We start from the raw sequence: 56,739 nt of genomic DNA on the forward strand, positions 1-56,739 counted from the left end.
CCGCCAGCTCATGCTCAATCATCCGGCGACCCCAGCCGCCTTTCTGTGCCGCCGGCAGCAGGTTGATATGCAGATGAGCGGGCCACTGCGTCACCAGCGTGTCAGCGGCCTGGTCAGGATGGCGGATCGCATCGAGCACTTTGCTGTCGAGCGGCGCGCTGGCGCTGCGATCACGATATTTCTCCTGCAGCTGCGGCCACCATTCGGCCTGTAGCTGCGCTTCAAACGCGCGGGTATCGGGCGCGGCGACCACATAACCCTGCACCTCACCGTCCCGCTCCAGCACAAAAGCAAAGTCAGGCGCGAAACGCGCATAAGGCACAGCAAAACGCTGGCCGGGATAGTCAGGATCGGAATAGAGCGCGCGGGCATCGCCACCTGCATCGGCTGTTTCCAGGCAGATGCGGTAGAGCGCCGGGTAGTCCGCCGGGGTGGCCGGACGAATGACACCTTGATTCGCCATGGTGAATTCTCGTGAGTGAGTGAATCGGTCAGGGATTGAACAGATCCGCAGATAAAAGTTACGTTAATGAAAGTGGACTTAGTTTTCAAGATAGAATAATTACCTTATCTCACTAACACGGGCGCTTCGGCAATGTTTACCGGCATCGGGATGCACAACTGTGATCGCCAACACGCCCGGGTCATGGCGGCTGGCAGCAGATTCACGGCCAGTGAAAGGGGAAAAGTGTGAGCGTGATAGGATTTTCGTATGTTTTATCAGGATGTTATTTTGCAATGATTGCACTGGCATCTCCTGCTGCAGAAAAAGTAGCTGGCGACGCACCGCCACGATTAATCGCGTAAATGCCAGCGCAGTGTGCTGAATTTCACGCCATGTCGCTGTTTATTTGCGCGTGCTCACAGCGTTGCAATTCCCCGCGCAGGCTGTTTGACTTTATTTTTTTATTAAAGTAAGTATGAGTGAGTGCGTTTGTGTGCGGCTGCAGCCTGCAGGATGTCAGGCGGTGAGATGAAAGGATGCCGATCCTGGTCTGAAGAAGGTGAGCATAATGTCTGTTTCCTCCGTTCGTTCGTTCCGAATTCGCAATGTGGGTCGGCTGCTGGCAGCGGGCCTGCTGGCGGGCAGCGTCTCGCATGCCGCCCACGCCGCCGTTACCCTGAATGAGTGGGATATCTACAACTACCCGGAGCAGACTGCCGCGGTAGATGAAGGGATTAAAGAGTTTTCCCAGCAGAATCCCGGCATTGTGATTAACCGCTCGGTTCACTCCTTTGAAGATACCCGTATTCCCCTGAAGCTGGCGCTGACCGCCGGTGATGGCCCGCAGATCGCTCAGGTCAACCAGGGCGGCGGCGATATGGGCTCGCTGGTTAAAGATAAGCTGCTGCTGCCGCTCGACAGCTACGCCGCCAGCAACGGCTGGACCACACGCTTCCCTGACTCGATTCTGAAACGTAACCGCTGGTCAGACAGCGGCGAGTTTGGCAGCGGCAAACTCTATGGCGTCGCCAGCCTGGGCGAGATGGTCGGGCTCTATTACAACAAAGCGCTGCTGGATAAAGCAGGTATTGCCGTGCCGAAAACGCTGGCTGAGCTGGAAAGCGCGATGGCGAAACTGAAGCAGCAGGGCACCGCACCGATGATGCTCGGTCTGCTGGATGGCAACATGGGCCAGCAGCTGCTCAGCACCCTGTGGCAGGCGCAGATTGAGAGCCACGACCGCAAGACGCTGGATAATCTGATTTACGATGTGGGCGGCACCTTCAAAGACAGCAAGCTGGTCAATGCCGCCTCTATGATGAAGAGCTGGACCGACAAAGGGTACTTCTTCCCTGGCTTCCAGGGCATCGGTCACGACGATGCGGCGACCCTGTTCCAGAACGGCCAGGCTGCGTTCCTGGTCAGCGGCACCTGGTATCTCGGCCAGTTTAAAGACAACAAAGATATTCACTTTGCCGCGATGCCTGCCGGTGAAGGCGTGAAGCAACCGCTGATGGTGGGCGGTACCGATCTGGCGTTCTCCATCACCAGCACTGCCAAAGGCAAAGATCAGCAGGAAGGTGCGGCGAAGTTCATCAACTATATGGTCTCTGATGCCATGGCGAACCGCTGGCTGAAGGTGGGCTTCCTGCCTGCCAGCACCAACAAAGCGGCGAAAATGCCAGCGGACAATCCGCTGCTGGCCGAGGCGTATCAGGTCTGGCTGACACTCAATGATTACGACGGTTTAGGCCACTACGTGGACTGGGCGACACCCACCATGAACGCCGAGCTGAATCAGAACGTTCAGCTGCTGCTGGCGGGCCGTCAGACACCCGATCAGATGGTAGTTAATTTTGATAACAACTATCAGCGTTACCTGAAAACACTGAAGCATTAAGCCGGAGGCCCGGCGAACAGCCGGGCCTGAGCCTCGTTCTGAACCACGAGTAGAGTTATGTTGAATTTAAGTGGCTGGCGTAATTTTCTCTATGTTCTGCCTGCGGTGCTGGTCTATGCGGTGTTTCTGCTGTTCCCGCTACTGGCCTCGCTGGGCATCAGTTTTACCGAATGGGACGGCACCTCGCTGCCGGTGTTTAGCGGCGTCAGCAACTATCTGCGGATGTTCAGCGATCCGGTGTTCTGGATTGCGCTGGGCAATAACGCCATCCTGATGCTGTTCTATACCCTGTTGCCGATTGGCGTCGGCCTGCTGCTCTGCAGCTTTCTGTATGACACGCGCAACAACAGCGAACGCAGCGTGCTGCGCATTCTCTTTTTCCTGCCCTACATCATGCCGATGGCGGTGCTGGGCGTGGTGTGGCGCTGGCTCTATAACCCGGCGTTTGGTCCGATCGACCAGATATTACGCGCAATCGGATTGCCCCAGCTGGCACTCTCCTGGCTGGGTGATTTTACCTGGGCGCTGCCCGCCGTGGGTCTGGTCGCCACCTGGTACTTCTTCGGCTTCTGTCTGGTTCTGTTTATGGCGGGCCTGCAGCGCATGGATCCCTCACTGCTGGAAGCGGCCGATCTCGATGGCTCGTCGCGTCGCCAGAAGTTTATGCGCATTACGCTGCCAGGCCTGCGACCCGAGCTGCGGATTGCCCTGCTGCTGACGGTGATCGCCAGCCTGAAAGCCTTTGACCTGGTCTATGTGATGACGCAGGGCGGCCCGGGCACCTCCACCATGGTGACCAACATCTTTATGTATAAGCAGGGCTTTGATCTGCACTACTTTGGCTACGCCTCGTCGGTAGCGGTGTTCAGCATGGTCATTGTTTTAGGGATTAACTATCTGATCCATCTGGCCTTAAAGGAGCGTTACTGATGCGAAGCACGCCGGTGATTTCACGCGCGCTGATCTGGATCGTGGCGCTTATGACGATTCTGCCGTTCCTGATGGCGCTGATGACGTCGTTCAAAACCCAGATGGAGCTGTTTCAGGGGGTCTTCACGCTGCCCGCCTCGCTGAATTTCAAAAACTACCTGACCGCGTGGCAACAGGGCCACTTCAACGTCTACTTCCTCAACTCAGTGCTGGTGGTGATTCCGGTGGTGCTGTTCAGCGTGCTGCTGGGCATTCTGGCCGGGTTCGGTTTCGCGTGGCTGAAAATCCCTGGTAAAAAAGTCATCGGAGCGATGCTGGCGCTAGGGATGGTATTGCCGAGTGAAGCCTTTATCATTCCGCTCTATCACGAGCTGCGCTGGATGGGGCTGACCAACACCTATCTGGCGCTGATCCTGCCGCAAATTGCCCTGTCGCTGCCCTTTACCACGCTGATGATCGCCAGTGCTTTCCAGCAGGTGCCGAAAGAACTGGTGGAAGCGGCGGTAATGGATGGGGCATCGCGGGTCAAAATTCTGTGGGGCATTCTGGTGCCCGCTATCTGGCCGACCCTCTCAACGCTGGGGCTGCTGCTGTTTATCTGGACCTGGAATGAGTTCCTGATCCCGCTGATTCTGGTCAACAAGGATGAGTTACGCACACTGCCAATTGGCATGATGTTTTTCCAGAACAAAAACACCATCGACATTCCGGTGCTGATGGCGGGCGCGATGATTGTGATTATGCCGCTGATCGTGGTGTTCCTGATTTTCCAGCGCAAGTTCATCAGCGGCGTCACCGAAGGGGCCGTGAAGTAATCTGTGATAGCCCGCACGAAACGGCGCACTGGCGGCCAGACAAAGGTTTGCCGCGCCGTATCGTGCTGCAATTCCTCCTCCTCAATCCTGCGGGAGACGCATGATGCACCTTTCCCTTGCTGATTTTCACCCTGTCGCCGATGGCGAAACCCCGGACACGGCCGTGCTGCAACGCGCTATGGATCAGATTGCGGCGGCGGGCGGTGGCCGTCTGACCCTGCCTGCCGGGCGTTATCGCAGCGGCTGCCTGAATCTGCCCTCTGATTTTGAACTCCATCTTGAAGCGGGCGCGGTGCTGATCGCCAGTCAGCGGCTGGCTGATTACCAGGCGGTACAGGCGCTGAGCTGTGCTGAGAAGTCCCACAATGTGCTGCTCTATGCGCTGGGCCAGCGCAATATCACCATCAGCGGCACCGGCCGTATAGACGGTGACGGTGAAGCCTGGTTTGCCGCTGAGCGTGACGAGCAGGGCTATCGCCTGCCGCGTGCGGACCGGCCGCGGATCATTGTGTTTGAAGATTGCGAGCAGGTAACGCTGACCGCCTTTACCATCGTGCAGGCGCCGATGTGGACGGTGCATCTGGTGAGCTGTCGCCATGTGCATATCGACCACCTCACCATCGACAATGCCATGACCATGCCGAATACCGATGCGCTCGATATCGACAGCTGCGAAGCGGTGTTTGTCAGCAACAGCTATCTCAGTGCCGCCGATGATGCCATCTGCATCAAAACCACCCATAAACCGGCCGCGCTGCGGCGTCCGGCGCGGCAGATTATGATCACCAACTGCCTGCTGCGTAGCTACAGCTGCGCCTTTAAAATCGGCACTGAAACCTGGGATGATGTGGAAGATGTCACGGTGACCGGCTGCACCATTTTTGATTCCAACCGTGGCATCGGCATTCTGTCGCGTGACGGTGGCGCGATGCGGCGTCTGCTGTTCAGTAATCTGACTTTTGCCTGTCACCATGCGCCGCCCTGTCACTGGGGAAAAGCCGATCCGCTGCATATTTCGGTGCGCAGTCGCGATCCCGCCATTACGCCAGGCATCGTAGAGCAGGTGCAGTTCAGTAACGTTACGGGCGTGGCGGAAGGGGCGATTAACCTGCATGCGGCAGAACCGGGCTGGATACGCGATGTGGTCATCAGCCAGCTGCAGATGCGGCAGACCGTGGCACCGGTTGCTCAGGGACACTATGACGTACGGCCGCCCTGTAACCCGGACTCCCCGACCGGCATGGGGCTGGATAACGCCTACAAACTTGACCCGAAAACCGGAGAAGCTTTTGGCGTAGAGCGCTATCCCGGCGGGCTGCCGGGCCTGTTCGCACGCGGGGTGGAGAACCTGCAACTGCACAGCCTGGCGATAATACGGCCGGAACCGTTACCGCCAGGCTGGCACCCCGAGTGCGTGGTGCAGTTGCCGGACTAAATCACAGCGCGGCGGCGATGGCCATACCGAGCTGTTCGGTGCTGGCGCTGCCGCCGAGATCGCGCGTCAGGTGCTCACCCGCTGCCAGCGTGCGTTCAATCGCGTCTAACACCGCATCACCTGCCGCTTTGTAGCCGAGGTGCTCCAGCATCATCGCGCCACACCAGATCTGTCCGATGGGATTGGCGACACCTTTACCGGCGATATCGGGCGCAGAACCGTGAACCGGTTCAAACAGGCTGGGGAACAGGCCTTCCGGGTTGATATTGGCCGAAGGGGCGATGCCGATAGTGCCGGTACAGGCCGGACCGAGATCGGAGAGGATATCGCCAAACAGATTGCTGGCGACCACCACATCAAACCAGTCCGGATGCAGCACGAAGTTAGCGGTGAGAATATCGATGTGATACTTATCGACGCGAACATCGGGGAACTGACCGGCCATGGCTTCAACGCGGCTATCCCAGTAGGGCATGGTGATGGCAATGCCGTTCGATTTGGTGGCGGAGGTCAGGTGTTTCTTCGGCCGACTCTGCGCCAGCTGATAGGCAAACTTCAGGATGCGATCGACGCCGGTGCGCGTCATCACCGTCTCCTGAATCACCACTTCACGTTCGGTGCCGGGGAACATGGTGCCGCCGACGCTGGAGTATTCACCCTCCGTGTTTTCGCGTACCACATAGAAGTCGATATCGCCGGGCTGACGGTTCGCCAGCGGCGCTTTGACGCCTGGCATCAGTCGCACCGGACGCAGATTCACATATTGATCGAACTCCCGGCGGAACTGCAGCAGCGAGCCCCACAGTGAAACGTGGTCGGGCACCACATCGGGCCAGCCGACTGCGCCAAAATAGATCGCATCAAAGGCTTTCAGCTGTGGAAACCAGTCGTCAGGCAACATTTTGCCATGCTGCTGCCAGTAGTCGGCACTGGCGTAATCGAACCACTCCCAGCGCAGCGGAATGTTAAATTTCTCTGCGGCCGCATTCATTACACGGACGCCTTCCGGCATCACTTCTTTGCCGATGCCGTCGCCAGGGATCACGGCAACAGAGTGAATTTTGTCAGTCACAGGGTACCTTTCCGGTTGATGTTCGAATTGTGTACGCAGTATAACTGTCGCTTCCGGGGAAATAATGAGCCTGAAAGGCAATCCAGTGTTGAATAAAAGTAGAGAATCCCGCACCTCCACCGATGATTTAGCCTTCTTTGTTCGCCTGGCTGCGCTGGATAGCCTGACTGCGGCGGCGCGCGAACTGGGACTGTCGCTGGCGGCGGTCAGCAAACGTCTGAGCCAGCTGGAACAGCGGCTTGGTGTGCAACTCCTGCGCCGCACCACGCGACGACTGGAGCTGACGCCGGAAGGGCGCCGATATCTGGCGGGTGCGCGTCCGTTGCTGGATCAGCTGGCGGCGCTGGAAGAGGCGGTCAGCGGCGAAACCGCCCAGCTGCGCGGCACACTTAACATCAACGCCTCATTTGGCTTTGGCCGTCGGCATATTGCGCCCTGCGTTTCGGCTTTTGCCGCGCTGCACCCGGAACTCTCGCTGTCGCTGCAGCTCAGCAGCCAGCCACTTAATTTTCTTGATGCCCACATGGATATTGATATCCGCGTCGGAGAACCGCCCGACTCACGGCTGGTGGCGCGCAAACTGCGTACCAATCCGCGCATTCTCTGCTGCTCACCCGCCTATGCCGCCCGGCACGGTCTGCCGGAGACAGTGCGCGATCTGGCACAACACAACTGCATTTTACTGCGCCAGCACGACAGCGATTTTACCCTGTGGCGACTGACCAGCGGCGAACAGAGCATCAATCAGAAAGTGCGCGGCAGTCTGATCACCAACGATGGCGAAGTGGCGATGCGACTGGCGATGGATGGGCATGGCATCTTGCTGCGTTCCTGGTGGGACGCGCAGCACAGTCTGGCGACGGGCGAACTGCTGCCGGTGTTACCCGACTGGCAGGCACCGGATGGCGATATTTTTGCGGTCTGGCAGGCGCAGCGTCAGCTTCCGGCGCGTATTACCGCATTTGTGACGTTTCTGCAGAGCAATCTGCAATCGGTTGATTAGCCAGGCTTTTAAAGGCAGTTTCTGGCGCGGCCAGACGCCTGCGGACAATAAACATACCGCATTAAGCTGATTCGGTTGCGTCAGCATGCCGCTGCGTTTACAGCGTTTTAGCGGCTGCGTATGATTCTTATTCTTTTTATTTCCTGCCTGTCCTCTGCGTTGTGGCCAGCCGGGAGCAGCAGGCAGATAGGGGAGTTAAGTATGAAAGCGTTGTTCAGTCCGCGTACAGCGGCACTTACACTGGCGATGGTGACCACCTTCAGCCTGACGGCGTGCCAGATGCCGGCGAAAAAAGTGGATGCCAGTGCGCCGGTGGTGATGCAGCCCTCCAGTCCCGATAACCTGATTCAGCGCGAGCTGGGTGAAGGTTTGTATGAGATGGCCTATCTGCCAGCAAAAAATGCCCTCTATGTCGCCAGCGCGCAGGGATTTAAAGATATCAGCGGCGGCATGATCTACCGTCTTGATGCTTCCACGCTGCAGAGCACCGGCGCGGGACACTTCGACCTGAAAAACTTTGGTCTGATCAGTGCGCCTGACGGCAGCGCACTCTACGCCACCAACACGCTGGATGGCGGTATCTCTAAAATCGATCCTGATAACGGTAAGGTGCTGAAGCGCCTGATGTTTGACGAGAAAAACGAGAAAGGCATGCCCTATGGCACGCGTGAAATCTTTCTGCATGACGGGCTGCTCTATGTCGGCGGCGTGGGCGATCCGGGCGTGATCTGGGTGGTTGATGCCAAAACCCTGACGCTGAAAACCCGGATAAAAAATGCCGGGAAGTGGGTCACAGGCATCATCTTCTCGCCGGTCAGCGACCGGATTTATGCGGCGAACGGCAGCGGGGAAATCCTGGTGATCAATCCGCGCAATAACAAAATCGAGCAGCGCCTGACGGCGGGTGACGGGCAGGAGTATCTGTTCCTGAATATGGCCGAGGATCCGGCAACCGGTCGCCTGTTTGTTACGGATAATTCAAAAGCGAAAAATACGCTGGTGTTTGATGAGCGCAGCGGCAAGGTCATTAAGCGTCTGAATCCGGGCGACTCACTGGGGATTAAGTTTAATGGCAAGCGCAATGAGATTTATATCAGCCAGCGCGAATCGAAGAAGGTGCTGCAGCTGGATGGCACCACCTATGAGGTGAAAAACAGCTGGTCATTTAATAGCCATCCCAACAGTCTGCTGGTCTCACCGGACGGGCAGACCCTGTTCGTCACCCTGAAGCAGGGCTTCAATGACGATCACAGCAGTCAGGGGCTGGATGGCGTGGCGCGTATCACACTGCAATAAGAAAAGGCGGCATCGCTGCCGCCTGCATCTTTACTTAGCCACACCTTCTACCAGCACCACGCGATAGTTCGCGCCTTTCAGACGGTGCGCTTTGGCAGCCTGATATTCCGGGCTGTCATACCAGGCATGTGCGGCTTCGCGGCTCGCGAATTCCAGAATCACCACGCCTTCCGCTTCCTGTCCTTCCAGCGTTTCCAGTTCGCCATAAAAGGCGAGAGGATTGATCTGATGATCGCCGCGAGCCTCGCCCGCTTTCTCGGCATAGATCGCCATTTCGTCCTGGTTCAGGGTGTTATCACGAATAAATACAACATATGCACTCACAGATCTCTCCTTAAGCTTTTTTATCCTGGGTTTTGGTATCGAAGTCAGCGGCATCATGACGCTCGTGCAGCTGATCGGCCGGGTCGCCCATGACACGATTGACCTTGCGGCCACGAATTACAGCAGGTCGCAGCGCGATCTCTTTCGCCCAGCGCACTACATTTTTATAGGACTGCACATCCAGGAATTCGGCACCGCCATACTGATCATTCAGCACCATGTTGCCGTACCACGGCCAGGTGGCGATATCAGCGATGGTGTAGTCATCACCGGCCAGATAGCGGTTATCTGCCAGCTGACGATCCAGCACGTCGAGCTGACGCTTCGCTTCCAGCGTGAAGCGGTTAATGGCGTACTCAATTTTTTCTGGCGCGTAGTGATAGAAATGACCGAAACCACCGCCGAGGTAAGGCGCTGAGCCCTGTAACCAGAAGAGCCAGTTCAGGGTTTCGGTGCGGCCAGCGATATCTTTCGGCAGGAAGTAGCCATACTTCTCCGCAAGATAGAGCAGGATGTTGCCCGATTCAAATACCCGAATCGGCGGCGTTGCTGAGTGGTCGCTCAGCGCCGGGATTTTCGAGTTCGGGTTTACGTCGACAAAACCGCTGGAGAACTGATCGCCTTCGCCGATACGGATCAGCCAGGCATCATATTCCGCATCGTTGACGTTAAGCGCCAGCAGTTCTTCCAGCAGGATGGTCACTTTCTGGCCGTTAGGCGTGCCAAGCGAATAGAGCTGTAAAGGATGCTTGCCGACCGGCAACGCTTTTTCATGGGTGGGACCAGCGAACGGACGATTAGTTTTAGCGCCGTTACCTTTGGCTTCAGGGTCCCAGGTCCAGACTTTTGCGGGCTGATATGCATTTTCCGACATAATGAAAGTTCGCCTTATGGTGTGGTATTGGTCTGGAGTGTAGCAGGTGCTGCGAAGGGGGTTTAACTCTGCTGGCTGCGCAAGGCCGTGCTGCAGGGGGCTGATGTCAGGCGGGCAGCGGCACAGGAGAAAAGTGAATAAAAGTGTGTCAGGCAGGTGGTTCGTTATCCTGAGCGGAGGTGGCCGTGCAGTCAGCAGCGACTGCACGGCAGGCAGGGTTACAGCAGTTCACGCTCAATCAGTTCGCGGGTTTCTACCGCCTGAACCTTCATCTTTTCCGGGTAGCCAAACAGAGACGCCGCGATGATCGGTTCACCGCCGACTTTATAACTGCGGGTGGCAAAGCCGGTGTCGCGCAGCGTTTTAAACAGGGTGTCGAAGTCCACTTCGCCTTCGCCCACGCCGACATGCTGGTGAATGGTGGCATCCACCCCTGGCGGGTTAACGATGTAGCGACAGTGTTTTGTATGGTTCATGGTGTCGGCGATCAGCATGTGTGACAGATCGTCACCGGCATACTCCAGCATCGGTTTCACATCACCTTTGCCTTTGTCATAAAAGAAAGTGTGTGGTGCGCTGTAGATATACTTCACGTTATCGCTGCGAAACGACTTCACGATATCCACAGTTTCGTTGTTCTCTTCGCAGAAATCCCACGGATGGGCCTGGATTTCGACGCGGATGCCTTCACGTTCGATGATCGGCAGCAGCTCTTCCATGGAGCGATAGAACATCTCTTCACAGATTTCCGGCTCGTTAGGCGTGCCGGAGAGTTCGGTGTTGATCACCTGCACACCCATCTCAACCGCGATCTCGATCATCCGCTTCCAGTTCTTCACCGCCGCCTGACGACGCAGCTCATCCGGGCCGGACCAGCGATAGACCACAATAAACGAGGAGATCTCCAGCCCGGTGGCGTTTAACGCATTCTTATACTCGGTGATGATTTCACGGCTGGCTTTAGGATGCTTATAAAACGGGTTGATCTGCGGATGCGGCGACTGTTCGATATATTTGTATCCCCAGTCGGCCACCTGATGAACCATACGGGTGATGCCTAAATCTTTAATCACATCCACATCAAAAGCGATTTTCATCTTTCTGCTCCGGGCACATTAAGGTTGCTGTTCTTCATTGAAGGTCACGCCAATCTGCTGCCTGACGTTGTCCATCGCGGCCAGGGTGGTAATCGCCTGGTCAAGCGAATGGATGGGTGAATCGATCCGGTTCTGACCGATACACCAGGCGAAGTGGTTAATTTCATGACAGAGCTGTTCATAGCGGCTGGCAGGCTCCTGCCACTGCAGGCGATGACGCCGATCGCTGGAGGTCAGGGTGAAGTTACCGGGCGCATAGAACTGGCCCGCCAGTTCCAGCGTGGCCTCGCGTCCGGCGATCACCGCGCCGCCTGGCGTGTTGCTGAACAGGGTGGTATTCAGCACCGAATGCATGCCGTGCTGATGGGTAAACAGCATCGACGTCTGACCGTTTACACGCCCATCCGGGACGGACTGGCCCCGGGCGACGATCGTGTCAGGCGCACCGCCGCCAACAAACACGCTAAGCGCCACCAGATAGCTGCCCAGATCCAGCATCGGGCCGCCCGCCAGATCGGCATTGAAGATGCGATGGTCCGGGGTGAAAAACTCGCCATGATCGGCAATCAGGGTGTGAACATCGCCGAGCACGCCATCCTCCAGCAGCTGACGGATAACGTCATATTTCGGTGTGAAGTTGCACCACATCGCCTCCATACAGAGCAGGTTCGCGGCAGCTGCGGCCTGTTTAAGCTGTGTCGCCTGTTGAGCATTCAGCGCCAGCGGCTTTTCAATCAGCAGATGCTTTCCGGCGGCAATCGCGCGCAGACCATCGGGAAAATGGTGGTTGTGGGGCGTGGCGATATAGACCGCATCAACATCCTCCCGCGCCAGCAGCACGTCGATACTGCCCGTGGCATGGCTGATTGACCATTTGTCAGCAAAGGCCTGCGCTTTTGCCGGGTCACGCGCAGCCACCGCCGTGATCTGCTGGTGGGTATGCTTGCGCAGTGCATGGGCAAAATGGTCGGCGATCCAGCCCGGCCCGATAATGCCCCAGCGCAACTGTGGTACCTGGCTGGCAGCGGTCAGGCGTGGAACCGGAAGCGTTGAAGGGAACATAACTTTTCCTTTTATACGTGCAGGCAGGTGCTGCTCAGGGCTCCACTATAGAAAGCCCGCCGTCGTCGCTCTAACCTTTTAATGATGTAATCCCATCAACCCGATCGGCGCAGGATTTTTATCCGTTTTAGCAAATGGGCGTTTTAAAGAGAATGCAGAAAGAAATGAATGTTTCATTTTGCGAGGACGATCAAGATTAACGCTGAATTTCTATCAAATAAATGAGAGGAAATGGCTTTGCCGCGATAGAGTGTTGATGTCTCAGACAACAGAATATTTAGGCGTAGCCGTCAGCCAGCGCTACAGAGAGCAGAAGCAGGGAGAAGGATGATGTCAAAAGTGACGATGACCGCTATTGCGCAGGCGGCGGGCGTGGGCGTGGCCACCGTGGATCGGGTGCTGAATGGACGCGCGCCGGTGCGCAGCGTGACCGAGCAGAAAGTGCTGGCTGCGGCCCGCGAGCTGGGCTATCACCTGACGCAGGCACACATCCGGACAACATCGCCGCTCGCTGCGGCAACAGTTCGCGTGAGCTTTATCCTGCTGCCTGCCCGTTATTCGTTTTATCAGCAGCTAGGCGAGGTGCTGAAACAGCAGCTGAAGGCGCAGCAGCCACAGGGCAGCGAACCTGAATTCTGCTGGCATGATATTCATGAAGTGGAGGCGGTGGCGCACTCGCTGCGTCTGCTGGCACAGCGCAGTGATGTGATTGCGCTGGTGGCGCTGGATCATCCGCTGATTCGTCACGCGATTCAGGATGTGTCCCGACTGGGCGTACGGGTTTACGCGCTCTTTTCTGATTTCTCGCCCTGTGAGCATGCGGGGTTTATCGGCATTGATAATCAGAAAGCGGGACGTACGGCGGCCTGGATGGCACAGCATCTGCTGCGTCAGCCGGGATGCGTTGGGGTGCTGCTGGGCGATCACCGCTTTACCTGCCAGGAGAGCAGCGAGATCAGTTTCCGCTCTTACCTGCGCGAGTCAGGCATCAGCCAGCGGGTACTGGAACCGTTAAAAACGCATGAGTCGGGTGAAGGGGGCTATCAGGCGACCCGGCAGTTGCTGGACACCCATGATGATCTGGTGATGATTTATGCGCCCTGCGGCGGCATAGAGGGCGTGGTGCAGGCGCTGCGTGACAGCGGACGCAGGCAGATCGATCTGCTGTGCCACGGTCCGCTGCCCGGCGATGAGCTGGCGCTGATTGATGGCACCATTACGCTGATGTTGCGCCATCGTATTGATGCCATGGCTGCGGCGGTGATCGCCACCTGCCTCAACAGCCGGATGGAACAGCGCGACCATTTTGCTCAGGTGACCGTACCCTTTGAAATCGTGACGCGTGAAAACCTGTAGAAAGAGCAGGTTAGCGGGTATTTGATAGAAAACTATCATATAAAGAAATATTTAAACGCGATCTCTATCAAAAAATGAAACTTTCATTGTTGTCTGAGATGAAATTTTCATTTGATACTGCCAGCAGTTCTCACTGCACAGGCAGATATCATGACCTTTCACATTGCTAATGCGCCCTGTAGCTGGGGCGTCGACGATCCCGCTAATCCCTGGCTGCCGCCATGGCAGAAAGTCCTGACCGAGGCCGCTCAGGCTGGCTATCCCAGTATCGAACTTGGCCCCTGGGGCTATCTGCCAGCGGATGCAGCCGAACTGACCCGGCAGCTTAATGCGCATCAGCTTTCGCTGGTGGCGGGTACGATTTTTGATGATTTGGTCAGTGAAGCGCATTTCCCTGAACTGGTCACGCTCACCCACAACCTGTGCCGTACCCTGGCCAGCGTACCAGCCGCCGTCAAAACGCCCGGCGCCAGCGCGCCTTATCTGGTGGTCATCGACTTCGGGAATCCGGAGCGGGCGAAATATGCCGGTCAGTCAGAAAAAGCGCCACGGCTCTCCGCTGACGACTGGCAGCGCATGATGCGACACATCACCATTCTGAGTGAGATTGCCTGGCAGGAGTATGGCGTGCGACCGGTGATCCATCCGCATGCGGGCGGCTGCATTGAGTTTGCCGATGAGCTTGCGCGGCTGGTCAGTGATATTCCGCATCAGGTGGCTGGTTTATGTCTGGATACCGGCCATCTCTATTACGCCGGGATGGATCCGGTCGCTTCACTGCAACAGTACTGGACCCGCATCGATTACCTCCACTTCAAAGACGTTAACCAGCGGGTCTGGCGAGACGCCCTCTCTCGCGGACTCGACTTTTTCACTGCCTGCGCGCAGGGGGTGATGTGTCCGCTGGGGCAGGGCGCAATTGACTATCCGGCGGTGCGCGCACTGCTGACTGAGCGTAACTATCAGGGCTGGATCACCATCGAACAGGAGCGTGATCCGCGCCATGCCGACACCAGTCTGCGGGATGTTAAAGCCAGCCTGGACTATCTCCGATCAACAGGATTTTGAGGACAACAGCATGATTAACGGTAAAAAAGCGGCTAATCGCTCGCTGCGCTGGGGCATGATCGGCGGCGGCGGCACCAGCCAGATTGGCTATATCCATCGCTCTGCGGCACAGCGTGACGGAAACTTTGTGCTGCTGGCGGGGGCGTTTGATATTGATGCCGCACGCGGGCGTGAGTTTGGTCAGGCGCTGGGTGTGGCACCGGACCGCTGTTATCCCGATTATGCCAGCCTGTTCGCCGGGGAAGCCGCGCGTGAAGATGGCATTGAGGCGGTGTCTGTCGCCACGCCTAATAATACTCATTTCGCCATTTGCCGCGCGGCGCTTAATGCCGGGCTGCATGTGGTGTGCGAGAAGCCCCTCTGTTTTACGGTCGAAGAGGCGGATGAGCTGGAGCAGCTGAGCCGGGAGAAGCAGAAGGTTGTTGGCGTCACCTACGGTTACGCCGGGCATCAGCTGGTTCATCAGGCCAGGGAGATGATCGCCGAAGGGGCTCTGGGTGAGATCCGCATCGTTAACATGCAGTTTGCCCACGGCTTCCATAATGAGGCGGTGGAGTTGCAGAGTGAAAGCACCCGCTGGCGGGTCGATCCGCGCTTTGTCGGCCCGAGTTACGTGTTAGGCGACCTGGCGACGCATCCGTTGTTTATCGCAGAAACGATGTTGCCACAGCTGAAAGTGACCCGTCTGCTCTGTTCGCGTCAGAGCTTTGTCGCGTCGCGTGCGCCGCTGGAGGATAACGCCTTTGTGATGATGGAGTATGACAACGGCGCGGTCGGCACGTTATGGGCGTCGGCGGTGAATGCCGGATCGATGCACGGGCAGAAGATTCGGGTCGTCGGATCGAAAGCCAGTCTGGAGTGGTGGGATGAGCAGCCGAACCAGTTGCGCTATGAAGTGCAGGGCGAGCCAGTGCGCATTCTGGAGCGCGGCATGGGCTATCTTAATCCGCGCGCGCTGGAAGAGGACCGCATTGGCGGAGGGCATACCGAGGGGTTATTTGAAGCCTGGTCCAATCTTTATCGTCGCTTCGCACTGGCGATGGATGCCACCGATCGCCGTGACACCGACTTCCTGCAGGATTTCTGGTATCCCGACGTGCATGCCGGATTAATGGGCGTGCGCTGGGTCGCGCAGTGCGTGAAATCGGCGGATGCCGGTGCAGTGTGGGTGGCGTGCTGAAGCAGAGGGCGAGCCACAGGATGTGGCGAGTGTATCGAACCTTCGATAACGGGTTCGTTCCACAAAAGCAAAAACCCGCCAGAGGCGGGTTCTTTAAATATGGTGCCCGAACCCGGAATCGAACCAGGGACACGGGGATTTTCAATCCCCTGCTCTACCGACTGAGCTATTCGGGCAACGGGGCGCATTAAACCGTAAAGGCCGCGGGTCGTCAACGGCTTTCACTAAAAAACCCCTGGAAACGTGACTGATTGCCTGATTTTCAGTCAAAGCGGGTAAAACCTCAGGCCAGCGCGCCATTTTTACGGCACAGCGCGATGCTGTAAACATCCTCCGCCAGCCGCTGTGCGGTGGCGACATCCTGCACATTGCGCTTCACCAGCAGCTTGCTGAGGCAGCCTTCAAGAATCAGCTCCATCTGATCGGCCACCATGCTGGGGTTGTCCAGCGCCTGCTCCACCAGAATGTCGTGGGTGAACTGCCATGAGCCGCGTTTCTGCTGTTCGGCTAGTTGATGGATGGGCTGATCGGGCTGCGGGTAGAAGCTGCAGGCGGCGATAAACAGGCAGCCAGGAAAGCGTCCTTTGCTGACCTGCTCACTCAGGACCTCATAGCGTGCCATGAGCTTCTGGTCGGGCGACAGCGATTCATCCAGCAGGATCTGGCGTCGCCAGGTATCAATCTGCTGCCCGTGATAGCGCAGTGCATCGTAGAGCAGGGCGTCACGATCGGGCCAGAACTGCTGAAGCTGGTCACGGGTTAATTCGGATCCCGCCAGGGTTTCCAATGAGAGGGTGGCGGCGAGGCCGTTCTGTTCAAGCACATTCAATGCATGCTCGAGTATCTGTTCACGCTGCAAGTGACTCTCCTCTGGTATGCAGGCCCGGTAAGGCACCGGGCAATGACCTGACTCCAGTGTTGTTTACGGGGTAAGTTTCTGCAAATGCGCCCGGAACTCGGCGGCATTGAGAAACCCGGTGATGCGCGATCCGGCGATTTCGCGGCCCTGCGCATCAAAGAACAAAATCGTCGGTAAGCCCAGCACCTGAAGGTGCTGCAACAGCGCGTTATCACTGGCGTTGTTGGCGGTGACGTTGGCCTGTAGCAGCTGTACCTGACTCAGGCTATCGCGCACGGCGCTGTCACTAAAGGTATATTTTTCAAACTCTTTGCAGGCGACGCACCAGTCAGCGTAGAGATCGACCATGGTGATGCGGCCGCGGGCCTGCTGCAGCGCGCTATCGAGCTGCTGCGGCGTCTGGATAGTATGGAACGGCAGCGGTGCCACAGCCTGCTGCTGCGCCGGTCCGCCAAAGGCCCAGTCCTGCAACGGGCGTGCGCTGATCAGCGCAGCGGCCAGCATGATAATCTGCACTACGCGCCACTTACCGCTGCTGGCGCGCAGGCTGACGCTGAACGCCCAGCCAAAGAACGCCAGGCCGAGCAGGCTCCAGAGCCGCAATCCCCACGCATCGCCCAGCACCCGCTCCAGCAGGAAGACCGGCAGCGCCAGGATGACAAAACCAAAGCCCTCTTTAACGGTTTGCATCCACGGGCCGCTTTTTGGCAGCAGCCGGTTGCCAAACAGGGTCACGGCGATCAGCGGTAATCCCATTCCGACCGCATAGAGCCACAGCGTCCCGGCACCGGCCCACAGATTTCCGCTCTGCGCGATGTAAAGCAGAATGGCGCTGAGCGGGGCCGTGGTGCAGGGCGAGCAGATCAAACCTGCCAGCGCGCCCATCAGGAAGACGCCGGGCAGCGAGCCACCCTGCTGACGATTACTCCACAGGGTCAGGCGGGTTTGCAGGCTGGCGGGCAGTTGCAGCGTAAACAGGCCGAACATCGACAGCGCCAGCACGATAAACAGCAGTGAGAGCGTGAACAGCACATAAGGATGCTGCAACGCGGCCTGGAAGCGCAGGCCCGCTGCCGCGACGACGACTCCCAGCAGCGTGTAGGTCAGCGCCATCCCCTGCACATAGACCATCGCCAGCGCGAACAGCCGGCCCAGCGAATAGTGGCGCTGACCGCCAAGGATAATGCCGGAGATCAGCGGATACATCGGCAGTACGCAGGGCGTAAACGCGACACCGATACCAATCAGTAGCGCCCAGAGCGGCGAGAAAGGCAGCGGGCTGGCGGGCGCGGGCTGAGCGCTGACCGGCGGCGGTGCGCTGCTGGCGGTTACCGCACTTACCGGAACGCTGCGCGTCTCTGGCGGATAACAGAATCCGGCGGCGGCACAGCCCTGATAAGTCACACTGAGCGTGGCGCCGCTGGCCGCCTGTTGCAGCGTCACCGGCAGCGTCAGATCCTGCGGATAGATTTCACTTTTGCCGAAGAATTCATCTTCATGCGGCTGACCAGCCGGCAGCGTTAACGGCGCGATGGTCGCGTTCTGCGGTGTGATGTGGATCTGCTGGCGATAGAGGTAGTAACCCGATTTCACTTTCCAGTGCAGGTTGAGCTGCGCGCCCTGCTGGTCGAAGTCAAAAGTAAAGGCCTGATCGACCGGCACAAAGCGACTGGTCGCCGGATTTGAAAAGAGTGAAGCGTGCGCCTGCAGGCCGATAAACAGCGTCAGCAGAAGCGTAATTAAGCGAGAGATGCGTGCAGCCATGACAAGTATTCACTGTCTCCATATTGAACCGGCAGCGCCAGCAGTTCGGGCACATCGTAAGGGTGAGCGTCTTTGAGCAGATCACACAGCGCCTGCTGATGATCGCTGTCGCATTTCAGCAGCATCTGGACTTCGCTGCTCTGCTCCATTTTTCCCTGCCAGAGATACCAGGAGGTGGCGCCCGGCAGCAGTGTGACACAGGCCGCCAGCCTGGCTTCCAGCGCTAAGCCAGCAAGGTGCTCCGCCGTGGCCTGATCGGGCGTGGTGCAGAGGATCACGACAGCATTCATCCTGTGACTCCTGTTTTAAAGAGCGCCGATGATAGCACGCTCCATCCGTAACACGAGGAGTGTGCTTATAGCAGCAATCCGCCAAAAACGAAGCCAGAGAGCACCGACAGCGCAATGGCGATCACGCCGGGAATGATAAAGGCATGGTTAAACACATACTTGCCAATACGGGTCGAGCCGGTGTCATCCATCTCAACGGCGGCCAGCAGGGTCGGGTAGGTCGGCAGTACAAACAGCGCCGAAACCGCCGCGAAGGAAGCGATGGCAGTAAGCGGCGTAACGCCCAGCAGCAGCGCGGCGGGCATCAGCGCTTTGGTGGTCGCAGCCTGCGAGTAGAGCAGCATCGAGGCGAAGAACAGCACCAGCGCCAGCATCCACGGATAGGTTTTCAGCGTGTCGCCCGCCAGCATCTGAATCTCCGCCAGATGTGCCTTCACAAAGGTATCGCCCAGCCAGGCGACGCCCATTACGCAGATACAGGCGCTCATGCCGGACTTAAAGGTGCTGGCGCTGAGGATTTCGCTGGTGTCGAGTTTGCAGGTCAGGCTGATCAACGTGGCGATGGTCAGCATAAACACCACAATCGCTTCATTGCGTGGCAGCGGCGGATTAACGATCAGCCCGACGCTGGCGCTGGTCGCGGTGGCATAAAGCACCACGGCCACAATGCCCGTCAGAAACAGCAGCACCGATTTTTTCGCGCCCGGTTTTGCCTGGTAGAGGCTGGCGCCGCGCAGCGTGACTTCGCCTTTGGCGAGACGCGCCTGATAAACCTCATCATCCTTTAGCTCACGGCCTAAGAAGTTAGTCACCAGAGCCGCCAGGAAGAGGCCCACCATGGTTGAGGGGATGGCAATCGCCAGCAGCGTGATATAGCTGACGCCGCGCGGCTCAAGCAGGGTGGCGAAGAAGACCACCGCGGCTGAAATGGGTGATGCGGTAATCGCGATCTGCGAAGCCACTACCGCAATCGACAGCGGCCGGGAAGGGCGAACGCCTTGCTCTTTCGCCACTTCGGCAATCACCGGTAATGTTGAGAACGCGGTATGTCCGGTACCGGCCAGCAGCGTCATCAGGTAGGTCACCAGCGGGGCCAGCAGCGTAACGTGGCGTGGATGGCGGCGCAGCAGGCGTTCCGCCAGGCTCACCAGATAATCCATGCCGCCTGCCACCTGCATGGCGGCTATCGCGGCGATCACCGCCATGATGATTTCAATCACATCGAACGGAATAGCGCCGGGTGCCATGCCAAATCCCAGCGTCAGGATCAGCACGCCCATTCCGCCTGCGAACCCGATACCAATGCCGCCAAGACGTGCGCCCAACCAGATCGCCATCAAGACGATAAGCAGCTCAACCACAAACATGAATGACTCCTGAAAGATAAACCGGTAATAGCCGGGTGTGCTGTTTAACAAAAAAAAAGGCACACCGTGTTGATCGCGGTGTGCCTTTGGTTAACCAGCGTCGGTTAAACCTTACTGTTCGTTTTCATCAGTATAACGTTTGGCTTTATAAACCGGGTACATCAGGTTCTGCACCGAGAAGATATCGTCCAGCTCACTTTCCGTCAGCAGGCCGCGCTCCAGCACGACTTCACGTACGCTTTTACCGGTTTCCGCACAGATTTTACCGACGATGTCGCCGTTGTGGTGGCCGATGTAAGGGTTGAGGTAAGTCACGATACCAATCGAGTTGAAGACATAGGCTTCGCACACTGCGCGGTTGGCGGTAATGCCGTTGATGCACTTCTCCAGCAGGTTGTAGCAGGCGTTAGTCAGAATGCTGATCGACTCAAACAGCGCCTGACCAATCACCGGCTCCATCACGTTGAGCTGCAGCTGGCCCGCTTCAGAGGCCATCGTCACGGTGATGTCGTTGCCAATCACTTTGAAGCAGACCTGGTTTACCACCTCCGGTACAACCGGATTGACCTTGGCGGGCATGATAGAGGAACCTGCCTGCAGCTCTGGCAGATTGATTTCATTCAGGCCAGCACGCGGGCCAGAGGAGAGCAGGCGCAGGTCGTTACAGATTTTAGAGAGCTTCACCGCCAGACGTTTCAGCGATGAATGGACCATCACATAGGCGCCGCAGTCGGAGGTTGCTTCAATCAGATCTTCCGCTGGCACCACCGGCAGGTTGCTGACTTCCGCCAGACGCTGTACCGCCAAATGCTGATACCCTTCCGGCGTGTTGAGGCGGGTGCCGATGGCGGTCGCGCCCAGGTTCACTTCCAGCAGCAGTTCCGCGGTGCGCAGAATGCTTTTGGTCTCTTCGTTCAGCAGTACGCTGAAGGCGTGAAATTCCTGCCCGAGGGTCATCGGCACGGCATCCTGCAACTGGGTACGGCCCATTTTCAGGATGGTCTGGAACTCATCGGCTTTGTGCTGGAAGCCTTCGGCCAGCTGGCTGATGCCATCAAGCAGTTTCAGTAGCGAGCTGTAGACCGCGATGCGGAAACCGGTTGGGTAAGCGTCGTTGGTGGACTGGCATTTGTTCACATGATCGTTGGGGTTGAGATACTGATATTCCCCTTTCTGGTGGCCCATCAGCTCAAGGCCGATGTTCGCCAGTACTTCATTGGTGTTCATGTTGACCGAGGTCCCGGCACCGCCCTGATAAACATCCACGGGGAACTGGTCCATACAGCGGCCGTTGTTGAGCACTTCGTCGCAGGCCTTAATGATGGTATCGGCAATATTGCGCGGGATGGTCTGCAGCTCTTTGTTGGCCATCGCCGCCGCTTTTTTTACCATCACCATGCCGCGGACAAATTCAGGTATGTCGCTGATTTTGCTGTTGCTGATATAAAAATTCTCAATCGCACGCAGAGTATGAACGCCATAATAGGCATCCGCCGGAACTTCGCGCATACCTAACAGGTCTTCTTCGATACGAATGTTGTTCGCCATGATAACCTTCTTGTTGTTGCCGCTAACCATCACAAAGGATGTGTTTATTTTGTCGTGGTGTACCCGTGCCGACATATTATCCGTCTTCATAGGGGCGTGTGCGATCATATTCTGATGCATATGAAAAGCACGCATGCAGATCACTTAATGCTGCAGCCTGGTTAACGATATGTGAAGTTGGTTACAAAATTAACCCCGCAGGATAAATTTGACAGGATCGGTTGAAAATGGCGGCGCGGGTGCCCATCTCTTTTCTTATCATCCTCAGGATGAACGCTTTCTGCTGACCGGCACGCTGCCGTTCAGCCCCTACTTACAGGAGAGTACGGTGCGCTGGATACCGTTATTAGTCTTTTTCGTTCTGGCCTGGATTGAGATTTCCCTCTTCATTCAGGTTGCACACGTCATGGGCGTGCTGCTTACCATGCTGCTGGTGGTCTTCACCTCGTGCATCGGCGTCTCGCTGGTCAAAAATCAGGGCATGAAAAACTTTATGCTGATGCAGGAGAAGCTGGCACGTAATGAAAGCCCGGCCAATGAGATGATCAAAAGCGTGTCGCTGATCATCGCCGGTTTCCTGCTGCTGCTGCCTGGTTTCTTTACCGACCTGCTGGGCCTGCTGCTGCTGCTGCCACCGGTGCAGAAACATCTGACGCTGAAGCTGATGCCTCATCTGCGCGTCTGGCGGGGGCCGGGAGCCGGTCCAGACAGCGGCTACACCATGGATGGCGAGTTCGAGCGTAAAGACAGCGATCGCCTTGAGCATCATGACGATCACAAGGATCGTTAACCGCAGCTGTCACCTCTGAAAGCGCAACCTACGGGTTGCGTGAGATTGTTGAAAAGCCTGACCCGGCCAGCTGTGAGACCGGAGCCGCACAGGGAACAGGGTCAGATCGGAAAGTCGCAAAATCGTCATCCATGACTTCTCGGCCCGCGCCATCCGTGGCGCGTGACGCTTTCCTCTTCTGACCCTGTTTCCTGCGCCCTGAGCTTAGCCGTTGCTGCCAGGGTCATCCTGTACTGAGTTTGTCAGCACGCTGGCGCAACCTACGGGTTGCGTTTTTTATCTGCCCCATCATCTGTTCAAAAAGCCATCACTTATCACTCACAGGTAAAAAATTTGTTGTCCGCCCCCTTGAAAGTGGGTGGCAGCGGCCCTATCTCTCTGGTCACGAGGCCGGAAGCCATGCAGCCCGGTGTTCAACCCCAAAACTGAATGATTGGACTTCTCAAAGGAGAGCTATCAAATGAAAATTCGTCCATTGCACGATCGCGTTATCGTCAAGCGTAAAGAAGTTGAAGCTAAATCAGCTGGCGGCATCGTGCTGACCGGTTCCGCAGCCGGTAAATCCACCCGTGGTGAAGTACTGGCTGTCGGCAATGGCCGCATCCTTGAGAGTGGCGACATTAAGCCGCTGGACGTGAAGGTTGGCGACATCGTGATCTTCAGCGAAGGTTACGGCGCGAAAACCGAGAAAATCGACAACGAAGAGGTGCTTATCATCTCTGAGAGCGACATTCTGGCCGTTGTTGAAGCGTAATTTTTACGCGTAATTCACTGAACGAAACGAATTTAAGGGATATTTAAAGATGGCAGCTAAAGACGTAAAATTCGGTAATGACGCACGCGTAAAAATGCTGCGTGGCGTGAACGTACTGGCAGATGCAGTAAAAGTTACCCTGGGTCCTAAAGGCCGTAACGTAGTCCTGGATAAATCTTTTGGTGCACCGACCATCACTAAAGATGGTGTTTCTGTGGCACGTGAAATCGAGCTGGAAGACAAGTTCGAGAACATGGGCGCGCAGATGGTGAAAGAAGTTGCCTCTAAAGCGAACGACGCTGCGGGCGACGGTACCACCACTGCAACCGTACTGGCACAGTCTATCATCACCGAAGGCCTGAAAGCGGTCGCAGCGGGTATGAACCCGATGGACCTGAAGCGCGGTATTGACCAGGCTGTTATCGCTGCGGTTGAGAAACTGAAAGCGCTGTCTGTTCCTTGCTCTGACTCTAAAGCGATTGCGCAGGTAGGTACTATCTCTGCTAACTCCGATGAAACCGTGGGCCAGTTGATTGCTCAGGCGATGGAGAAAGTGGGTAAAGAAGGCGTGATCACCGTTGAAGAAGGCACCGGCCTGCAGGATGAGCTGGATGTGGTTGAAGGTATGCAGTTTGATCGCGGCTACCTGTCACCTTACTTCATCAACAAGCCAGAAACCGGTGCGATTGAACTGGAATCTCCGTTCATCCTGCTGGCTGACAAGAAAATCTCTAACATCCGTGAAATGCTGCCAGTGCTGGAAGCCGTTGCGAAAGCCGGCAAACCACTGCTGATCATCGCGGAAGATGTTGAAGGCGAAGCGCTGGCAACACTGGTGGTTAACACCATGCGCGGCATCGTGAAAGTGGCTGCGGTTAAAGCACCAGGCTTCGGCGACCGTCGTAAAGCTATGCTGCAGGATATCGCTATCCTGACCGGTGGTACCGTAATCTCTGAAGAGATCGGTATGGAACTGGAGAAAGCGGCTCTGGAAGATCTGGGCCAGGCAAAACGCGTTGTGATCAACAAAGACACCACCACCATCATCGACGGTGTGGGTGAAGAAGCGACAATTCAGGGCCGTGTAACCCAGATTCGTCAGCAGATCGAAGAAGCAACGTCTGACTACGACAAAGAAAAACTGCAGGAACGCGTAGCGAAACTGGCAGGCGGCGTAGCCGTTCTGAAAGTAGGCGCAGCAACTGAAGTTGAAATGAAAGAGAAGAAAGCCCGCGTTGAAGATGCGCTGCACGCAACCCGTGCTGCCGTTGAAGAAGGTGTGGTTGCTGGTGGTGGTGTGGCGCTGGTTCGCGTGGCAGCACAGCTGGTTGATCTGCGTGGTCAGAACGAAGATCAGAACGTCGGTATCAAAGTTGCGCTGCGCGCGATGGAATCTCCACTGCGTCAGATCGTTTCTAACGCCGGTGAAGAGCCATCTGTTGTCGCTAACAACGTGAAAGCGGGCGACGGTAACTACGGTTACAACGCGCAGACTGAAGAGTACGGCAACATGATCGACTTCGGTATCCTGGACCCAACCAAAGTGACCCGTTCTGCTCTGCAGTACGCGGCCTCTGTTGCGGGTCTGATGATCACAACCGAATGTATGGTCACTGACCTGCCAAAAGGCGACGCACCTGATTTAGGCGGCGGCGCTGGCGGTATGGGTGGCATGGGCGGTATGGGCGGCATGATGTAATTGCCGTTGACTGCTTAAGTCATCAAAGAACCCCCGATCGGAAACGGTCGGGGGTTTTTCTTTTTCAGCGTCTGAATGCTGGCAGCAGCAGGAAAAACCCATTAACTTTTTTTATGTTCTGCATCATGGTTTAGTCAGGGCGGGATGCTCTAACGTGGATCCCGGCGCAAAATAGCGCGCTCTGAAAGGGATAAACAACAGATTAAGGAAAATTAAAATGCACGATAAATGGGAATTTTATAAGGACGAAGCACACAAGTGGCGCTGGAGAAGAACGGCGCCCAACGGCAATATTACCGGCGCCGCCAGTCAGGGCTACGTTAACAAAGCCGATTGCATCGAAAATGCACGACGTAATGGCTACACCGGTTAAGGGCATCACGCTCTGACATCACCCCCGATCGGAAACGGTCGGGGGTTTTTCTTTTGGGTGGGAAAATAGTATAAGTAAGGCGCAATCGTTCGTCTTTCCTCTTGATATGTCACGCTGTCTGCGGCTGCGCCGACTGATCGACTGGCTTCATTTTATTCACCAGCATCGGCACGCTTGCCAGCCTGCAAGCGGCGTGAAATATTGAGACGATATAACGGGATAAGGGCAATGAATGTGCAGAAAGAAAAATCCTTTTTCTGCTACGCTGCCACCCGACTCTGATGATAATAAATGGGGATTACAATGCGGATTAACCTCTTGCTCGGACTGACGGCTGGCGCGTTATTGCTGGCGGGCTGCAGCAGCTCTACGCAACTCTCTTCAGCAGGACAGCGCGTGACGTTCACCGATCAGCAGCCTGGCAATACCTGTCAGCTTCTGGGCAATATTACCGGCTCACAGAGCAACTGGCTGAGCGGTGCGGGCGGCGAAACCAGCGCACTGCGTGGCGCAGCAAACGACCTGCGCAATCGCGCAGCGGAGATGGGCGGTAACGTGATTTATGGGGCAACCAGTCCGACGCAGAACCTGTTGTCCGCGTTCGCGCCACTCGACAGCAAAATGACCGGCCAGGTCTACAAGTGCCCATAATGTGAATCAGGCAGTCTGCCAAATTGAACCGGCCAGCCTTTTACTGGCCGTTTTTATTCCTGACGTAACTGTAAATCTAACGGTGTTTTACTTGGCTCTCCGCCAATTTCACGCGCCAGCTTTGGCACCAGATAGCCGGAGACCTGTGACAGTAATGCACGCACCAGCTGGCGGGCCTCGTCATCTGACACAAAGAAATGCGCCGCACCCTGTACCTTATCCAGCACGTGCAGATAGTAGGGCAGAATGCTGGCATCAAATAGCGCATTGCTCAGGGTGGCCAGCGTCTGCGCATTATCGTTGATGCCACGCAACAGGACGCTCTGATTCAGCAGGGTCACTCCAGCACGCTTCAGGCTGCTCATCGCCTCACGCAGCTCATCATCAATCTCCTGCGCATGGTTGATGTGCGTCACCATCACCACCTGCAGATGCGTCTCGCTGAGCATCTGACAGAGCTGATCGGTAATGCGCGCCGGTATCACCACCGGTAAACGGCTGTGGATGCGCAGACGTTTCAGATGCGGGATCTGTTCCAGCGCGGCGATAAGCCAGGCGAGCTCATGATCTTTCGCCATCAGCGGGTCACCGCCGGAGAAAATGATCTCATCCAGCTCGGGATGATCGGCGATATAGTCCAGTGCAGCCTGCCAGCTACGCTTGTTGCCGGGATTATCCTGATAAGGGAAATGACGACGGAAGCAGTAGCGACAGTTGACGGCGCAGCCGCCTTTTACCAACAATAAAGCCCGGTTTCGGTATTTATGCAGCAATCCAGGTACAACGTTGCTTTGTTCATCGAGCGGATCGGTGCTATAACCTGGCGCATCAGTGAATTCCTGGCGGCGGGTCAGTACCTGAAGCAGCAGCGGGTCGTGCGCATCGCCTTTTTTCATCCGGCGGATGAACGCATGCGGTACACGTAAGGCGAAAAGACGCCGCGCATCCGCACCTTCAGCCAGCTCAGTGTGCTGATCAAGGGCTAAAATCCGCAGTAATTCATCAGGTTCGGTGACAACATCCGCAAGTTGCTGCAACCAATCTTCTCTGGAAGGTGTTTTTAGGGTTACAATGTGTGCCATTTTTTTGGCTTAGTACCAGTGTCAATTTTCGTAGAGGGCCTTCATGGCGACTTATTCTAGCAACGATTTCCGTCCCGGTCTTAAAATCATGTTCGAAGGCGAGCCGTATGCCATCGAATCCAGTGAGTTCGTTAAACCGGGTAAAGGTCAGGCATTCGCGCGCGTTAAAATGCGTCGCCTGCTGACGGGTTCTCGCGTTGAGAAAACTTTTAAATCTACCGACTCCGCCGAAGGCGCTGACGTAGTAGATACCAACCTGAACTACCTGTACAACGACGGTGAGTTCTACCACTTCATGCATCCGGAAAGTTTTGAGCAGTTCCAGGTTGAAGAGAAGACGGTAAGCGATGCAGCGAAATGGCTGCAGGATAACGCTGAATGTATCGTTACGCTGTGGAACGGTCGTCCGATCGCCGTTCAGCCGCCGAACTTTATCGAAGCTGAAGTTATCGAAACCGATCCAGGCCTGAAAGGTGATACCGCAGGGACTGGCGGCAAGCCAGCTAAACTCTCTACCGGTGCTGTGGTGAAAGTGCCACTGTTCGTGCAAGAGGGCGAAGTGGTGAAAGTTGACACCCGCTCTGGCGAATACGTGTCACGCGTGAAATAAGATTCGCAGGCGCATCTTCTGGTGCGCCTTTTTCTTGTCTGAGAGAAAAAAATGATCAAGCTGGCAAAATTAATCGCGTTCGCGTTGCTGGTCTCCTCTGCGCTAAGCGCCTGCAACACATTCCACGGTTTTGGCGAAGATGTCTCTCACTTAGGTGGTGCCATTTCGCGAGCAGCAAAATGACCTTAACTGATTGTCCTTTTTAAAGTCTCACCAGCAGCAACTGCCGGAAATCCGGCTATGCTTAAAGCGCTGTACTTTACATCCATCAAAAAGGACATTGTTATGTTAAAGAAAAGTATTGCTGCAATCTTCTCTGTACTGGTGCTCTCTTCCCTGCTCACAGCTTGTAATACAACGCGTGGCGTAGGTGAAGATGTCGAAGCGGGCGGCCAGGCGATTCAGAACAGCACGAAATAACCTGTTATTCCAACCGGTACGAAATGCTTTTCGTACCGGCTTGTCAGATTCTGCACTATTTCTGTTTTACCCAGATTAACTCTTCAACCGGGAAACCATCCCGACGCGCCTGATCAACCAGTTTCTCTTTTACGCCCGGTTCCAGTTGTGGTGTGCGTGACAGTATCCAGAGATAGTGGCGATTCGGTCCACATACCAGCGCATAGCGGTAGTCAGGATCGAGAGCAATCACGTTATAGCCGCCATAGAAGGGGCCGAAGAAAGAGACTTTCAGAGAAGCCCGCGTGGGTTCACCGGTGAAGTAGGCTTTGCCGACGCTCTCCTGCCAGCGCTGCTTTTTGACGTTATAGCCACGGTTGATTACCTTCAGGCCGCCATCTTCACGCGGGCTGTAGTTTGCCGTTACCTGTTCAAGTCCGCGCTCAAAAGGGTGGTTAAGGCGGGCAATCTCATACCACTGACCGAGATATCGCTGGCTGTCAAAGTTATCTACGACCGTGACGTTCTTTGGCGGCGTAGTGCTGCAGGCGACAGAGAGAAAAGCACTCAGGCTGGCAACAACTGTTTTCCATGGAGACATAGTGGGATTCCTTTGTGATTTAACCGCTTAAGTATAGAAGCCGAAACGCTGTTTTTGGCAGTACGGGCACGAGATTGTTTGCCGCAGGCATTGCAGGTAGACTTCCCCCCCTAATTTGCATCAGGAGTCATCACCATGAGCGAAACGGCAAGCTGGCAACCAAGCGCATCCATCGCCAATTTGTTAAAACGCGCCGCTATTTTAGCAGAAGTGCGTCGTTTCTTTGCCGATCGCGGCGTGCTGGAAGTGGATACGCCGGCGATGAGCCAGGCCACCATTACCGATATCCATCTGGTGCCATTCCAGACGCGTTTTGTCGGGCCTGGCGCTGCGCAGGGGCGCGATCTCTGGCTGATGACCAGCCCGGAATATCATATGAAACGCCTGCTGGCGGCGGGCAGTGGCCCGATCTATCAGATGGCGCGCAGCTTCCGCAACGAAGAGGCGGGACGTCACCACAACCCGGAATTCACCATGCTGGAGTGGTACCGGCCGCATTATGATATGTACCGTCTGATGAACGAAGTCGACGATCTGATGCAGCAGGTGCTGGAGTGTGACAGCGCTGAGTCGCTCTCCTATCAGCAGGCGTTTATCCGTCATCTTGAGCTGGATCCGCTGTCAGCGGATAAAGCGCAGTTGCGTGAAGCGGCAGAGAAACTGGGTGAAGGCGAGCTGGCGCGTGCAGAAGAGGATCGCGATACCTTACTGATGCTGCTGTTTATGCTGGGTGTGGAACCAAAGATTGGTCAGGATAAACCCTGCTTCGTTTATCATTTCCCGGCCAGCCAGGCAGCCCTGGCGGAGATTAGCACCGAAGATCACCGCGTGGCCGAACGCTTTGAGGTCTATTACAAAGGCATTGAGCTGGCGAACGGTTTCCGCGAGCTGACCGACAGCCGTGAGCAGCGTCAGCGTTTTGAGCAGGATAACCGTCGCCGTGCGGCGCGCGGCCTGCCTGTGCATCCTATTGATACATATCTGCTGGATGCGCTGGCGCATGGCATGCCAGCCTGTTCCGGGGTCGCACTGGGAATTGATCGCCTGATCATGCTGGCGTTGAAAGCGGAGTCATTGAGCGATGTCATCGCGTTTCCGGTGGATCGCTGTTAATGGGTTAATCACAAACGATGGCGGATTAGAGGGGAAGGGTTGGCCCGGATGAAGAGCAAAGCGTCCGAGCCAGGATGGCGAGGCCGACCGCCATGGATGGCGGCCTTCTTTGCGATCAGCCGGGCCATCCCTGACCTGGCACAGGTTTCAGCTAACTGCTGCTGTCAGGAAACTCCTGAATGGTGACCGGCAGCGTCAGTTTCTGATCGTTTCGCAGTACCTGCACATCAATCACTGAACCCGGGCGAATTTCTGCCACCTGATCCATGGTCTCCTGCGCGGAGATGGCCGGCTTGCCATTAACGCTGAGCAGCACATCGTTGGCCTGAATCCCGGCTTTATCCGCTGGCCCATCTGGCGTGACCACGCTGACAATAATGCCCTGAACCCGATCCAGATTGCTGCCCTGTCCATGCAGCGGCGGCAGCTCACGCCCGGTAATGCCGATATAGCCGCGGATCACCCGACCATCACGAATCAGCTTATCCATGATCTTCGAGGCTAAAACGGTTGGAATGGCGAAACCAATCCCTTCCGGGGTTTCACCATCACTACTTTTATCGAAGGTCAGGGTGTTAATGCCCATCAGCTCGCCTAGCGAGTTAATCAGCGCGCCGCCGGAGTTACCCTGATTGATTGACGCATCGGTCTGCAGGAAGTTCTGTCGGCCTGATGAGCTTAAGCCAACCCGGCCCGTGGCGCTGATAATGCCCTGCGTGACCGTCTGACCGAGGTTATAGGGGTTGCCGATAGCCATCACCACATCCCCGATATGCGCCTGGCGATTTGGATTGATGGGGATAACGGGCAGGCCGGAGGCCGTGATCTTCAGTACCGCCAGATCGGTCATACCATCGGAACCCACCAGCGTCGCTTCAAAGAAGCGGCCATCCTGCAGCGCCACGATAATTTGATCGGCATTATTGATCACATGCTTATTGGTAAGGATGTAGCCTTTTGCATTCATGATCACCCCTGAACCCAGGGTCGTGATGCCACGATTGTTGTTGCCGTGGGCGCTACGATTGTAAACGTTCACAACGGCAGGTACGGCGCGGCGCACCCCTTGATTGAAGCTAAAGGGCGTTTCGTCTGTAATATTTTCGTGGTTATAGAGGGCGTCGCTGCCCATACGCAGTGCAGGCAGTGCTGCGAGCAAAATACCCGCCACAATCAGGCCCAGCACCACGGCACGCAAAAGTTTAAGAAACATGGTGTTAAATTACGCCAGGGGAGATCGCAGGGGAGAATAGCATGAGAGCGGCGGACACACACGCGCTTGTGTCCGCCGTAATGCGAGGTTTATCTCAACAACAGATAGATACTTTCATCGCCGCGCACCACATTCAGTGCCAGTACCGGCGGTTTCCCTTCCAGTATTTTACGCATTTCAGCAATGGTCTGAACCCGGTTGCGGTTAACGCCGATAATCACATCATCTTTCTGCAGACCAACCTGTTCAGCCGGTGTGCCTTTTTCGATGGTATCGACCTTCACGCCTTTATCACCGGTTTTAGTCTGTCCATCACTGAGGGTTGCGCCCTGAAGCGCGGGTGACATCAGCTGTGCGCTGGCGGTGCTCTGTGCGCTCTGCTCCAGCGTAACGGTAACCGTTAATGGCTTACCTTCACGCAGCAGGCCAAGCTTAACCTGTTCACCTGGCGGCGTGGTTCCTACTTTCACGCGCAACTCAGCGAAGCTGGTAATCGGCTTATCGTTGATCGACGTAATGATATCGCCTGACTTCACGCCCGCTTTCTGCGCGGCAGATTGCGGTAAGACTTCAGAGACAAAGGCGCCGCGCTGCGCATCGACATTGAATGCTTTAGCCATATCGGCTGTCATTTCAGTGCCTTTGATGCCGAGCTGACCGCGCTTCACTTCACCAAATTTAATCAGCTGCTGCGCGAGGTTCATCGCCATATCACTCGGGATAGCAAAGCCGATACCGATGTTACCGCCGCTGGAGGCGAGAATCGCAGTGTTGATACCGATCAGTTCGCCGTTAAGGTTGACCAGCGCACCGCCTGAGTTGCCACGGTTGATCGCGGCATCGGTCTGAATAAAGTTTTCCAGTCCTTCCAGGTTCAGGCCGCTGCGGCCCAGTGCGGAGATAATACCGGAGGTGGCCGTCTGTCCCAGCCCGAACGGGTTACCGATCGCCACCGCGAAATCACCCACTTTCAGCTGGTCAGAGTCCGCGACTTTCACCTGCGTGAGGTTTTTTGCGCCCAGAATCTGAATCAGCGCGATATCGGTCTGCTCATCATGACCAATGAGTTTGGCTTCATATTCACTGCCGTCGCCAAGCTGTACGTTGATTTTATCCGCACCGTTGACCACGTGATTGTTGGTGAGCACGTAGCCTTTCGCGGCATCGATGATCACGCCAGAACCTAAACCTTCAAACGGCTGTGGCTGACTATTTCCGCCAGGCATCTGACCAAAAAAACGCTTCAGCGGTTCAGGAATATCCTGAGCCTGTGCACCCGAATCAGTGCCTTCCACATGCACACTGACCACGGCAGGTAGCACTTTCTCCAGCATCGGTGCCAGACTCGGCAGCGGCTGGCCCGCAATTTGTGCTGGCAGCGTTGCCATCGCGTCTGGCGCGGCGGCAAGGCTCATCCCAATACTCAGGGCTAATGCGCTAAACAGGCGTGCTTGTTTTTTCATTGCTACAACGCTCTCGCTGCAAAAGGTGGGAGGAATTAATAAGTGTGACAGTCGTTTGCGGTCAGGGTTCGCAAAAACAGCGGGCGCAGACAGGCTGCGCCCCAAAAAGATTAGTCGCGGGCAGGGCGCTCGCCACGCAGTAAACCGGATGCGCCTTCAGAATAGTCGCGCGGCATCTGCACCGGCACCTGATCGTTGTCCGCTTCGGCTTCAGTCAGCTGATAGGCAAACGGATTTTTCTGGCCAGGCAGATTCGGCAGCAGGTCATTTGAGCCTTTTGCCATGTGCTGATAGAGCTGACGATAATCACGCGCCATGTTGTCCAGCAGCTCCGCGCTCTGCGCGAAGTGATTGGTCAGCTCTTCGCGATAATCCGCCAGCTCCGCTTTCGATTTTTCCAGCTCGTACTGCATGCTGCGCTGCTCACGCAGCTTTTTGTTGCCAAAACGCATGGCGACTGCGCCGACAATAATACCAACCACTAAACCAATTAGCCCGTATTCCCAGGTCATAATGACTCCCGTGTTATTTCCATTGTTCCGTAGGGCATTGCACCATTTCAATAATAGTCACTATACCCGTTAATCTTATGGATGTGGAACTCTGGAGCAGCATGGCTTAGTGTAGAACGGCCTTTTTTTCAGCAACCGTGGTATGAATCAGACACCATTCAGGGACTTTGAAACAACAATGCAAACCTCAACTCCGCTTTCACGCTATGAACAGGCGCTGTCGCAGGGCGAATTCAGGCCCGATGACGTACAACGTGAAGCGATTACCCGTTTAGACGCGCTGCAGCAGGCGCTGGTTGCCCGGCAACAATCCGCCGCGCCTGCCACATCCGGCCTGCTGGGTCGCCTGTCAAAATTGATCGGTAAAGAGAAAAACGAGACGCCACAACCGGTACGTGGACTCTATATGTGGGGCGGTGTCGGTCGCGGTAAGACCTGGGTCATGGATCTCTTTTTTCAGTCTATTCCTGGCGATCGCAAACTGCGTCTGCACTTCCACCGCTTTATGCTGCGGGTGCATGAAGAGCTGACGCAGCTTCAGGGGCAGAGCGATCCGTTACTGATTATTGCGGACAGATTCAAAGCGGAAACGGACATCCTCTGTTTTGATGAATTTTTTGTCTCCGATATCACCGATGCGATGCTGCTGGGCACGCTGATGGAGGCGCTGTTTGAACGCGGCATTGCGCTGGTGGCCACCTCGAACATTCCGCCTGATGATCTCTATCGTAATGGTCTGCAGCGCGCGCGCTTCCTGCCTGCCATCGAGCAGATCAAACGTCATTGTGATGTGATGAATGTGGATGCCGGTATCGACTACCGGTTACGCACGCTGACCTCCGCGCACCTGTGGAACTCTCCGCTGAACAAAGAGACGCACGCTGAAATGGCGCGGATGTTTAAAGCGCTGTCGGGCAGCCAGCCTGAAGATGCGCCGGTTCTGGAAATTAATCACCGCCAGATGCCGACGCTGGGCGTCAGCGAGGGCGTGCTGGCGATTAATTTCACCACCCTGTGTGGCGAAGGGCGCAGCCAGCATGACTATATTGCGCTGTCGCGCCGTTTCCACAGTGTGCTGCTGTATGACGTGCCGGTGATGATCTACAAAACCGAAGATCAGGCACGGCGTTTCCTGGCACTGGTCGATGAGTTCTATGAACGGCATGTGAAGCTGGTGGTCGCGGCAGAAACGTCACTGACCGAGATTTATCAGGGCACGCGGCTGAAGTTTGAATACCAGCGCTGTTTATCGCGACTTCAGGAGATGCAGAGCGAAGAGTATCTGCGTTTACCGCACCTGCCGTGAGAATAATCGGGATAAATACCGAAATAGGGTTCGATTTTTGTAACCGACTTCTCTATAATCTTGCGACCCCACGTTACAGCAAAGGATTTTTTTCCCAAATCCTCTGTGTTCCAGTAACTCTATCCGAAGGGGTGGCTTGCTGGTCAAAATGGTCGTGTGAGCCTCATTCGTTTACTTAAGCGTTTGGGATTTCACCAACGTGTAACTTAATTTGGGTAAGCTTTTCGATGAAAACTTTTACAGCTAAACCAGAAACCGTCCAACGTGACTGGTTTGTAGTTGACGCAACGGGCAAAACTTTGGGTCGCCTGGCGACTGAACTGGCGCGCCGTCTGCGTGGTAAGCATAAAGCGGAATACACTCCGCACGTTGATACGGGTGATTACATCATCGTTCTGAACGCAGAAAAAGTTGCTGTAACCGGCAACAAGCGTACTGACAAGATCTACTATCACCACACTGGCCACATCGGTGGTATCAAACAGGCGACCTTTGAAGAGATGATTGCTCGCCGTCCTGAGCGTGTGATTGAGATCGCGGTTAAAGGCATGCTGCCGAAGGGCCCGCTGGGTCGTGCTATGTACCGTAAACTGAAAGTTTACGCAGGCAACGAGCACACCCATGCGGCACAGCAACCGCAAGTTCTTGACATTTAATCGGGATTAAAGGCAATGGCTGAAACTCAAAACTACGGCACTGGTCGCCGCAAAAGCTCTACCGCTCGCGTATTCATTAAGCCGGGTAGCGGTAACATCGTAATTAACCAACGTTCTCTGGAACAGTACTTCGGTCGCGAAACTGCCCGCATGGTAGTTCGTCAGCCGCTTGAGCTGCTGGACCTGGTTGGTAAATTCGATCTCTATGTCACTGTTAAAGGTGGCGGTATTTCTGGTCAGGCTGGTGCGATCCGTCACGGTATCACCCGCGCTCTGATGGAATACGACGAATCACTGCGTGGCGAGCTGCGTAAAGCAGGCTTCGTAACGCGTGATGCGCGTCAGGTTGAACGTAAGAAAGTCGGCCTGCGTAAAGCACGTCGTCGTCCTCAGTTCTCCAAGCGTTAATTGTTTGCAGCTCCGGCTGCGGCAATTGGCTCAAAAAACCCGCTTCGGCGGGTTTTTTATTTTCTGCCTTCCCATAAACTGTCCGCGAAAACCGTAACGCCGCGCTCAATTTACCTGCAAAGATTCATTCCACGCCCACAAGCAGCCTAAAATCTGGTAAACTCTGTGTCACTTTGCGCCCGCAGGCCGGTGCGTTATGCGCCTCCCCACTGTCGGGGCGTCAGTATCTGTGACGCAGCTAACCAGGTTGCGTGCGAGTTCGATAAGCAAGTGAGTCGCCGTGTGGTTGGCTATTCGCAGTATCTTTTTGTGAACAAACTTGGAGGTTTTCATGGCTGTCGCTGCCAACAAACGTTCGGTAATGACGCTGTTTTCTGGTCCTACTGACATTTTCAGCCATCAGGTACGTATCGTCCTGGCGGAGAAGGGTGTCAGCGTAGAGATCGAGCAGGTCGAAATGGATAACCTGCCGCAGGATCTGATTGACCTCAATCCGTATCGCACGGTACCGACGCTGGTAGATCGTGAGCTGACGCTGTATGAATCACGCATCATCATGGAATATTTAGATGAGCGCTTCCCGCATCCGCCACTGATGCCGGTTTATCCGGTTGCCCGTGGTGATAGCCGCCTGATGATGCACCGCATCGAGCAGGACTGGTATAGCCTGATGAGGAAAGTAGAGAACAGCAGCGGTCAGGAAGCGGAAGCGGCACGCAAGCAACTGCGTGAAGAGCTGCTGGCTATCGCGCCACTGTTTGGCCGTACGCCTTATTTCATGAGCGAAGAGTTCAGCCTGGTTGATTGCTATCTGGCTCCGCTGTTATGGCGTCTGCCGTCAATGGGTATCGATTTGATCGGCTCAGGTTCAAAAGAGCTGAAAGGTTACATGAATCGCGTATTTGAGCGTGACTCCTTCCTCGCTTCATTAACTGAAGCTGAACGTGAAATGCGGCTGCAAGCCCGGGCTTAACGTATGGAAATGTCGCAACTTACTGCACGTCGTCCCTATCTGCTGCGCGCCTTTTATGACTGGTTGCTCGACAACCAGCTGACGCCGCATCTGGTGGTCGACATAAATCTGCCGGGTGTGCAGGTGCCGCTGGAGTATGCGCGGGATGGTCAGATAGTCCTGAACATTGCGCCACGTGCTGTCGGTAACCTCGATCTGGCGAATGATCAGGTGTCGTTCAACGCCCGCTTTGGTGGCGTTCCTCGCCAGGTTAACGTGCCGATGGCGGCGATTCTGGCAATCTATGCGCGTGAAAATGGCGCCGGGACGATGTTTGAACCGGAACCGGCTTACGAGCTGGGCACGCATGAGGCGTCAGAGGGTCAGGAAGAGACTATGATGTCGGTGATTGATGGTGATCGTCCTGACGATGCCAGCGATGACGAGACACCGCCTGATGACGATCCACCGCCACGTGGTGGACGACCTTCACTGCGCGTAGTGAAATAGCAGTGACATAACAGCGAATACCCGTCCATCCGACGGGTATTTTTTTTGCCTGCAGCCATAAAAAAATCCGGCTGCCTGCGCAAGCCGGATTTTTTCAGCAGACCATCGCGATCAATAGACGTCGCGCAGGTAGCGCTTCTCTTTCTTCAGCTGATCGACATAGTCAGCAGCGCGCTCGGTGGAGAGACCACCAAACTGGCGAACCACTTCATACAGCGCATTATCCACATCCTTCGCCATACGCGATGCATCGCCACAGACATAGAAGTAAGCCCCTTCCTGCAGCCAGGCATACAACTCAGCGCCCTGTTCAAGCATCCGGCTCTGCACGTAGATCTTCTTCTCCTGATCGCGTGAGAAGGCCAGATCCAGACGCGTCAGCAAGCCATTATCGCGCCAGGCAAGTAATTCATCCTGATAGATAAAGTCATGTTCCTGATGCTGATCGCCGAAGAACAGCCAGTTTTTCCCCTGCGCGCCGGTTGCCTGGCGCTCCTGCAGGAAGGCACGGAATGGTGCGATACCGGTACCTGGTCCCACCATGATCAGCGGTGCGCTGTTGTTGGCAGGCACGCGGAACGATTTATTGGGTGAGATAAAGATGGCGGGCTTCTCACCGCGACGCACACGCTCGGCCAGGTAGGTTGAGCAGACGCCACCGCGATTACGGCCGCCACTGTGATAACGCACCGAGGCAACGGTCAGATGCACCTGATCAGGATGGGCTTTAGAGCTGGATGAAATAGAGTAAGCGCGATGCTGCAGCGGACGCAGCAGCGCGACAAACTCGGGTACCGCCAGCGTGCGCGTCAGTTCAAGCTGCAGCAGGTCAAGGGTATCTTTGCCCCACAGCCACACGCCCAGCGCATCTTTATCATCATGCTGTAACACATGACGCAGCTCCTGGTTGGTGGTGTTCTGTCCGACCCACTCGATTAACTTGCGTGACGGCTCTGAGATCTCAAACTGATAGGTCAGCAGGTCGCCAAGGCTGCGATCAAAGCCGGGCACCGGCGTCTCGTAGTCCGCGTTAAGCTGGGTCAGCAGCAGGCTGACCAGCGACGGCTCGTTGACCGGAATTACGCCCAGCGCATCGCCCGCTTCATACTTCAGGCCGCTGTCAGACAGGTCGAACTCGAAATGACGAATATCTTTGGCTGACTGCTCGCCTGACAAACGCTTGTTAGTGATCAGCGCGGCGGCGTATGGATTGGATTTGTTGCTGCCTGGAATGACTGGCGCTTCAGGCGCGCTTTCCAGCACGGTGCCGCTGCTGCCCGCGCTGGCGGCAAACTGTGGCATTGAGCTGTTCAGCCACTCGCTGGAAGGCTCCTCAAAATCGATATCACAATCGATACGATCAACCACGCGTTTCGCGCCCAACTGCTCAAGGCGCATATCAATAAACTTGCCCGCCTGACAGAAGCCATCGTAGCCGGTATCGCCAATCGCCAGCACGGCGAAATGCATCTGCTCCAGACGCGGTGCGGTACTGGCAGAGATCGCATCCCAGAACAGCTGCGCGTTGTCCGGCATTTCACCTTCGCCATAGGTCGAGGTGACGATCAGTACATGGCGCATGGTGGCAAATACGTCGAGATCGACATCGCCCAGCGCCTGAACCACCGGCACCAGACCTTTAGCGCGCGCAGACTTCGCTGCGGTCTGCGCCAGTGCTTCAGCATTGCCGGTCTGTGAGCCATAAAGAATGTGCAGTTGCGTCGTCGCGGCTGCGCCTGTGCCCGCGGCGGGTTGCTGCTTGTCTTCTAATACCAGCAAACGGGAGTGCAGACCCGCAAGAAAGCCAGCCAGCCAGTACTTCTGATCGCCATTAAAAGGTGCATCTTCTGGAATATAAGGAATTTTCATGGGTACTTTTACTCAATCCCGTTCTCGCCCGTCATCAGTGGCATTGTCCGGTGTGAAAGCGGTTCCGCTTTCCCGCGCCGCAGTGTGTGCGACAGGGGAGAGCGGTGCTGCATCTGTCCGGTACAACGATTAATCCGGGCAATGATCAATTAATAATATTCAGTTCAGCCTGATCAGTATCACTGTCAGGAGAGTTTACCCACCGCAGCGGCGATTTCCGGCAATGCCGCACGTGCAAACAGCTCTTCAAAGTCAGGCAGGTGACCCAGCACTTCCCGGTTACAGGCATCCTGATACATGATCCAGCCGTAGGTTGCCAGACTGTCCATGGAGCGGATGTTACGTTGCGTCAGCGCCGCTTTGTAATCTGACATGCGTTTGGTACCAATCAGACTCGCCAGTTCATCATCGCTGTAGCTCTCGATAGCGGAACGGGCATGACGCTGCAGCTTGCTTATCAGCGAAAAGTCTTCCGTCATCAACAGATTACGGACCGCTTTTTCAACTGCCGCATCTTCAACCGGGGTGCCTTTCGGTAATTTCCCCAGCGCCAGCTGCTGGGCAAAACTCAGCACGGTGTAGTTGTTCAGCAGGACAAACATCTCCAGCGTATCGGTCGCGCCATAAGCCGGTACGGCACCGTTGGCGATGGTTTTACCCTGACGCCATGCGGCTTTAAACTTCGCCACCTGATGGCCTGCCAGCGCCGTCGACAGCTCTTCGAGCAGATCTTTGCGGCTCTTGGCTTTCAGAATCTCGCCGCCATCCTGATAGAGCAGCAGCGAGCGCGGCATCACGTAAACAAAGTGGTGACACTCCGTTTCCCAGTTCTCCAGCAGCCAGGCGGCACGCGGTGATTTGGTCGCCTCCAGATGCCAGTTCAGCATGGTCAGCACCGCCTGCTTGTGCACCTGGGCCATCTCATCCTGATCGGCAATCGAGCCGAACTGTACCGAATCACCGGCAGCATGGCCGGCCAGCGATCCATAGGGGTCGTACTGGTAGGCGAAGCCGCCGCTCATGCCGTTGCCAAATCCTTTACCGAAGGTGCCCAGGTTGAGGATGGCGCCATTGGTCATATATTCGCAGCAGAAGTCACCGACGCCTTCAACCACGGCGGTGGCACCGGAGTTACGCACCGCGAAACGGTCACCGGCCTGGCCCTGCACGAACAGACGTCCGCCGGTCGCGCCAAACAGCGCAAAGTTACCAATCAGCACGTTGCCATCGGCATCCTGCGCGCCGCCGCCAGGCGACATCACGATCAGTTCGCCGCCACACTGTCCTTTGCCGACACCGTCGTTACAGGTGCCGTAATGGGTCAGCTGCATGCCATCGTTGCAGAAGGCGCCAAACGACTGACCGGCAGAACCGGTGGTGGAAATTTTTACGCTCTCAGGGGCCAGATAGCGACGACCGCGATCGTCAGTCATTACGGCAGGCATCGCCTGCAGCTGCTCAGAACTCAGCTGATGGTTCAGCATCCGCTCAATATCGATGGCCAGCTGGCCGCCGACACTTTTGTTTCGGTTATTCAGCACGATGTTGTTGCCCAGAGTGACGTCAGGATTTCCCTGATCCACCAGCGACAGCTTCAGTTGCTCAATCCAGACATCATCCAGCTCAAAATCTTTTTCCAGATAAACCGGCTTGTCGATTTTCAGCTCAGGCACCACGGTAAGCATGGCGCGTAAGTCGAGCTTGCCCACTTCCAGCGGGTGATCCATCAGGTGCAACAGGTCAGAGCGACCGCGTGCCTCACGCAGGGAACGCAGGCCCATACGCGCCAGGATTTCACGCACTTCATGCGCCACGTTGAGGAAATACTGCGCCAGCTGACGCGGATCGCCATCAAACGCTTCGGCATTCGTGGTTAAGCCAGCCGGGCACTTAACGTTACAGTTCTTCGCCATCACGCATTTCAGCATCATCAGCGCCGTCGTACCGAACTCAAAGCTGTCGCCGCCCAGCAGCGCAGATTTCACCACGTCGCTGCCGGTCTGCTGTGCGCCAGAGCAGCGCAGCAGCACTTTCTCACGCAGGCCGTTGGCGCACAGCGCCTGGTGGACTTCAGCGATGCCGATTTCAGCCACGCGTCCGGTATATTTCAGGCTGGTCACCGACGCAGCGCCGGTACCGCCGGTGTTACCCGCAACGTTAATCACGTCTGCACCGGCTTTGGCCACGCCAACCGCGATGGTGCCGATCCCTTCAGACGAGACCAGCTTGACGATAACGCGCACCCGCGCGGCTTTGCAGTCGTGGATCAGCTGCGCCAGATCTTCGATGGAATAGGTGTCGTGATGCGGCGGCGGTGAGACCAGCTCGACGCCAGGCGTACCGCCACGCGCGGCAGCAATCTCGACGGTAACTTTGGCCGCCGGTAGCTGGCCGCCTTCGCCAGGTTTCGCACCCTGACCAATTTTGATCTCCAGCTCTTCCAGCATCGGATCCGCCAGATAGGCAGCCCAGACGCCAAAACGGCCCGAAGCCAGCTGTTTGATCCGTGAGGCACGAATGGTGCCGTGACGGGAGTAATGCTCGCCGCCTTCACCGCAGTTACTCATGCCGCCGACCATATTGGTGCCGTGCGCGACCGCTTCATGAGCGGGAGCCACCAGCGCACCGTGGCTCATCGCCCCGGAGGCAAAGGTACGGGTAATTTCACAGGCTGGCTGCACTTCGCTCAGCGGCAGTGAAGGCAGGGTGGTGAAGATACGTGACAGATAATCGGCCGCTTTACCGTAAGCGGTCACTTTCAGACCGCCAGTCACCACTTCGCTGCTTTCAATATCGTCGCCGAAGCGGGATTTCAGGGCGCGTGACAGGTTCTGCAGGCGTTCGCTCTCAGGCTTCAGTCCTTCAATCGCATCGGTCAGACGCAGCATAAAGTGATTCAGGCTGCCATCTACCGCCTCACACTCCATGCCACGAATGGCAAAGCCGTTGTTGGTCAGCGAGTAGCGTCCCAGCTTGCGGCGGAACTCCGCTTCGCTGTCGATGTGGGTCAGGTCAGCCGGGAATGTCAGGATGTCGCGCAGGGCCGCCGGGCGACGTTTACGCTCTTCATACATCAGGCTTGAGAACTGACGGTAATCAGCAGTAATCGCGAAATTATTGATCACCTCATCCGGGATGCGCTCAAAGCTGCTGTCTTTAAAGGTCTCAGGCTTGATGCCAAACGCATTATCCAGTTTAGCCAGCGTCATCAGGCGGATGAAGTTGTCCTCTTCGCGCGCTTTGTCGGCAAAGCGAATCGGTTCTTCGGTCATATCGATAAAGGTCCGCACGGCGATGGTGCCGTAGGAGTGACCTGCGCCTTCTGCACGCTCTTTGAACAGGCCCAGCAACGGAACTTCAGATTCGCCCTGAATCTTCAGTGCGCTCTGGTGCCAGTCAACGGCCATCTGCGCGATCGTCGCGAAGCCTGCGCCGCCCACCGGCGTTTTGATATTCGGGAAATACTTTTTCAGCACCGGATCATCGGTGTTGAGGAAGTTAGGCTCAAAGAACTCGCCGCTGCTGTAGCTCTCAACGGTACAGAGGCCCACTTTGCCCATGGTTTTCATCAGTGCTTTTTCAGCCGCTTTGGCATAGCGCTTAAAGGCTTTGTTACCTTCTTCACCTTCACCAAATTTCTCCTCTGCGCGCATCTGTACGCCCAGCGGATAGATAGCTGACGCCCCAAAGCCAAGTGTGGCGGCAATGTGGTGCGAGGAGATGCTCTGGCCGCTTTCAACCACCAGAGAAACATCCAGACGCAACCCTTCCTTTATCAGGCGCTGGTTGATGGCGGAAACCACCAGCAGCATCGGGATCGCGGCGTGCTTTGAAGAGATATGGCGATCGGTAAGTACGGCGATGCCACCCTGGGTACGGGCAAAATCAACCACCTGTTGCGCCAGGTCATCAATCGCCTTTTCCAGGGCATTCGCGTTCGCGGTGGTGCTCAGCAGATCTTTGCCGATCACCGGCTCATAGAGCATCTCAAAGCGGGCATAAGGTGCGATGGTCTGCTCGCGTAAACGCAGCATATCGAGGTGGCTGAGAATCGGGGTCGGCACCACAATCTGACGGCCTTTGCTGCGGCCCAGATGGGGTTTTGCCCCCAGCGCGACACGCAACGTCATGCCATCCACTTCGCGGATTGAGTCCAGCGGCGGGTTGGTGACCTGCGCAAAGCGCTGAGAGAAGTAGTGCGCCATACCGCCTTCATGATCGGATAAGCCGTTGATGGCGTTTCCGTAACCCATCGCGGAGATCTTCTCTGCGCCGGTATTCAGCATCGGATCCATCATGAACTTGAAGCTTTCCTGGTTGTAGTAGTAGGCAACAAAGCGCTGATACGTTTTCAGATCGCCACGATAACGCAGCGGTGAACCCTGTTGTTCTGCCGGGATCTCGGGCAGATCGTCAAGACCGACGCGCGCTTCACGCAGCAACGCCGAATAATCTTTCTCTGCGGCCAGTTTTTCCAGCGCCTGCAGCGTGGTATAGCTGCGTTTTTCACGGTGATCGAAATAGAGCATACCGCCCGCTTCGATACGCCCACGACGCAACACGCTTTCAGGTGGGAAGGCGATCTGGCCGGCTTCCGACATCGCACCGATATAGTCAGCGGTTTCTACTGAACGCAGTGGACGCAGACCCAGACGATCAAGACGGGCGCCAATTACTTCGCCATTACCAAAGATTAAGGCAGCAGGGCCGTCGTTCTTCTCTTCATACAGCGAGAAGTACTCCAGCATGTCACGCACTTCTGGCGACAGCGCGCTGTCGTTTTCCCAGGCGGGCGGCATCATCGACACCACGGCGGTGATCAGATCGAGGTCATCTTCCATCAGACGGCTGTGGATGCTCTGATCCAGGCGCGAACTGTCGGACTGGCCTTTAGGCCGCACGATGGTCTTGCCACGGGCCAGTGCCAGCGCGGACTCAGCGATGCGGTTTTTACGGTCAGTGTTCAGCTCGCCATTGTGCGCCATCAGGCGGAACGGTTGCGCCATCGTGGTATGGGGATCGGTGTTAGTGGAGAAGCGGGTGTGGAAAAACAGCCCGCGCACCTGATGATCGGGATCGGTCAGATCTTTGAAGTAAGGGATCACTTCATTGGAATTCAGACGGGCTTTGAACACCTGCGTGCGTGATGACAGCGACAGCGGATAGAGGCCGCCAAATTCGCTTTCGGTGAAAGCTCGGGCTTCAATGGTTAACAGGGCACGGTAGATGCGTTTTTCGAAGTCGTTCTGATCAACTACATCCTGTGGCGCAGTGAAAATCCACTGCAGAATCGGTAACTGGAACTGCGCGGCTGCCGGGCGCGTCACGCTGCTGTCGAGCGGCATGTCACGCTTCATGAGTACCGGCAGACCAAAGCTGCTGAGGGTTTCATCCACCAGACGTTCGGCATTCGCGCGCAGCTCAGCATCTTTCGGCACAAAGAAGTTACCGACACCAAAGCGTCCCGCTTCCAGCGGCTGGCCGGTAATTTTGCGGAAGAATTGCAGCGAAAGATCAACGTTGACCCCCGCGCCGTCGCCAACGCCTTCCGCTGACATGCCGCCGCGGTGAGGCACCGTACACAGGGCGCTGTGCGCCATCTGCAGAATCTCGTGGGTCTGCTCGCCGTCCTTACGCGTAATGAAACCTACACCACAGCTGTCACTGCCTGCTGTCGGATCATACAAGCCATAGGATTGAGGTTTTTTAGTGGACATTGAGGGTCTCCTTAAACTGCTTTGACATTACCTGCACTGTTTCAGGGTCTGAGCGCAACGGGGGCGCTATCATTTTCATCGCCATGCTCTGTCGAGCGCGCGTCATAGCCCTGAGCATTTCTCTCCAGACATCGGTAAAACGTCCTTAATTGAGCTGCTCTCTGATTTCCGGTCTCTTAAAGGAGATGACTTAAACCACGCGGGAGTCTTCTTGTTGCATAGATATGCCGAGACAATGGCCCGTCTGGAAAGCTTTCAGCGGATTTCCAACTTATCGGGAAAGCGTAATCAGGTCAAATAGGGCGGTCAGACGGGATTATCATGCGTTTTATCTGTTTAAGTCTATGAATTAAATGCTTTTTAAGGTTTAAAATGTATCACTCTGGTGCCTGGCGACAGGCCGATAAATGTGAACTGACTCACTGTAGTGCAGGCGTCAGATCTCTGCACCATGCTGGTGACAGGGTGTTAAGCAGCATTAAATGCTGTTCAGCACCCATGATGCATAGCATGTATCTGTTTTTCTTATGTCCGGTTATTTGAATGAAACCGCGGTTGGTTATAAGAAAAATTAATCAGCATGGGCATGCTTAAAACAGCATTAAAGATGAATGGCTATGCATATAAAAGGGTGTGCCTGTGCAACAGGACGCTGCCAGGATATTGAAAAAAGGCCGTACAGAGAAATCGGTGATTCGCTGGCGGCCTTACAGATTATTCATTTGGCACAGTCAGTCAAGGGTTTTAACCGCTTTGTCCTTAACGTCGCCGATCGGCGAGGCTGCTGCACCATAAAAGCGCATTTGATCCCTTATCTCCACGCGACGTGCTGCGACGGCAGCAGGTTAACTGCGCTATTATGAGGCTGTTTCTCTTCCAGGGAGTTGTTATGAAACAAATTCGTCTGTTGGCGCAGTACTACGTTGATTTAATGGTGAAGCTTGGACTGGTGAGGTTCTCGCTGCTGCTGGCGTCTGCGCTGGTGGTGCTGGCGATGATTGTCCAGATGGCGGTCACGATGGTACTGCGGGGCCATGTCGAGAGTATTGACGTGGTGCGTTCGGTCTTCTTCGGACTGCTGATCACGCCCTGGGCGGTCTATTTTCTCTCAGTGGTGGTCGATCAGCTGGAGGAGTCACGGCAACGCCTGGCACGGCTGGTGGATAAGCTGGAAGAGATGCGTACCCGCGATCTGGAACTCAATCAGCAGATGAAAGAGACCATTACGCAGCTGAATCAGGAGATCAGCGATCGTAAAAAGGCGGAGCTGGCACGCGAACAGGTGATGGATAAGCTGCGTGAAGAGGTAACGCGTCGTGAGCAGGCACAGATTGAGCTGGAACAGCAATCCTCCTTCCTGCGCTCCTTCCTGGATGCCTCGCCTGACCTGGTGTTCTATCGCAACATCGATAAACAGTTCTCCGGCTGCAACCGTGCAATGGAGCTGCTGACCGGCAAAAGCGAAAAGCAGCTGATTGGCCTGACGCCGCGCGATATCTATGATGATGAAGCGGCCACTAAGGTGCTGGAAACGGACGAGAAGGTTTTCCGCCACAACGTCTCGCTGACCTATGAACAGTGGCTGCAATATCCCGACGGACGCAAAGCCTGCTTCGAGATCCGTAAAGTGCCTTACTACGACCGCGTGGGTAAGCGCAGCGGATTGATGGGCTTTGGCCGCGATATAACCGAACGTAAGCGCTATCAGGACGCGTTAGAGAACGCCAGCCGGGAGAAGACCACCTTTATCTCTACGATCAGCCACGAGCTTCGTACGCCGCTTAATGGCATTGTCGGCCTGAGCCGCATCCTGCTGGACACCGACCTCAATCAGGAACAGCTGAAATATCTCAAAACCATCCACGTCTCCGCCATCACGCTGGGCAACATCTTTAATGATGTGATTGAGGTGGACAAAATCGAGCGCCGTAAAGTACAGCTGGATAATCAGCCGCTCGACTTCACCGGTTTCCTGGCCGATTTAGAAAACCTCTCTGGCCTGCTGGCACAGCCGAAAGGGCTGAAGTTTGTGCTCGCGCCGCAACTGCCGCTGCCGCATATGATCTTGACCGATGGAACGCGTCTGCGCCAGATTCTGTGGAACCTGATTGGTAACGCCGTGAAGTTCACCCAGCAGGGCGAGATCGTGGTGCGGGTAACCTATGAGCAGGACGAGACGCTGCGCTTTGAGGTGCAGGACTCCGGCATGGGTATCCGTCAGGAGGAGCAGGACAAGATCTTCGCTATGTATTATCAGGTCAAAGATCAGCATGGCGGTAAACCGGCTACCGGTACCGGCATCGGGCTGGCAGTATCACGCCGCCTGGCGCAGGCGATGGGCGGTGATATCCGGGTGCACAGTGCGCCGGGACAGGGTTCCTGCTTCACCGTAGAGATTAAAGCGCCACGCATTGCTGAAGAGGTGGAGGATGAAGGCGTGGACGACAGCCTGCCACTGCCTGCGCTGCACGTGCTGCTGGTTGAAGATATTGAGCTCAATGTGATTGTGGCGCGCTCGGTACTGGAGAAGCTGGGCTGCAGTGTAGAGGTCGCCATGACCGGCAGCGAGGCGCTGGCGATGTTTGACCCGCTGGAGTTTGACCTGGTGCTGCTGGACATTCAGCTGCCCGATATGACCGGGCTGGATGTCTCACGTGCGATTCGCCAGCAGTACCAGGGAACGCATCTGCCCCCGCTGGTTGCTCTTACCGCCAATGTCCTCAAAGACAAAAAAGAGTACTTCGATGCGGGAATGGATGACGTGCTCAGCAAACCGCTGGCAGTGCCGGCACTCACTGCGATGATTAAAAAGTACTGGGATTATCAGGCAGAACCGGAAGAGGAGATCGCTGATGTCAGCGATGACAAAACCCGGATGCTGCTGGATGTCGCGATGCTCGAACAGTATATCGAGCTGGTTGGTCCCAGCCTGATTACCCAAAGTCTGACGATGTTTGAAAAGATGATGCCGGACTACCTTGCGGTGCTGGAGTCGAATCTGATGGCGCGCGATCAGAAAGGCATTGCTGAAGAGGGACACAAAATCAAAGGGGCGGCGGGTTCGGTCGGGCTGCAGCGTTTGCAGATGCTGGCGAAACAGATTCAGAGTCCGGAGTTACCGGCGTGGTGGGACAATGTGGGTGAATGGATTGATGAGCTGAAGCATGAATGGCGACACGATGTGCAGGTATTACGCGACTGGGTGGCAGAGCAGGATAAGTGATACCCCGGAAAAAAATGACCCCAGCCGAGGCCGGGGTGCGCGAAATACTGCGCCAACACCAGGGAAATCATTGCGGCCGCTATGATTTGAATAATTAATGCAGCCGCAGGGTATTGGTTAACACTGTCATCACCTTAGCAAATTCATCTTCTCATGCGATAAGATTCATTAAAATTTGTGATATTGAGCAGCGTTTAAATACAGAAAACATTAATTTGGCAACACAGTCAAGTAAGGAATTAATTTCTGTGCTGTGTTGCTGCTATTTTAATCAGTTTTACGCTTTTTCGTGTAGTTTTAATGCTGCCGGGCAGGGAAACTGAGGCTGAGCAGCACCAAAGTGAGCCGCCGTTAACATTTGCCTTTTGAGTGAGGCTAACGCGCTGATATTGCAAGCGCGCTGCCTGAAATGACACGAATTATCCAAAACGATTTGGAATGATAAAAAAGAATCTAAAAGTTTGTCCTTCTGTCGTTCTGCTATCAGGGTTATTACTGGAAGGAAATAGTGCCATTCTGGCAACCCGTGACGCCATTAAGCGCTGCTTATTTATCCGTTATAACGATAATTCTGATTAACCTTTGGGCGCGGCAGGATTAAGAAAATAATAACAGTTAAGCATGGTAAATGATTCATGCGGGCGCTTATTACTCATTATTAAGTGTTTATCTGGAAAGATGCTAAGCAATGGCAATGAATGGAACCGATTCCTTTTTTGCGGAAGTACTTGAACTATTTCGAACTGTTGCAGCATGTTGATGCAAAATGATTGAATAAAGTCTGGAAACAGCCTGTCAGTTTTCAGCGATAATCGTAAAAAGGCTGCTTTTTTAGCAGTGATTACATGAGTGATTGATTAACGTCTGAAACAAGTGTGGGAAGATTGCATGAACAAGCATAAAGGAAGCGTCGGACAGCGTATCGGACGTATTGTTGGTCGTATCGTACTGGTGTGGCTGGGAATATGGCTGGCGGGCATTTTACTCTTTTCGTTCTTACCCGTGCCGTTCTCAGCGGTGATGGCTGAACGACAGATCGGAGCCTGGTTACGCGGTGATTTTAGTTATGTCGCCCATTCAGACTGGGTCGGCCATGACGAGATTTCGCCCTGGATGGGGCTGGCCGTTATCGCCTCAGAAGATCAAAAGTTTCCCACCCATTGGGGCTTTGATGTGGCGGCGATTGAGTCTGTACTGGATAACAGCGATAGCCGGATGCGTGGGGCGTCCACGCTGTCTCAACAGACGGCGAAGAATCTGTTCCTCTGGGATGGTCGCAGCTGGGTGCGTAAAGGTCTGGAAGCGGGTCTGACGGTAGGAATTGAAACGGTCTGGACGAAGCGGCGTATTTTAACCGTCTATCTCAATATTGCGGAGTTCGGGCCGGGCATCTTTGGCGTTGAGGCGGCTTCTCAGCGTTACTTCCATAAGCCTGCCAGCCGGCTGACCGCAGCAGATGCCGCCTTACTGGCAGCGGTGCTGCCTAATCCGATACGTTATCGTGCTGCTGCACCCTCAGGCTATGTCAGAGAGCGGCAGCAGTGGATACTGCGTCAGATGCGCCAGCTTGGCGGGGAAGGCTTCCTGCAGCGTAATCAGCTCGATTAAGCGTTAATCTTCATCGAAACCCGCTTCAAATAACTCAATGACCGCTGCCAGCGCCGGGATCTCCTCCGGGCCGCTGGCTTCAATCTCAATGTGGCCGCCTTTTGCCGAGTCGAGCATCAGCAGCGCAATCACGCTGCTGGCTTCGGCTTCAGTGCCCGCTTCATTACGCAGTAATACTTCGGCATCAAAGCTCTGCACCAGCTCAAATAACTTCATCGCCGGACGTGCATGCATGCCCAGCTTATTTTTGATTTCTACAGTTTGTCTGACGGTCATGATTTGCGCTTTTCCAGCGTACGATGGCGTGACTGCACATTCTTACCCCGTGAACGGAAGTAATCTGCCAGCTGTTCTGCAATATAGACTGAGCGGTGTTTACCGCCGGTGCAGCCAATCGCCACGGTAAGATAGCTACGGTTATTGGTCTCCAGCATCGGCAGCCAGAGTTCAAGGTAGCTGCGCGTCTGGTAGATAAAATTATGCACTTCGGTGTGGCGATCAAGGAAGGCCGCCACAGGACGATCGAGGCCGGTCATCGGGCGCAGTTTGGGATCCCAGTGGGGGTTGGGCAGAAAGCGCACGTCAAATACATAGTCAGCGTCAATCGGAATGCCATGCTTGAAGCCAAACGACTCAAACACCATGGTCAGCTCACGTTCACGCTTGCCCAGCAGGCGGGTACGCAGCATCTCTGCCAGCTCATGCACCGACATCTCTGAGGTGTCGATGATCAGATCGGCACGTGAACGAAGTGGCTCCAGCAGATCGCTCTCTTCATCAATCGCGCTCTCCAGCGAGAGGTTTTTGCTGGAGAGGGGATGCAGACGGCGCGTATCGCTGTAACGACGAATCAGGGTGTTGCGATCGGCGTCGAGAAACAGCAGCTGAGGGGAAAATGTATCAGGCAGATTATTCAGTGCGGTTTCAAAAATTTCCGGGGATTCGGGCATATTACGCACGTCGATGCTGACCGCCGCCGAAATATTGCGCTCAGCCAGCGAGTTAGCTAACTCAGGCAGCAGCACGACCGGCAGGTTATCAACGCAGTAGAACCCCATATCTTCCAGCGCACGGAGCGCCACTGACTTCCCCGAGCCTGAACGACCGCTAACGATCATCAGCACCATGACCTTCTCTCCCGTTTTAAAACCGGCACCGGGCCGGTAAAGACGCGTTACTGCTCCGACTGGACTTCCGTAATAATGGCATAGAGCTCTTCATCACTCTGCGCTGCGCGCAGACGACGGCAAACCGTTTTATCTGCCAGACGCTTTGCCACCAGTGACAGGGTGTGCAGATGTGTTTTGCACTGGTCAGCCGGGACCAGTAAGGCAAACAACAGATCGACCGGCTGGTTGTCGACGGCATCAAACGCAATCGGCTGTTCGAGGCTGATAAACACCCCAACCGCGCGCAGCGTATCCTCTTCCAGCTTGCCGTGCGGGATGGCTATCCCGTTACCAATACCGGTACTGCCCATGCGTTCGCGGGTCAGGATCGCTTCGAAAAGCGTCTGGTGCGGCAGGTTGAGCTGCTTAGCGGCCAGTTCGCTGATGATTTCCAGCGCACGTTTTTTGCTCTGGCAGTGGACGCCGCTGCGGGTGCAGTCTGGCGAAAGCACTGTGCTCAATTCCAGTGTGAGATCGTTGTTCATTATCGTTTCACTTGCGTGTTCACCAGGCCATTCACCGCCAGCGCGTATTGACGCGTGTGACAAACGGCGCCTGCTCAGATGACAAAACGGGGCGGATTATCCGCCCCATCCTGTCGGCTCTGCGCGCCAGGCGCGCGTCGCTAGCGTGAAGGTTAGTGTTTTTTCAGTTTATCTTTGTGTTTGGTCAGCTGACGGGTGAGCTTATCGATCAGTCCGTCAATGGCCGCATACATATCTTCCGCTTCGGATGTGGCGTGCAGCTCGCCACCATTCACGTGTAGTGTTGCGTCAGCCACCTGCGTGACTTTCTCAACCTTCAGGACAATATAGACCTGATTGATATGTTCAAAATAGTGTTCCAGTTTGGCAAATTTACCGTTGACGAATTCACGCAGAGGTGGAGTGATTTCAACGTGTTGCCCGGTCAGGTTCAGCTGCATAGGTCTTCCTTCTCATTTCTTTCAAACCAGTTGTTTACGCTGGTTCGATGGCGGGATGGATAAAGACTCACGATATTTGGCGACGGTACGCCGTGCCACCATGATCCCCTGATCAGATAACATGGAGGTCAGTTTACTGTCGCTCAAGGGTTTGGCTGGATTTTCCGCCGAAATTAATTTTTTCACCAGGGCACGAATCGCGGTAGAGGAGGCTTCACCGCCACCTTCCGTATTAACGTGACTGGAGAAAAAGTACTTCAGTTCAAAAATGCCACGCGGGCTGTGCAGATACTTCTGCGTGGTAACGCGGGAGATGGTCGATTCGTGCATCTCAACGGCCTGGGCGATATCCGCCAGCACCATCGGGCGCATAAATTCTTCACCCTGCTCGAAAAAGGCCTGCTGCTGCTCAACAATACAGCGCGTCACTTTCAGCAGGGTATCATTGCGGCTTTCCAGACTCTTAATCAGCCAGCGGGCTTCCTGCAGATTACTGCGAATGAACTGGCTGTCGCTGTCGTTCCGCGTCGCGCCGCTCATTGCCGCATAGTGCTGATTGATCTTCAGGCGTGGCACGCTATCGGCATTGAGTTCAACCGTCCAGCGGCTGCCGATCTTACGCACCAGCACATCGGGAATGACATATTCTGGTTCGCCGGTGTTGATCGACTGACCCGGACGCGGGTCCAGCGACTGAATCAGCAGCATCGCCTCTTTCAGCACCTCTTCTTTGAGGCGTGTGACCCGCATCAGGCTGCGGAAATCGTGGTTTGCCAGCAGATCGAGATGTTCGCTGACGATCAGGCGCGCCTCTGCCAGCATCGGCGTTTCGGGCGCATATTGTGAAAGCTGCACCAGCAGGCAGTCACGCAGGTCGCGCGCGCCAACACCAATCGGGTCAAAGCGCTGGATGCGTTTCAGCACCGCTTCAACTTCATCCGCTTCGAGCTCATCATCGCCGATGCTGTCAAGGATCTCCTCAAGCGAAACGGTGAGATACCCGGTGTCATCAATAGCATCGACAATAGAGGTGGCAATGGCGCGATCGGTATCGCTGAACGGCGTCAGGCCGACCTGCCACATCAGATAATCCTGCAGCGACTGGGTTGTTTCGCCCTGATAAACCGGTAACTCATCATCCTGGTAATCGGTGCCGGTGCCGGAAGGCGTACCCGCGGTGTAGATCTCATCCCAGGTCGCATCCAGCGGCAGTTCATCAGGCATCTCTTTCTGCTCAAGCGCTTCGCGTGTATCCAGCGCCTCGGCCTCTGAAGACTCCCGTGAATCGATCTCTTCATGCAGGTCAGTCTGCTCAAGCAGCGGATTACTTTCCAGCGCAAGCTGAAGCTCCTGCTGGAGTTCAAGCGTAGAGAGTTGCAGCAGGCGAATCGCCTGTTGCAATTGCGGAGTCATTGCCAGCTGTTGGCTGAACCTGAGTTGTAAACCTTGCTTCATAGACAGGATGATCGTTCCCAGGTAAACATCGGTATTAACGACACCTTATCAGAGTCTGAACTCTTCACCCAAATAAACCCGCTTAACCTGCTCATCCGCAAGAATTTCATTCGGTGTGCCGTGTGCGATCAGGTGCCCCTGGCTGACGATATAAGCCCGCTCACAGACCGCTAACGTTTCGCGTACGTTATGGTCGGTAATCAGCACACCGAGGCCGCTGTCACGCAGATGCTCAATGATCTTCTTAATGTCGATAACGGAGATGGGGTCAACACCGGCAAAAGGTTCATCCAGCAGGATAAATTTAGGATTAGCCGCCAGTGCCCGCGCAATCTCAACACGACGTCGCTCACCACCTGAAAGTGCCTGGCCCATGCTGTCGCGCAGGTGCTCAATGTGAAACTCTTCCATCAGCTCACGGGCACGATCCTGGCGTTGCTCTTCGGTCAGATCGTCACGGATCTGCAAGACCGCCATCAGGTTATCGTAGACGCTGAGGCGACGGAAGATCGATGCCTCCTGCGGCAGATAGCCGATGCCACGACGCGCACGGGCATGCAGCGGCAGGATACTGATATCTTCATCATCAATAATAATGCGGCCAGCGTCACGCGGCACAATGCCCACTACCATGTAAAAGGTGGTGGTTTTACCGGCACCGTTCGGGCCCAGCAGGCCGACAATCTCGCCGGATTTTACCTGCAGGCTGACATCTTCTACCACGCGACGGCCTTTATATGCCTTCGCCAGGTTTTCTGCGATTAATGTGGCCATAGCTATCAGTTACTCTTCTTTCCGCTGTTGGACGAACCTTTGTCCTGAAGTTGCGACGGCACCAGTACAGTCGTGACGCGCTTGTTCTGGCCCTGACTGAAAGCCTGCATTTTCTGCTCTTTCACCAGGTAGGTAATACGATCGCCTTTGATGTTGCTGTCCTGCTGCTCAATGAACGCATTGCCGGTCAGTTCAACGAAATCGTTAGCCAGTTCATAGTGCAGTTTTGCGGCATGGCCCTGCACCGGCTTACCGCTGTCCTGCATCTGATAGAAGGTGGCGGGATTACCGTAGGCGTCAACGATGGTTTTCTTGCTGTCGCCGCCCGGACGGGTCACCACGACTTTATCTGCCGTGATTTTAATTGAGCCCTGCGTCACGATGACATTGCCGGTAAAGGTCGCGACATTGCCTTGCAAATCCAGCGCCTGATTCTGCGAGTCAATATTGACGGGCTTGTCCGAGTCACCGGTCAGAGCCAGCGCCGGAACGCTGGTTGCCAGCAGCAGGCTGGCCACTAAAAGCTTCAGGCTATTTTTGTTCATTTTGAATTTCATAAGAGGTTTTGACCTTCTCGATTAACTCGGCGTTTTTTGTCCGTAAATTGCCGCGCATTTTCATGCCGGTGGAGTTAAAACTGCGGCCATACAATGTCACCTGGTCATCAGAGGTAACATCCTGAGTGACAAGATTAATCTGGGCGTTATCGGTTTTGATCCGCTCAAGCTGAGAATCCTGCGTCAGCGTATTCAGCTCAACATGGCCATACAGGTAAAGCATACGATCTTTGGTGAGCTTTGCTTTATCCGCGCGTAACGTCCAGGTAGGGATTTTGTTCTCATCAAAGGTGGTCATGACCGGATTGTCGAACCAGCTCAGTTCATCATCCGAGAAATAGGTCACTTTGTCAGAGACCAGTTTATATGACAGCGCGCCCTGCGGGTTATAAACCACAGTGTGTGAATCAGCACTGGTATAGGTCGGTGACTGACTGTCCGTCCCGACTGGCGTGCCATCGTCATCCTGGTTAGTAAGATTCCAGCCGATCAAAACCAGTGCAATCAAGGTCAGAATCAGCGTTATCCAACGCCTGCTTTTACTCATACTGATTGCCCTTTGGCATCCTCAAATTTGTTCTGCGCCATTAAGATCAGGTCACATACTTCGCGAACTGCACCGCGTCCACCGGCAATCCGCGTGACATAATGCGCGCGCGGCAACAGGATCGGATGTGCATCCGCCACCGCCACGCTTAAACCCACTTTCGCCATAACCGGCCAGTCGATCAGATCGTCACCGATGTAGGCGACCTGGTCGTCGGAAAGAGACAGTTTATCCAGAAGTTCACGATAGGCCAAAAGCTTATCCGATTGTCCCTGATAAAGATGACGGATGCCGAGCGTTTTGCAGCGATCTTCCATCAGACGGGCATTGCGGCCGGTAATAATAGCCACTTCCACATCGGAGGTCAGCAAACAGCGAACGCCGTAACCGTCCCGCACGTTGAATGCCTTCAGCTCTTCGCCATTATTCCCCATGTAGATCACTCCGTCGGACATCACGCCATCGACATCGCAGATCAGCAGACGAATCCTGCTGGCGCGCGCCATAACGTCAGCGCTGACCGGGCCGTAGCAGGTTTCAATCGGGTGGGTTGCCTGTTGCATTTTCTCTTCCTGTTCAGACTACGCCAGCGCGCAGCATGTCATGCATATGTACCACACCGAGCAGATGGTCGTCATCGGCCACCAGAATCGAGGTAATGTTTTTGGTCTGCATCAGGTTCAGGGCTTCCACCGCCAGCATATTAGGCCGGACGCGGATGCCACCTGGCGTCATCACTTCCCCGATGGTGGCGCGCTGGAAATCGATGCCCATATCAAAGATGCGGCGCAGGTCACCATCGGTAAAGATACCTTCAATTTTCATCAGGTCGTCGACGATCACCGTCAGCCCCAGATTTTTGCGGGTAATCTCCAGCAGCGCATCGCGCAGCGAGGCGTCCCGTGTGACGTGCGGCAGTTCATCGCCACTGTGCATGATATCAGCCACATGCAGCAGCAGTTTACGACCCAGCGCACCGCCAGGATGGGACAAAGCAAAGTCTTCGGCGGTGAAGCCGCGCGCTTCCAGCAGCGAAACCGCCAGCGCGTCACCCATCACCAGCGTGGCCGTGGTGCTGGTGGTCGGTGCCAGACCCAGCGGGCAGGCTTCCTGCGGAACATGGACACACAGATGCACATCGGCAACCCGGCCCATCGCACTGTCAGGCCTTCCGGTCATGCAGATCAGCGTAATGTGCTGACGCTTTAAAACCGGAATCAGCGCGAGGATTTCGTTCGACTCACCGCTGTTGGAGATGGCGATGACCACATCATTTTTGCTCACCATGCCCAGATCGCCATGGCTGGCTTCGGCCGGATGAACAAAAAAAGCGGGCGTGCCGGTACTGGCAAAGGTCGCCGCCATTTTTTTGCCGATATGGCCAGACTTGCCCATGCCCATCACCACCACTTTACCCTGACAGGCGTAGATCAGGGCGCAGGCGCGGGCGAAATCGTCGTTAATATATTGATCGAGTTGTTCCAGACCTTCGCGCTCAATGCGCAGTACGGTTTTCCCCGCCTGCTGGAAATCAAATGCTGTTGGTTGCTGATATGACATAGTGAGTCTGTCCTTGTTAGCCGTCCATGAATGCCGGCTGCATCCACAGCAGCGTCACCCAGACGAAGAAACCACAGAGTAAAAATAAGCCTGCCGTTCGGCCAACGCGGCGGCGACGTAGCAGGCAGAGCAGGGCAAACAGCACGCTGACTCCCAGCATCACCCAGTAATCACGGGCGAAGGCGTGATAATCGACACTGCCAGGGTGAATCAGCGCCGGCAGACCCAGCACAATGGCAATATTATAAATGTTGGCGCCGATCAGATTGCCGATCGCGATATCATCTTCGCCTTTCAGCGCACCGGCAATAACCGTTGCCAGCTCGGGCAGGCTGGTGCCCACGGCGATCAGCGTCAGGCCCATCACCAGTTCGCTGACGCCAAAATAGTCGGCAAACGCCGTGGCATTGTCGATCACCATTCGTGTCGACATCGGCAGGATAATCAGCGCGACGGCCAGCCAGAGAAAGGCCACCGTATTTCCGCTCTCTTCGCGTGGCAGCTCGGCCAGCTGCTCGCGGGTCAGGGTGTCGTTGTTATCCCGTTCTGCTTTACGCG

General features: G+C 55.6%; 54 protein-coding genes and 1 tRNA gene (2 of these 55 running past the window's edge). 25 read left to right on the forward strand and 30 right to left on the reverse strand.

Features of this window, described 5'->3' with window-relative positions:
- Positions 1 to 463, reverse strand: partial view of a GNAT family N-acetyltransferase gene (locus PAG01S_RS15460; RefSeq protein ID WP_061901841.1) — the 5' portion only. It extends 137 nt beyond the left edge of the window; 463 of the gene's 600 nt are visible here — the first part of the coding sequence; it begins with the start codon at positions 461 to 463; the stop codon falls past the left edge of the window.
- A 550-nt stretch (positions 464 to 1,013) separates the two neighbouring features.
- Here PAG01S_RS15460 and PAG01S_RS15465 point away from each other — a divergent pair.
- The 4 genes from PAG01S_RS15465 (at position 1,014) to PAG01S_RS15480 (ending at position 5,525) form a co-directional block, all read left to right on the forward strand.
- The gene (locus PAG01S_RS15465; RefSeq protein ID WP_010252044.1) at positions 1,014 to 2,345 is read left to right on the forward strand and encodes an extracellular solute-binding protein; all 1,332 of its coding nucleotides are present in this window, start codon (positions 1,014 to 1,016) and stop codon (positions 2,343 to 2,345) included.
- A gap of 57 nt (positions 2,346 to 2,402) precedes the next feature.
- On the forward strand, positions 2,403 to 3,275 hold the full coding sequence (locus PAG01S_RS15470) for a carbohydrate ABC transporter permease (RefSeq protein ID WP_010252041.1): 873 nt from the start codon (positions 2,403 to 2,405) through the stop codon (positions 3,273 to 3,275).
- Positions 3,275 to 4,090, forward strand: coding sequence for a carbohydrate ABC transporter permease (locus tag PAG01S_RS15475; protein WP_010252038.1), 816 nt, complete (start codon positions 3,275 to 3,277; stop codon positions 4,088 to 4,090). The genes PAG01S_RS15470 and PAG01S_RS15475 overlap by 1 nt, the downstream gene beginning before the upstream one ends.
- Positions 4,091 to 4,193: 103 nt before the next feature.
- Entirely contained in the window at positions 4,194 to 5,525 is a 1,332-nt protein-coding gene (locus PAG01S_RS15480; protein WP_061703665.1) for a glycoside hydrolase family 28 protein, read from the forward strand.
- A 1-nt stretch (position 5,526) separates the two neighbouring features.
- On the opposite strand, the gene PAG01S_RS15485 is transcribed toward PAG01S_RS15480, so the two are convergent.
- Complete coding sequence (locus tag PAG01S_RS15485; protein ID WP_033787519.1) at positions 5,527 to 6,597, reverse strand: tartrate dehydrogenase; 1,071 nt, start codon at positions 6,595 to 6,597, stop codon at positions 5,527 to 5,529.
- A gap of 64 nt (positions 6,598 to 6,661) precedes the next feature.
- Between PAG01S_RS15485 and PAG01S_RS15490 the strand changes: the two genes are divergently transcribed.
- Both PAG01S_RS15490 and PAG01S_RS15495 read left to right on the forward strand, forming a co-directional pair.
- Positions 6,662 to 7,600: a LysR family transcriptional regulator gene (locus tag PAG01S_RS15490; protein WP_062759353.1), complete on the forward strand. Its 939-nt coding sequence runs from the start codon at positions 6,662 to 6,664 to the stop codon at positions 7,598 to 7,600.
- A 201-nt stretch (positions 7,601 to 7,801) separates the two neighbouring features.
- Complete coding sequence (locus PAG01S_RS15495) at positions 7,802 to 8,896, forward strand: YncE family protein (RefSeq protein WP_062759354.1); 1,095 nt, start codon at positions 7,802 to 7,804, stop codon at positions 8,894 to 8,896.
- Between the two features lie 30 nt (positions 8,897 to 8,926).
- Here the strand turns inward: PAG01S_RS15495 and PAG01S_RS15500 are convergent, their stop codons facing one another.
- The 4 genes from PAG01S_RS15500 to PAG01S_RS15515 form a co-directional block, all read right to left on the reverse strand.
- A complete protein-coding gene (locus PAG01S_RS15500; protein WP_010252030.1) occupies positions 8,927 to 9,220 on the reverse strand; it encodes a DUF1330 domain-containing protein in 294 nt (97 codons plus the stop codon).
- Between the two features lie 10 nt (positions 9,221 to 9,230).
- On the reverse strand, positions 9,231 to 10,094 hold the full coding sequence (gene yghU, locus PAG01S_RS15505) for a glutathione-dependent disulfide-bond oxidoreductase (protein WP_010252027.1): 864 nt from the start codon (positions 10,092 to 10,094) through the stop codon (positions 9,231 to 9,233).
- Between the two features lie 218 nt (positions 10,095 to 10,312).
- A complete protein-coding gene (locus PAG01S_RS15510) occupies positions 10,313 to 11,191 on the reverse strand; it encodes a sugar phosphate isomerase/epimerase family protein (RefSeq protein ID WP_010252025.1) in 879 nt (292 codons plus the stop codon).
- Between the two features lie 18 nt (positions 11,192 to 11,209).
- On the reverse strand, positions 11,210 to 12,253 hold the full coding sequence (locus PAG01S_RS15515; RefSeq protein WP_022625251.1) for a Gfo/Idh/MocA family protein: 1,044 nt from the start codon (positions 12,251 to 12,253) through the stop codon (positions 11,210 to 11,212).
- Positions 12,254 to 12,583: 330 nt separating this feature from the next.
- Between PAG01S_RS15515 and PAG01S_RS15520 the strand changes: the two genes are divergently transcribed.
- The 3 genes from PAG01S_RS15520 to PAG01S_RS15530 all read left to right on the forward strand — a co-directional run bounded on the left by PAG01S_RS15520 (position 12,584) and on the right by PAG01S_RS15530 (position 15,857).
- Positions 12,584 to 13,609: a LacI family DNA-binding transcriptional regulator gene (locus PAG01S_RS15520; protein ID WP_010252022.1), complete on the forward strand. Its 1,026-nt coding sequence runs from the start codon at positions 12,584 to 12,586 to the stop codon at positions 13,607 to 13,609.
- 150 nt (positions 13,610 to 13,759) lie between these two features.
- Positions 13,760 to 14,677: a TIM barrel protein gene (locus tag PAG01S_RS15525; protein ID WP_062759355.1), complete on the forward strand. Its 918-nt coding sequence runs from the start codon at positions 13,760 to 13,762 to the stop codon at positions 14,675 to 14,677.
- Between the two features lie 10 nt (positions 14,678 to 14,687).
- On the forward strand, positions 14,688 to 15,857 hold the full coding sequence (locus PAG01S_RS15530; protein WP_010252017.1) for a Gfo/Idh/MocA family protein: 1,170 nt from the start codon (positions 14,688 to 14,690) through the stop codon (positions 15,855 to 15,857).
- A gap of 100 nt (positions 15,858 to 15,957) precedes the next feature.
- Here the strand turns inward: PAG01S_RS15530 and PAG01S_RS15535 are convergent.
- The 6 genes from PAG01S_RS15535 to aspA form a co-directional block, all read right to left on the reverse strand.
- Positions 15,958 to 16,033: transfer RNA gene (locus tag PAG01S_RS15535), tRNA-Phe, on the reverse strand.
- Positions 16,034 to 16,140: 107 nt separating this feature from the next.
- Positions 16,141 to 16,716: a division control transcriptional repressor DicD gene (gene dicD, locus PAG01S_RS15540; protein ID WP_010252014.1), complete on the reverse strand. Its 576-nt coding sequence runs from the start codon at positions 16,714 to 16,716 to the stop codon at positions 16,141 to 16,143.
- Between the two features lie 63 nt (positions 16,717 to 16,779).
- On the reverse strand, positions 16,780 to 18,480 hold the full coding sequence (locus PAG01S_RS15545; protein WP_010672019.1) for a protein-disulfide reductase DsbD: 1,701 nt from the start codon (positions 18,478 to 18,480) through the stop codon (positions 16,780 to 16,782).
- Complete coding sequence (gene cutA, locus PAG01S_RS15550; protein WP_010672018.1) at positions 18,456 to 18,770, reverse strand: divalent cation tolerance protein CutA; 315 nt, start codon at positions 18,768 to 18,770, stop codon at positions 18,456 to 18,458. The genes PAG01S_RS15545 and cutA overlap by 25 nt, the downstream gene beginning before the upstream one ends.
- Positions 18,771 to 18,835: 65 nt before the next feature.
- Positions 18,836 to 20,137 (reverse strand): anaerobic C4-dicarboxylate transporter, encoded by a 1,302-nt coding sequence (locus tag PAG01S_RS15555; RefSeq protein ID WP_033759606.1) that lies wholly within the window; start codon positions 20,135 to 20,137, stop codon positions 18,836 to 18,838.
- 111 nt (positions 20,138 to 20,248) lie between these two features.
- Positions 20,249 to 21,685: an aspartate ammonia-lyase gene (gene aspA, locus PAG01S_RS15560; protein WP_010251996.1), complete on the reverse strand. Its 1,437-nt coding sequence runs from the start codon at positions 21,683 to 21,685 to the stop codon at positions 20,249 to 20,251.
- Between the two features lie 328 nt (positions 21,686 to 22,013).
- Here aspA and PAG01S_RS15565 point away from each other — a divergent pair, with 328 nt between their 5' ends.
- The 5 genes from PAG01S_RS15565 (at position 22,014) to PAG01S_RS15580 (ending at position 25,952) form a co-directional block, all read left to right on the forward strand.
- Positions 22,014 to 22,475 (forward strand): FxsA family protein, encoded by a 462-nt coding sequence (locus tag PAG01S_RS15565; protein ID WP_010251992.1) that lies wholly within the window; start codon positions 22,014 to 22,016, stop codon positions 22,473 to 22,475.
- A 460-nt stretch (positions 22,476 to 22,935) separates the two neighbouring features.
- Positions 22,936 to 23,229, forward strand: coding sequence for a co-chaperone GroES (locus PAG01S_RS15570; RefSeq protein ID WP_010251990.1), 294 nt, complete (start codon positions 22,936 to 22,938; stop codon positions 23,227 to 23,229).
- Positions 23,230 to 23,278: 49 nt separating this feature from the next.
- Positions 23,279 to 24,928: a chaperonin GroEL gene (gene groL / locus PAG01S_RS15575; protein ID WP_010251987.1), complete on the forward strand. Its 1,650-nt coding sequence runs from the start codon at positions 23,279 to 23,281 to the stop codon at positions 24,926 to 24,928.
- A 217-nt stretch (positions 24,929 to 25,145) separates the two neighbouring features.
- Positions 25,146 to 25,301, forward strand: a complete 156-nt coding sequence (locus PAG01S_RS21835; RefSeq protein WP_010251985.1) for a YegP family protein — start codon at positions 25,146 to 25,148, stop codon at positions 25,299 to 25,301.
- Positions 25,302 to 25,604: 303 nt separating this feature from the next.
- Positions 25,605 to 25,952, forward strand: coding sequence for a DUF4156 domain-containing protein (locus tag PAG01S_RS15580; protein WP_010251983.1), 348 nt, complete (start codon positions 25,605 to 25,607; stop codon positions 25,950 to 25,952).
- Between the two features lie 53 nt (positions 25,953 to 26,005).
- Here PAG01S_RS15580 and epmB read toward each other — a convergent pair whose 3' ends face one another.
- Positions 26,006 to 27,034, reverse strand: coding sequence for an EF-P beta-lysylation protein EpmB (gene epmB / locus PAG01S_RS15585; protein WP_062759356.1), 1,029 nt, complete (start codon positions 27,032 to 27,034; stop codon positions 26,006 to 26,008).
- A 43-nt stretch (positions 27,035 to 27,077) separates the two neighbouring features.
- Between epmB and efp the strand changes: the two genes are divergently transcribed.
- From efp to PAG01S_RS15595, 3 genes are all read left to right on the forward strand, one after another.
- A complete protein-coding gene (gene efp / locus PAG01S_RS15590; RefSeq protein WP_010251979.1) occupies positions 27,078 to 27,644 on the forward strand; it encodes an elongation factor P in 567 nt (188 codons plus the stop codon).
- 51 nt (positions 27,645 to 27,695) lie between these two features.
- A complete protein-coding gene (locus PAG01S_RS21840; RefSeq protein WP_003848306.1) occupies positions 27,696 to 27,827 on the forward strand; it encodes an entericidin A/B family lipoprotein in 132 nt (43 codons plus the stop codon).
- A 102-nt stretch (positions 27,828 to 27,929) separates the two neighbouring features.
- A complete protein-coding gene (locus PAG01S_RS15595; RefSeq protein ID WP_003848302.1) occupies positions 27,930 to 28,064 on the forward strand; it encodes an entericidin A/B family lipoprotein in 135 nt (44 codons plus the stop codon).
- A 55-nt stretch (positions 28,065 to 28,119) separates the two neighbouring features.
- Here PAG01S_RS15595 and PAG01S_RS15600 read toward each other — a convergent pair whose 3' ends face one another.
- Positions 28,120 to 28,644 (reverse strand): lipocalin family protein, encoded by a 525-nt coding sequence (locus PAG01S_RS15600; RefSeq protein WP_010672015.1) that lies wholly within the window; start codon positions 28,642 to 28,644, stop codon positions 28,120 to 28,122.
- A gap of 135 nt (positions 28,645 to 28,779) precedes the next feature.
- Here PAG01S_RS15600 and epmA point away from each other — a divergent pair, with 135 nt between their 5' ends.
- Positions 28,780 to 29,757, forward strand: coding sequence for an elongation factor P--(R)-beta-lysine ligase (gene epmA / locus PAG01S_RS15605; RefSeq protein ID WP_003848297.1), 978 nt, complete (start codon positions 28,780 to 28,782; stop codon positions 29,755 to 29,757).
- A 151-nt stretch (positions 29,758 to 29,908) separates the two neighbouring features.
- Here the strand turns inward: epmA and degS are convergent, their stop codons facing one another.
- From degS to zapG, 3 genes are all read right to left on the reverse strand, one after another.
- Positions 29,909 to 30,970 carry an outer membrane-stress sensor serine endopeptidase DegS gene (gene degS, locus PAG01S_RS15610; protein WP_010251964.1) on the reverse strand — a complete coding sequence of 354 codons (1,062 nt, stop codon included), beginning with the start codon at positions 30,968 to 30,970 and terminating at the stop codon, positions 29,909 to 29,911.
- A gap of 89 nt (positions 30,971 to 31,059) precedes the next feature.
- The gene (gene degQ, locus PAG01S_RS15615; protein WP_062759357.1) at positions 31,060 to 32,433 is read right to left on the reverse strand and encodes a serine endoprotease DegQ; all 1,374 of its coding nucleotides are present in this window, start codon (positions 32,431 to 32,433) and stop codon (positions 31,060 to 31,062) included.
- Between the two features lie 110 nt (positions 32,434 to 32,543).
- A complete protein-coding gene (gene zapG / locus PAG01S_RS15620; protein WP_003848291.1) occupies positions 32,544 to 32,945 on the reverse strand; it encodes a Z-ring associated protein ZapG in 402 nt (133 codons plus the stop codon).
- Positions 32,946 to 33,123: 178 nt separating this feature from the next.
- Here zapG and zapE point away from each other — a divergent pair, with 178 nt between their 5' ends.
- The 5 genes from zapE to sspB all read left to right on the forward strand — a co-directional run bounded on the left by zapE (position 33,124) and on the right by sspB (position 36,777).
- A complete protein-coding gene (zapE, locus tag PAG01S_RS15625; RefSeq protein ID WP_010251948.1) occupies positions 33,124 to 34,251 on the forward strand; it encodes a cell division protein ZapE in 1,128 nt (375 codons plus the stop codon).
- Between the two features lie 227 nt (positions 34,252 to 34,478).
- Positions 34,479 to 34,907, forward strand: a complete 429-nt coding sequence (gene rplM / locus PAG01S_RS15630) for a 50S ribosomal protein L13 (protein WP_008925400.1) — start codon at positions 34,479 to 34,481, stop codon at positions 34,905 to 34,907.
- A 15-nt stretch (positions 34,908 to 34,922) separates the two neighbouring features.
- Positions 34,923 to 35,315, forward strand: a complete 393-nt coding sequence (rpsI, locus tag PAG01S_RS15635) for a 30S ribosomal protein S9 (protein WP_008925401.1) — start codon at positions 34,923 to 34,925, stop codon at positions 35,313 to 35,315.
- 331 nt (positions 35,316 to 35,646) lie between these two features.
- A complete protein-coding gene (gene sspA / locus PAG01S_RS15640) occupies positions 35,647 to 36,288 on the forward strand; it encodes a stringent starvation protein SspA (protein WP_009092481.1) in 642 nt (213 codons plus the stop codon).
- 3 nt (positions 36,289 to 36,291) lie between these two features.
- On the forward strand, positions 36,292 to 36,777 hold the full coding sequence (gene sspB / locus PAG01S_RS15645; RefSeq protein WP_010251939.1) for a ClpXP protease specificity-enhancing factor: 486 nt from the start codon (positions 36,292 to 36,294) through the stop codon (positions 36,775 to 36,777).
- Between the two features lie 111 nt (positions 36,778 to 36,888).
- Here sspB and PAG01S_RS15650 read toward each other — a convergent pair whose 3' ends face one another.
- Both PAG01S_RS15650 and PAG01S_RS15655 read right to left on the reverse strand, forming a co-directional pair.
- Complete coding sequence (locus PAG01S_RS15650; protein ID WP_031592002.1) at positions 36,889 to 38,646, reverse strand: sulfite reductase subunit alpha; 1,758 nt, start codon at positions 38,644 to 38,646, stop codon at positions 36,889 to 36,891.
- Positions 38,647 to 38,831: 185 nt separating this feature from the next.
- On the reverse strand, positions 38,832 to 44,363 hold the full coding sequence (locus PAG01S_RS15655) for a glutamate synthase-related protein (protein WP_062759358.1): 5,532 nt from the start codon (positions 44,361 to 44,363) through the stop codon (positions 38,832 to 38,834).
- An 889-nt stretch (positions 44,364 to 45,252) separates the two neighbouring features.
- On the opposite strand from PAG01S_RS15655, the gene arcB reads away from it, so the two are divergent.
- Positions 45,253 to 47,586: an aerobic respiration two-component sensor histidine kinase ArcB gene (arcB, locus tag PAG01S_RS15660; protein ID WP_062759359.1), complete on the forward strand. Its 2,334-nt coding sequence runs from the start codon at positions 45,253 to 45,255 to the stop codon at positions 47,584 to 47,586.
- Positions 47,587 to 48,474: 888 nt separating this feature from the next.
- Positions 48,475 to 49,194, forward strand: coding sequence for a monofunctional biosynthetic peptidoglycan transglycosylase (gene mtgA, locus PAG01S_RS15665; protein ID WP_062759360.1), 720 nt, complete (start codon positions 48,475 to 48,477; stop codon positions 49,192 to 49,194).
- Positions 49,195 to 49,197: 3 nt separating this feature from the next.
- Here the strand turns inward: mtgA and npr are convergent, their stop codons facing one another.
- The 11 genes from npr to PAG01S_RS15720 form a co-directional block, all read right to left on the reverse strand.
- Positions 49,198 to 49,470, reverse strand: a complete 273-nt coding sequence (gene npr / locus PAG01S_RS15670; RefSeq protein ID WP_010251923.1) for a PTS phosphocarrier protein NPr — start codon at positions 49,468 to 49,470, stop codon at positions 49,198 to 49,200.
- Complete coding sequence (gene rapZ, locus PAG01S_RS15675) at positions 49,467 to 50,321, reverse strand: RNase adapter RapZ (RefSeq protein ID WP_010251920.1); 855 nt, start codon at positions 50,319 to 50,321, stop codon at positions 49,467 to 49,469. Before rapZ ends, npr begins: the two co-directional genes overlap by 4 nt.
- A 47-nt stretch (positions 50,322 to 50,368) precedes the next feature.
- Positions 50,369 to 50,848 (reverse strand): PTS IIA-like nitrogen regulatory protein PtsN, encoded by a 480-nt coding sequence (ptsN, locus tag PAG01S_RS15680; protein WP_010251916.1) that lies wholly within the window; start codon positions 50,846 to 50,848, stop codon positions 50,369 to 50,371.
- Between the two features lie 152 nt (positions 50,849 to 51,000).
- A complete protein-coding gene (gene hpf, locus PAG01S_RS15685; protein WP_010251913.1) occupies positions 51,001 to 51,288 on the reverse strand; it encodes a ribosome hibernation promoting factor in 288 nt (95 codons plus the stop codon).
- Positions 51,289 to 51,309: 21 nt separating this feature from the next.
- Entirely contained in the window at positions 51,310 to 52,743 is a 1,434-nt protein-coding gene (gene rpoN / locus PAG01S_RS15690; RefSeq protein WP_010251911.1) for an RNA polymerase factor sigma-54, read from the reverse strand.
- Between the two features lie 48 nt (positions 52,744 to 52,791).
- A complete protein-coding gene (gene lptB, locus PAG01S_RS15695; protein WP_003851107.1) occupies positions 52,792 to 53,517 on the reverse strand; it encodes an LPS export ABC transporter ATP-binding protein in 726 nt (241 codons plus the stop codon).
- 5 nt (positions 53,518 to 53,522) lie between these two features.
- A complete protein-coding gene (gene lptA / locus PAG01S_RS15700) occupies positions 53,523 to 54,074 on the reverse strand; it encodes a lipopolysaccharide ABC transporter substrate-binding protein LptA (protein WP_039386959.1) in 552 nt (183 codons plus the stop codon).
- A complete protein-coding gene (gene lptC / locus PAG01S_RS15705) occupies positions 54,049 to 54,621 on the reverse strand; it encodes an LPS export ABC transporter periplasmic protein LptC (protein ID WP_010251907.1) in 573 nt (190 codons plus the stop codon). The genes lptA and lptC overlap by 26 nt, the downstream gene beginning before the upstream one ends.
- Positions 54,618 to 55,184: a 3-deoxy-manno-octulosonate-8-phosphatase KdsC gene (gene kdsC / locus PAG01S_RS15710; RefSeq protein WP_010251905.1), complete on the reverse strand. Its 567-nt coding sequence runs from the start codon at positions 55,182 to 55,184 to the stop codon at positions 54,618 to 54,620. Before kdsC ends, lptC begins: the two co-directional genes overlap by 4 nt.
- A gap of 13 nt (positions 55,185 to 55,197) precedes the next feature.
- Complete coding sequence (gene kdsD, locus PAG01S_RS15715) at positions 55,198 to 56,181, reverse strand: arabinose-5-phosphate isomerase KdsD (protein ID WP_010251903.1); 984 nt, start codon at positions 56,179 to 56,181, stop codon at positions 55,198 to 55,200.
- Between the two features lie 16 nt (positions 56,182 to 56,197).
- A protein-coding gene (locus tag PAG01S_RS15720; protein WP_010251901.1) for a calcium/sodium antiporter crosses the window boundary here: on the reverse strand, positions 56,198 to 56,739 show its 3' portion. 439 nt of this gene lie beyond the right edge of the window; the window shows 542 of its 981 coding nt (coding positions 440-981); its start codon lies beyond the right edge, outside the window — the gene reads right to left on this strand; the stop codon is at positions 56,198 to 56,200.

Origin of the sequence: Pantoea agglomerans NBRC 102470, assembly GCF_001598475.1 — a bacterium.
Taxonomy (GTDB): Bacteria; Pseudomonadota; Gammaproteobacteria; order Enterobacterales; family Enterobacteriaceae; genus Pantoea; species Pantoea agglomerans.

What these genes read in the sequence shown, in the direction of transcription:
- arcB (WP_062759359.1), top strand. Translation starts at nt 45,253, where the DNA reads ATGAAACAAATTCGTCTGTTGGCGCAGTACTACGTTGATTTAATGGTG.
- PAG01S_RS15495 (WP_062759354.1), top strand. Translation starts at nt 7,802, where the DNA reads ATGAAAGCGTTGTTCAGTCCGCGTACAGCGGCACTTACACTGGCGATG.
- sspB (WP_010251939.1), top strand. Translation starts at nt 36,292, where the DNA reads ATGGAAATGTCGCAACTTACTGCACGTCGTCCCTATCTGCTGCGCGCC.
- zapE (WP_010251948.1), top strand. Translation starts at nt 33,124, where the DNA reads ATGCAAACCTCAACTCCGCTTTCACGCTATGAACAGGCGCTGTCGCAG.
- PAG01S_RS15650 (WP_031592002.1), bottom strand. Translation starts at nt 38,646, where the DNA reads ATGAAAATTCCTTATATTCCAGAAGATGCACCTTTTAATGGCGATCAG.
- rpoN (WP_010251911.1), bottom strand. Translation starts at nt 52,743, where the DNA reads ATGAAGCAAGGTTTACAACTCAGGTTCAGCCAACAGCTGGCAATGACT.
- lptC (WP_010251907.1), bottom strand. Translation starts at nt 54,621, where the DNA reads ATGAGTAAAAGCAGGCGTTGGATAACGCTGATTCTGACCTTGATTGCA.
- rapZ (WP_010251920.1), bottom strand. Translation starts at nt 50,321, where the DNA reads ATGGTGCTGATGATCGTTAGCGGTCGTTCAGGCTCGGGGAAGTCAGTG.
- PAG01S_RS21835 (WP_010251985.1), top strand. Translation starts at nt 25,146, where the DNA reads ATGCACGATAAATGGGAATTTTATAAGGACGAAGCACACAAGTGGCGC.
- PAG01S_RS15580 (WP_010251983.1), top strand. Translation starts at nt 25,605, where the DNA reads ATGCGGATTAACCTCTTGCTCGGACTGACGGCTGGCGCGTTATTGCTG.
- PAG01S_RS15570 (WP_010251990.1), top strand. Translation starts at nt 22,936, where the DNA reads ATGAAAATTCGTCCATTGCACGATCGCGTTATCGTCAAGCGTAAAGAA.
- PAG01S_RS15525 (WP_062759355.1), top strand. Translation starts at nt 13,760, where the DNA reads ATGACCTTTCACATTGCTAATGCGCCCTGTAGCTGGGGCGTCGACGAT.
- PAG01S_RS15655 (WP_062759358.1), bottom strand. Translation starts at nt 44,363, where the DNA reads ATGTCCACTAAAAAACCTCAATCCTATGGCTTGTATGATCCGACAGCA.
- degS (WP_010251964.1), bottom strand. Translation starts at nt 30,970, where the DNA reads ATGTTTCTTAAACTTTTGCGTGCCGTGGTGCTGGGCCTGATTGTGGCG.
- epmA (WP_003848297.1), top strand. Translation starts at nt 28,780, where the DNA reads ATGAGCGAAACGGCAAGCTGGCAACCAAGCGCATCCATCGCCAATTTG.
- PAG01S_RS15470 (WP_010252041.1), top strand. Translation starts at nt 2,403, where the DNA reads ATGTTGAATTTAAGTGGCTGGCGTAATTTTCTCTATGTTCTGCCTGCG.
- zapG (WP_003848291.1), bottom strand. Translation starts at nt 32,945, where the DNA reads ATGACCTGGGAATACGGGCTAATTGGTTTAGTGGTTGGTATTATTGTC.
- PAG01S_RS15510 (WP_010252025.1), bottom strand. Translation starts at nt 11,191, where the DNA reads ATGAAAATCGCTTTTGATGTGGATGTGATTAAAGATTTAGGCATCACC.
- npr (WP_010251923.1), bottom strand. Translation starts at nt 49,470, where the DNA reads ATGACCGTCAGACAAACTGTAGAAATCAAAAATAAGCTGGGCATGCAT.
- PAG01S_RS15595 (WP_003848302.1), top strand. Translation starts at nt 27,930, where the DNA reads ATGTTAAAGAAAAGTATTGCTGCAATCTTCTCTGTACTGGTGCTCTCT.
- sspA (WP_009092481.1), top strand. Translation starts at nt 35,647, where the DNA reads ATGGCTGTCGCTGCCAACAAACGTTCGGTAATGACGCTGTTTTCTGGT.
- PAG01S_RS21840 (WP_003848306.1), top strand. Translation starts at nt 27,696, where the DNA reads ATGATCAAGCTGGCAAAATTAATCGCGTTCGCGTTGCTGGTCTCCTCT.
- PAG01S_RS15480 (WP_061703665.1), top strand. Translation starts at nt 4,194, where the DNA reads ATGCACCTTTCCCTTGCTGATTTTCACCCTGTCGCCGATGGCGAAACC.
- lptA (WP_039386959.1), bottom strand. Translation starts at nt 54,074, where the DNA reads ATGAAATTCAAAATGAACAAAAATAGCCTGAAGCTTTTAGTGGCCAGC.
- mtgA (WP_062759360.1), top strand. Translation starts at nt 48,475, where the DNA reads ATGAACAAGCATAAAGGAAGCGTCGGACAGCGTATCGGACGTATTGTT.
- kdsC (WP_010251905.1), bottom strand. Translation starts at nt 55,184, where the DNA reads ATGCAACAGGCAACCCACCCGATTGAAACCTGCTACGGCCCGGTCAGC.
- PAG01S_RS15465 (WP_010252044.1), top strand. Translation starts at nt 1,014, where the DNA reads ATGTCTGTTTCCTCCGTTCGTTCGTTCCGAATTCGCAATGTGGGTCGG.
- PAG01S_RS15490 (WP_062759353.1), top strand. Translation starts at nt 6,662, where the DNA reads ATGAGCCTGAAAGGCAATCCAGTGTTGAATAAAAGTAGAGAATCCCGC.
- PAG01S_RS15555 (WP_033759606.1), bottom strand. Translation starts at nt 20,137, where the DNA reads ATGTTTGTGGTTGAGCTGCTTATCGTCTTGATGGCGATCTGGTTGGGC.
- PAG01S_RS15600 (WP_010672015.1), bottom strand. Translation starts at nt 28,644, where the DNA reads ATGTCTCCATGGAAAACAGTTGTTGCCAGCCTGAGTGCTTTTCTCTCT.
- cutA (WP_010672018.1), bottom strand. Translation starts at nt 18,770, where the DNA reads ATGAATGCTGTCGTGATCCTCTGCACCACGCCCGATCAGGCCACGGCG.
- epmB (WP_062759356.1), bottom strand. Translation starts at nt 27,034, where the DNA reads ATGGCACACATTGTAACCCTAAAAACACCTTCCAGAGAAGATTGGTTG.
- PAG01S_RS15520 (WP_010252022.1), top strand. Translation starts at nt 12,584, where the DNA reads ATGTCAAAAGTGACGATGACCGCTATTGCGCAGGCGGCGGGCGTGGGC.
- lptB (WP_003851107.1), bottom strand. Translation starts at nt 53,517, where the DNA reads ATGGCCACATTAATCGCAGAAAACCTGGCGAAGGCATATAAAGGCCGT.
- groL (WP_010251987.1), top strand. Translation starts at nt 23,279, where the DNA reads ATGGCAGCTAAAGACGTAAAATTCGGTAATGACGCACGCGTAAAAATG.
- degQ (WP_062759357.1), bottom strand. Translation starts at nt 32,433, where the DNA reads ATGAAAAAACAAGCACGCCTGTTTAGCGCATTAGCCCTGAGTATTGGG.
- PAG01S_RS15530 (WP_010252017.1), top strand. Translation starts at nt 14,688, where the DNA reads ATGATTAACGGTAAAAAAGCGGCTAATCGCTCGCTGCGCTGGGGCATG.
- aspA (WP_010251996.1), bottom strand. Translation starts at nt 21,685, where the DNA reads ATGGCGAACAACATTCGTATCGAAGAAGACCTGTTAGGTATGCGCGAA.
- yghU (WP_010252027.1), bottom strand. Translation starts at nt 10,094, where the DNA reads ATGTCGGAAAATGCATATCAGCCCGCAAAAGTCTGGACCTGGGACCCT.
- rpsI (WP_008925401.1), top strand. Translation starts at nt 34,923, where the DNA reads ATGGCTGAAACTCAAAACTACGGCACTGGTCGCCGCAAAAGCTCTACC.
- kdsD (WP_010251903.1), bottom strand. Translation starts at nt 56,181, where the DNA reads ATGTCATATCAGCAACCAACAGCATTTGATTTCCAGCAGGCGGGGAAA.
- efp (WP_010251979.1), top strand. Translation starts at nt 27,078, where the DNA reads ATGGCGACTTATTCTAGCAACGATTTCCGTCCCGGTCTTAAAATCATG.
- hpf (WP_010251913.1), bottom strand. Translation starts at nt 51,288, where the DNA reads ATGCAGCTGAACCTGACCGGGCAACACGTTGAAATCACTCCACCTCTG.
- rplM (WP_008925400.1), top strand. Translation starts at nt 34,479, where the DNA reads ATGAAAACTTTTACAGCTAAACCAGAAACCGTCCAACGTGACTGGTTT.
- PAG01S_RS15545 (WP_010672019.1), bottom strand. Translation starts at nt 18,480, where the DNA reads ATGGCTGCACGCATCTCTCGCTTAATTACGCTTCTGCTGACGCTGTTT.
- PAG01S_RS15515 (WP_022625251.1), bottom strand. Translation starts at nt 12,253, where the DNA reads ATGTTCCCTTCAACGCTTCCGGTTCCACGCCTGACCGCTGCCAGCCAG.
- ptsN (WP_010251916.1), bottom strand. Translation starts at nt 50,848, where the DNA reads ATGAACAACGATCTCACACTGGAATTGAGCACAGTGCTTTCGCCAGAC.
- PAG01S_RS15475 (WP_010252038.1), top strand. Translation starts at nt 3,275, where the DNA reads ATGCGAAGCACGCCGGTGATTTCACGCGCGCTGATCTGGATCGTGGCG.